The following is a 56612-nucleotide window of genomic DNA, read 5'->3' as shown; positions in this document are numbered from 1 at the left end:
GCCGAGCCAGCCGTAGACGGCGGGCAGCAGGTAGAAGGCCCCGAGCAGGGACAGCACGACCAGCGTGGTCCGCCGCGCGGCCCGGCCGTCCGGGTTGGTGTAGAACCGCACCAGCACGTGCGGCAGCCCCATGGTGCCCAGGAACGTGGCCAGGATGAGCGAGTACGTCGAGTACAGCCCGTACTCCTTGCCGCCGGACAGCGGCACCTGCCAGGTGGCGGCGTCCTGCGCGCCCACCGCGGGCGCCCCGCCGGCCTTCCACGCCATCAGCAGGAACACCAGCGGCACGGCCAGCGCCGTCAGCTTGAGCCAGTACTGGAACGCCTGCACGAACGTGATCGACCGCATGCCGCCGGACAGCACGTTCACCGCCACGACGACCGCGACCAGCAGCCCGCCGACCCACACCGGTGCGCCGGTGATCGTGCGCAGCACCAGGCCGGCGCTCTGGAACTGCGGCATCAGGTAGAGCCAGCCGATCAGCACGACGAGCACGCTCGCGGTGCGGCGCACGGTCATCGACTCGAGCCTGGCCTCGGCGAAGTCCGGCAGCGTGTACGCCCCCGAGCGCCGCAGCGGCGCCGACACCAGCACCAGCAGCACGAGGTACCCGCCGGTCCAGCCGACGGGCAGCCAGAGCATGTCCACGCCGAACGACAGGATGAGCCCGGCGATGCCCAGGAACGAGGCCGCCGACAGGTACTCGCCGCCGATGGCCGAGGCGTTCCAGAGCGGGCTGACCGTGCGGGAGGCGACGTAGAAGTCGGAGGTGGTACGGGAGAACCTGATCCCGAACGCCCCGATGAGCACGGCCGCCACCACGACGACCAGCACCGCCGTCAAGCTCATCGGCGTTCGACCAGCTCGGCGAAGTGGCGTTCGTTGCGCTCGGCCTGGCGCACGTACAGCCAGGCGCCGATGACGAAGCCCGGGTAGATGAGCCCGCCGAGCACCGCCCACGGGAGCGGCACGCCGAGCAGGTGCACCGAGCGCAGCTGCGGGATGAGCAGGAACAGCAGCGGCAGCCCGCCGACCACGCAGGCCAGCACCGTGCACACGAACAGCGCCAGCCTGAACTGGGTACGCAGGTACGAGCGCATGTAGACCTCGCCGAGCCGGGTCTGCTCGTCGATCTCCCTGGTGGCCGGGTAGCGGGGGCGGCGCGCGGCGGCCGTGCGCGGGCTCATCACGGCCACCCTGCGCGGGGTCTCCCGCCGCGAGGCATCGGTCTTGGGCAGGGGCACGCGGCGTCCGGGCCGCGGCTCGGGGCTCATCACGGCGCCGACCTCGCCTTCCTGGCCCGCCGGACCAGCAGGTCCCGTAGTTCGCGCGTGTGGCGGCGGCTGACCGGCAGCTCCGTGTCGCCGACCCGCACCGTGCACTTGCCCGAGTCGATGTGCAGCTCCTCGATGTGCTTGACCGCCACCAGATGGCTGCGGTGCACGCGTACGAACCCGGCCGAGGCCCACCGCTCCTCCAGGGTGGCCAGCGGGATGCGGACCAGATGGCTGCCCGCCGCCGTGTGCAGCCGCGCGTAGTCCCCGTGCGCCTCCACGTAGATCACGTCCGCGCTGGACACGAACCGCGTCACCCCGCCCAGCTCCACCGGGATGGTGTCGGTCTCCCCGCCCTCCACGGGCACGTCGGCGGAGACCGCCACCCGCCTGATCGCCTCCGCCAGCCGCTCCGGGCGTACGGGCTTGAGCAGGTAGTCCTCGGCCTTGATCTCGAACGCGTCCACGGCGTGCTCCTCGTACGCCGTCACGAACACCACCCGCGGCGGGTTCGCGAACTGCGACAGCAGCCGCCCGAGCACCACCCCGTCGAGCCCGCGCATGCGGATGTCGAGGAACACCGCGTCGATCGGCCGCCCCTCGGCGATGGCGCGGTCGAGCAGCCGCAGCGCCGCCGCGCCGTCCCTGGCGGTGGCCACCTCGCCGATGCGGGGATCGGCACGCAGCAGGTACGACAGGTCTTCGAGGGCAGGCAGCTCGTCGTCGACCGCGAGGACCCGTAGTTGTGCCATAGACAGTGATAAAACCGACAACAAAGATCGAGGTCAACGGGCAGAGACGCCTGGGTGATATTTCGGCAACCTGACGTTGACCTTTGTGCCCGCTCCCTTGGCGGTCTCGACGACGAGGCCGTACTCGTCGCCGTACACCTGACGCAGCCGCTCGTCCACGTTGGCCAGCCCGACGCCGCCCGAGGCGGGGATGTCACCTGCGAGGATGCGGCGCAGCCGGTCGGGGTCCATGCCGAGCCCGTCGTCCTCGACGCTGATGCGGCACTCGGCCCCCGCGTCCTCGGCGATGATCGTGATGCGGCCGACCCCGTTGCGGCTCTCCAGGCCGTGCCTGACGGCGTTCTCGACCAGCGGCTGCAGGCACAGGAACGGCACCGCGACCGGCAGCACCTCGGGCGCGATGCGCAGGGTCACCTGGAGCTGGTCGCCGAACCTGGCCCGCTCCAGGATCAGGTAGCGGTCGATCGAGCGCAGCTCCTCAGCCAGCGTGGTGAACTCGCCGTGCCTGCGGAAGGAGTAGCGGGTGAAGTCGGCGAACTCCAGCAGCAGCTCCCTGGCCCGCTCCGGGTCGGTGCGGACGAAGGAGGCGATCGTGGTGAGCGAGTTGTAGATGAAGTGCGGCGAGATCTGCGCGCGCAGCGCCCGCACCTCGGCCTCCATGAGCAGCGTGCGCGAGCGGTCCAGCTCGGCCAGCTCCAGCTGGGAGTCCACCCACCCGGCCACCTCCTGCGCCGCCCGAACCAGGCCCGCGGAGGCGGTCTGCCCGTAGGCGGCCAGGGCGCCGACCACCCGGTCGTCGGTGGTGAGCGGCACGACCACGGCGTGGTGGATCGGGCATTCGAGCAGTTCGCAGTCGATGGTCAGCACTTGGGTGCGGCCGTCTTTCAAGGTGGCGGCCGCGTGCTCGAACGCCTGGTCGGCGTGGTGGTCCCCGGCGCCGTCGTACACGAGCAGCCGCTCGCCGTCGGTGATGGCGAGTGCGGCGCAACCGAGCAGCGCGCGCAGGTGCCGCGAGGCGCGCTCGGCGCCGTCGGCGGTCAGCCCGGCCCGCAGCGGCGGCCCGGCCAGTGAGGCGGTGTGCAGGGTCTCGAACGTGGCCCGCTCCGCCGGGCTGGTGCCCAGCTCGCGGCGGCCCCGCATGACGCGCCAGAGCACGATCGCGGGCACGCTGACGAGCACCGCCACCACGGCGACGCCGACCACGTACTCCACGCAGCGGAGCTTACTTCACAGGGCTTTGGCAATTAGATCCGCGTACGACTCGGCCTCTTCGGCGGAGTCGTACTTGGTCCGCGGCCAGAAGAAGCCGCGCAGCCCGTCCTTGTTGTTGCGCGGCACGATGTGCACGTGCAGGTGGGGCACGCTCTGGCTGACGCGGTTGTTCATGGCCACGAAGGTGCCGGCGACCTGCAGCCCCTGCTCCACCGCCCTGGCCATGGCCTGCACCCGCTCGAAGAACGGCCCCACGTCGGTGAGGTCGGCGAGCGTCTCCACGTGGACCCTGGGCACCACCAGCACGTGCCCCTTGAAGACCGGCCGGGCGTCCAGGAACGAGACGGCCACCTCGTCGGAGTGGACCATGGTCGCCGGTCGCTCACCCGCGATGATCTCGCAGAACAGGTCAGTGCTCACGCCTGACCTTATCCGCAAAGGCCGTCCAACTGGTCATATTGGGCGCCGACCACTCGGTGGGGGCGTGCAGGAACCGCTCGCCCACCCGCTCGCGCAGCCGCTGCGGCAGCTCGGCCACCTTGGCGCCCCTGCAGTGGTAGACCAGCCCGCCCCCGCGCTGCCCCATCGCCATCCACGGCAGCCACGGCGACACCCGGCACCACGAGAACACGCACGGCACGTCCGGCACGCCCGAGTCGAGATCCTTGGCCGAGACGAAGAACTGGAACAGCTCCAGCGCCCGGTACGTGTCGCTCGCCGAGTTCTCGGGATGGTCGGCGACCTTCAGCGGCGAGGGGTAGGCCAGCCGGATGTCCACGTTGTAGACGATCTGGTCGCCCAGGCGGGTGGTGGGCACCGGGTAGGCGCCGAGCCGCTGGTTGACCGGGTCGTTGAAGACGTGCTGCACCTCGACCGTGCGCTCCGTGAACGGGTTGTCCCAGGAGTCGAGCACTTCCCTGCTCGTGGGGTCGAGGTAGAGGGCGGCCTCCCTGGTCAGCAGCTGCCAGCCGCCGTCGGTCTCGACCGCCCTGGCCACGTTGAGCCCCTCGAACCCGAACAGGTGGTGCGGCCCGCCGTCGTCCTGCCAGCCGTACACGTCGCCGGTCCAATAGGAGATCGTCTCCGCACCGTCGGAGGACGCGCGCACCCGGATGAAGTCCATGATCCCCACAGTACCGTTGCTTCGTGACATGTTGTCACTATCTTTGGCGACGGTTCAGTCGTGCTGGACGAGCGCCTTGGAGGACGTCAACGCACGATGACGGAGAAGACGGCCTCGCCCGACTGCTGCCTGCTCTCCTCGTTGGGCGGCGTCGTGGACTGGCCGCACCGCCAGCAGTTGCGCAGCCTGATCTCCGTCGTGCCGGGGCGCTTGCTGTTGAACACGAAGTAGGTGGTGCGGCCTGCCCCGACCCCCTCGCCCTTGCTCTCGTGCTCCTCGCTGATGAACGAGGCCACCTTCGGGTCCGGGACCTCGACCAGGTCCCAGTTGTCGCCCACCGACGGGTTGTCGGCGACGGCCAGCGAGAACCGCTGCCCGGGGCGCAGCTCGACACGTACGGTCGAGCCCTTGGCGCCCTTGACCACGGTGCCGAGGTCGCTCACCGCTGAGCCCCCGCCGCACCCCGCCACCAGCAGGGCCAGCATGGCGGCGGCGGCCGTTCGACGAATCATTCCGGCAGGCTATCGGCCCGTACCAGCGCGCCCTTATCTGGACCTGCGGCGACGGTCCCGCATCATGCTGCGTACGGCGAAGGCGGCCGCGGCGCCCCCGGCGGCCATCAGCAGCAGGGGCCGCTTGCCCGCCGACGCCTTCCCTGTGACGGACCCGGCCACGCCCGCCGCTCTTTCCCTGACGGACCCCGCCGCGTGGCTCGCACGGGCCTTCACGTCCGCCTTGGCGGCCAGCGCGCTGAGGGTGTCGCCCAGCTCTCGCCGGGTCTCCTCGATGTCCTTGCGCACGTCGCCCCTCTCCTGGTGGCGCACCCCCGTGGACGTCGACGAGTGGCGCACCCCATGGAGGGGGGAGGACTCGTCATGCAGCGGCGATCTGTGTGGCGTGGGCACGGTCTCCTCCTCGGCTCGCTGGCTCTCGGCAGCCTCGGCCCGCTCGTCGCGGATGGGGGGTTCGGGGATGAATGTCTCGTGCTCCGCACGGGCGTCCTCCGCGTGCTGGGCGTTCTCCGCCGCGCCCGGCCTGGTCGGAGGGACGTTGATGGACTCGCGCTCGGTCGGCGTGCCCACGGTCGCACGGCGGGCGCCTACGTGGCCTGCGTGTTGCTCGCTGTATCCGGGGTCGGTCTCGCTCATCGCCGTGCTTTCTCCTTGACCATGTCGATGTCGGCCTTGACGCTCGCGAGGGTCTCGTACGGGACGGGTGGGCCGACTCGTTTCACCTGGCTCCTACCGGTCAGGCCGAGCAGCGCGGCGATGATGAACAGCACTCCCGCCACGATGGCGGCGGCCGCCCAGCCGGGGAGCACCAGGGCGAGCAGCAGGATGACGGCGGTCACGAGCGCGGCACCGCCGAAGAACGCGGCCGTCCCCGCCGCGCCGAACAGCCCCGCGCCGAACCCCGCGCGCTTGCCTTTTTCCGCCAGCTCCATCCTGGCCAGGCGGAACTCGTCCCTCACGAGCCTGGAGACCTGCTCGGAGAGGTCGTTGACCAGCTTGTGGGTGTCGTTCACGACGTTCGCCTCCTCCGCTGAGGAAGGCGACTACCCAGGCAAACGGTCTTCTATCACCGGCTATTACGCTTGGCGACCTTCAGCAGGAGCCCCAGAGCGGACACCACGGGGTCCTTCTCCACCTCGCACCAGCTGTCCGGCTGCTTCGGCTTGCTCCACGGAGACGGCAGCTCGCAGGAAGGAGCCTGCGGCTTGGGCCGCTCACACCACGATCCCGGAGGCTTCATACCAAATATCCTACAACTTCAGGTATGGCTTATATAAGTCTTCTCGCAGATGAGGTGAGTCAGCGCGGCCACCCTCCGATAGGGGTCGGTCCTGCCCGCCCGCTCCTCCGCCGCCAGCAACTCCTCGAGGTCGTCCGGGACGGGCTCGTCGTCGGGCACGGCGTCGCAGAACACGCGCACGCCGTACCACTCACGCACCTCCAGCCCGTGTACGGCGAGCCGCCGCGTGAGCTCGCCGAGCCGGTCGGCCCTGGCCTGGACGCCGAGCCTGTTGACGTAGTGGTCGCCCTCGAACGCCCGCAGCGCCTCCGGCCAGGCGCCCATGAGCCCGGGCCGCATGGCGAGGGCGTCGCCGTTGCGGACGAGGAGGGAGAGCACGCCTCCGGAGGTCAGCACGCGGGCGAGGTCGGCGAGGAGCGGGCCGGGGTCGTCGAGGTACATCAGCACGCCGTGGCAGAGGACGACGTCGAAGCTGCTCGGCTCGAACAGCTCTCCCAGCCGCTCGGCCTCGGCCTGGACCGTACGGACGGCCATGCCCGGCTGGATCCCGGCCTCCAGGAGGCGAAGAAGGTCGCGGGAGGCGTCGAGCGCGATGACGTGATGGCCCCTGGCGGCCATCCTGAGCGCCTGCGTGCCCTGGCCGGAGCCCACGTCGAGGACGTGGCAGGGGGACTTGGGGAGGTGCTCGGCGAGCTGGCGGGTGACGAGGTCCTGCCTGACGACGTCGCGCAGCGTCCCCAGCCGCGCGCGCCACTTGTCCTCCGCCCCCGAAAACCTCATGTCAGGATCCTAAGCGGGCCCGATCTTCCGCCTGGCGGCGCGGGGGGCATGCGGATCTGATCTTCCATTCACGGCGGTAACCTCGAGGGGTCGCCGAGTCACCCCGGCGGACCCTATGGTCAGTCGCGTTCAGCGGCTGGCCAAAGGCAGCGGGGTCTGCGCCTACGATGATGACCATGAGCGAACTGCGCACCAAGGACGAGCACACCGAGGCGATCCAGAGGGATCGCAAGGTGGCAGTGGTGGTGAACACTCGCTCGCGCCGCGGCCGCCGCCACTACTTCGAGGTCATCGAGCAGATCCACAACCTCGGGTTCGAGCCGCTGGCTGAGCTGTCGGTCTACAACCCCAAGCGCCTGCGCGAACTGCTCGACACGGCCCTGGCCACCGACCCCGACCTGCTCATCGTGGGCGGCGGCGACGGCACCCTCTCCTCCGCCGTCCGCCACGTGGCCCACCGCGACGTGGCGCTCGGCGTGCTGCCGCTCGGCACCACCAACAACTTCGCCAGAAGCCTCGGCCTCCCGCTCGACCTGGCCGGGGCGATCAGGGTGTTCGCCACCGGCAAGGTGGCCGACATCGACCTCGGCATGGCCGACGACCGGCCGTTCGCCAACCTCGCCAGCTTCGGCGTCTCCGTCGAGGTGGCGGGCAAGGTCAAGCCGTGGCTCAAACGCATCGTGGGGCGTCCCGCCTACCCGCTGACCGCGCTGACCATCCTGCCCGGGCACACGCCGTTCCGCGCGTACATCACGGTGGAGGGGCAGCGCCACGAGCTCCTCACCCACCAGCTCAACATCGCCAACGGCCGCTTCCACGGCGGCTGGCAGGTGGCCAGGGACATCAGCATCGACAACGGCATGCTGGTCGCCTACCAGCTCGGCTCGGGCAAGAAGCTGCGGCTGCTCGGCGAGACCCTGATCAGGGCGACCACCGGGCGGTGGCGCAGCCTCGCCGGGGGACCGTTCGTGGTGGGGCGGGAGATGCTGCTGGAGACCGACCCGCCGATGGCGGCCGACGTGGACGGCGAGGTGCGGCTGCGCACCCCGATCCGGCTGCGCGTGGTCCCCAACGGCGTACGCGTCATGGTGCCCGCCTCCTTCGAGGACCGCTGACCCCACGCGCCCGCCGCCGAACCGCACCCCACCGCGTCGACTCGTGCGCGCATGCCGCACGTCGCCGCCTCGACCGTGGCGCACACGCCACCGCCTCGACTCGTGCGCGCGGTGCACGCCAATGCCTCGACTCCGCACACGCGCCTGCTGACGTGGCGCTCCCGGCCCGGCCGGGTGTCCCCTCGTGGGCGCGTCGGCCCGATCGTGCTGCGGCGTGGACCGCCGCGCGCTCGCGATGTGACGTCGCCACCCGGAGTGCCTGGGGCGGGCCTGATCAGGAGCTGGCGAGCGAGGCCGGGGTGCTGGCCCGGGTCAGGAGCCGGCGAGCGACCGGTAGGCCGGGGTGAGCGGCCTGGCCAGGTCGGCGGGTGGCGGGAAGACGCGCAGGAGCAGGTCGGGGGCGCCCGTCGTGGGGCGGCGTTCGGGCCGGTGCGCGGTGGCGCCGGGGGCGTAGAAGTCGGCCAGCCGGTCGGCGAACGGCACGTCCTCCACCTCCAGCCTGGGTACCTCCTCCGCCAGCGAGCCGAGCAGCTGCTCCCGGGTGCGGCCGCGCCAGGCCAGCACCAGGAACGGGTCGTCGTCGAACGACTCGGCCAGCAGATAGAGCACCGCCGACAGGTGCTTGCACGGGAAGCCCCAGTCGGGGCACGAGCAGTCCATGTCGAGGTCGCGCGGGAACAGGTCGATCCCCAGCGCCGCGAACAGCTCCTCGATCTCCGTCGGCATCTCTCCCGCCAGCAGCTTGGCCCGGTAGACGGCCTGCTCGGCGATCGACTCCTCGATGGCGGCCCAGCGCCGCTCGCCGTACGCCTCGATCCTGATCACGACCTCGTACGGCTTGCGCCGCGACCCCTGGACGGCCGCCCGGACCTCCCCGGGAGACAGGTCGATCGACAGGACCTGGCCCTGGCGGGCGTAGGCGCGCCCGCGGGTGAGTCGGCCCTTGTCGCAGATCCGCTCCAGAATGTCGATGAAACGCCTGGACCACCAGGTGGACCCGATGGTGCCCCGCTGGGAGCGGGCCTTGAGGCCGCCCTCCACCTTGATCGGCTTGGTGCCGTGGAACCAGGTTCGCCTGTCGTCCGGCATCGTCAGTCCACCCCTTCCGCCGTGAGCCTGAACACCTCGCGCAGCTCGTCGGTCGACAGGTCCGTCAGCCAGTCCTCCCCGGCGCCCACCACCCGCTCGGCCAGGGCCTTCTTGCGCTCGATCATCTGGTCGACGCGCTCTTCGAGGGTGCCCGCGCAGATCAGCTTGCGCACCTGCACGTTCTTGCGCTGCCCGATGCGGAACGCCCGGTCGGTGGCCTGGTCCTCGACGGCCGGGTTCCACCAGCGGTCCACGTGGATGACGTGGTTGGCGGCCGTCAGGTTGAGCCCCACCCCGGCCGCCTTGAGCGACAGCACGAACAACATCGGCTCGTCGTCGTGCTGGAACCGGTCGACCAGGCGGTCGCGCGTCTTCTTGGGCAGGCCGCCGTGCAGCCAGAGCACGGTGGTGTCGAGCCGCTGGGCGAGGTACGGCTGGAGCATGCTCCCGAATTCGGCATATTGCGTGAAAAGTAGGGCTTTTTCGCCTTCCGCCAGGATTTCTTCGGACAATTGCTCCAGGCGGGTGAGCTTGCCGGACCGGCCCGACAGGCGGGAGCCGTCCTTGAGCAGGTGGGCCGGGTGGTTGCAGACCTGCTTGAGCTTGGCCATGGCCGCCAGCACCAGCCCGCGCCGCTCGATGCCCTCGCTTCCTTCGATCTTGGCCAGCATGTCGTCCACGACGGCCTGATAGAGCGTGGCCTGCTCCGTGGTGAGCGGGCACCACTCCTTGACCTCCAGCTTCTCCGGCAAATCAGAAATAATCGATTTGTCGGTTTTGACGCGCCGGAGGATGAACGGGCCGGTCGCCCGCTTGAGCGCCTGAGCGGCCTGCTCGTCCTGGCGGGCCTCGATCGGCTCCTGGAAGCGGGTCCTGAACCGGGAACGCGGCCCCAGCAGCCCCGGGTTGGCGAACTCCATGATCGACCAGAGCTCGGCCAGATGGTTCTCGACCGGGGTGCCCGTCAGGGCGAGCCTCGTGCCGGTGGGGATGGACCGTACGGCCTGGGCCTGCAGCGTGCCGCTGTTCTTGATCGCCTGGGCCTCGTCGCACACGACCCTGCGCCACTCGTGCTGTTTGAGCGACTCCAGATCGCGGTGGGCGGTGCCGTACGTGGTGATCACGAGATCGGCGTGCGGGATCAGGGCGGCGTCGCGCCCGCTGCCGTGGTGCACGTAGACGCGCAGGTCAGGGGCGAACCTGGCGGCCTCCCGCTGCCAGTTGCCGACGAGGGACATGGGACAGACGAGGAGTGTGGGGGTGTCGGCCCGCTCGTGGACGAGCAGGGCCAGCGTGGTGACGGTCTTGCCCAGCCCCATGTCGTCGGCCAGCACCCCGCCGAGGCCGAGCTCCGACAGGAAGCTCAGCCAGGCCAGGCCGCGCTCCTGGTAGGGCCTGAGCGTGGCGTCCAGCCCGGCCGGGGTCCTGACGGGCACGAGCCGCCGCTCGGCCTGGCCGGACAGCAGGTCGCCGAGCACGCCGTCGGCGTCCACCTTTACCAGCGGCAGCTCGTCGTCGCCCCAGAGGTCGGCGCCGACGATGTGGCGCAGCATGTCGGAGGCGGTCGCCTCGCCCGTACGGGAGCCCGCCACGGCACTGAGCGCGGCCTTGAGCTGCCGGTCGTCCAGCTCCACCCACTGGCCGCGCACCCTGACCAGCGGCACCTTCAGCCGGGCCAGCTCGGCCAGCTCCGCCTCGCTGATCGTCTCGCCGCCCACCGCCAGCTCGACGCGGAAGTCGACCAGCTCCCGCAGCCCGAACCCCTGGCCAGTGGCCGCCGTCTGCGCCTTGGTCCTGGTGGTCAGCTTCAGCCCCAGTTTCGTACGCCCGGCCCAGCGTGGCAGCTGCACGCCGAACCCGGCCGCCTGCAGCAGGGGCGCCGCCTGCCTCAGGAACCCGAACGCGCCCGCCGTGTCCAGCCCCAGCTCGCTCGGCCTGGGCCCGCGCAGGGCGTGGTCCAGCTCGGGATAGAGCCTGACGGCCCGGCCCAGCCCGGCGAGCAGCTCCCTCTCGGGCCTGCCCGGCAGCCCCGTCACCTGCTCGCCGCTCCAGACGCGGGCGGCGGGGACGTACAGGCTGGGGTCGTCGGCGGCCTGCAGCGCCAGCTCGACCCGCCAGTCGTCGGTGTCGGCGGGCTCCAGGAGGCGGAAGCACACCCTGGTCGCGCCCTCGGCGGACACGACCGAGTCGCGCCACTTCTCCAGCTCCCGGCGAAGGTCCGGGACATCGGGACATTCCGGCGTGTCGCCGGTCAGGGCGGCCAGCCAGCGCTCGTGGAGCGTTCTGGGCCTGACGACCAGGGGCTCGGTGAGCGTCTCCCGGACGAGCGCGTCGGTGAACGCTTCGAGGGCCTCGCGGAGGACGTCCGCGGACGGCCGCTCGGTGCTGGAGGTACGGCACGCGGGCGGCATGGCCAGCGCCAGCTCCCGGAAGTACCCGGCATCGACTCCGGTCACCACAGGCCGCCACACGGCCCGCGCACCGTCCCGCGGGACCGCCCACATGGCCATGGACTCGTCCAGCCCGGGCTCGGGCTCGAGGTCGGGGTTGGGGGCGGTCGCGTCGGGGATGAGCTGTGGGATGACGCGGCCCCGGCGTACCAGGTCGCGGGCGAAGGCGGCGACGGCGGCCCAGTGACGCATGGTCGCGGTGCCGGTCTGCTCGGCCAGCACGTGCAGCGCCTGCGAGGCCGGCGGGACGACGGCGGGTACCTGCCAGAGGCGCAGCCGCGGGCGTGTCACTTCGGGCAGCCGCCCGGTCTCCGGCGAGGGCAGCGGCTCCTTGGCCGAGCCGGGCAGGAGCAGCTCAAGCGTCCGTGACGGCGCCTCGTCGAGGCCCAGCTCGGCGGCGATGCCGGCCGCCGGGACGGCGAACAGGTGGGGCGCGCCACCTGAGTGCTGCACGCCGCCGCCGGCCCGGGCATGCCGCCGGTGGGCCGCCGAGGGCGCGGCGTCGGCGGTCTCCGCCCAGAAGGCGAGCCCGTCAGCCGACCAGACCCCGTGTACCAGCACCTCGGCAGGTTACCGGAGATCCGCAGAAGGCCTCGGCCTTCACTGCAGGCCGGGGGGTGAATGCGATCCCCTTTGGGGCCGACCCGCCGTAGGCGGGGCAGCCCGGAGCCCGGAGCGCGGACCCGGAACCTCAGACTGGTCGGCGCTGCTGTTCGATGTACTGGCTGATGATCGATAGTGGGGCTCCGCCGCAGGAGGCGGCGAAGTAGCTGGGTGGCCAGAAGTAGCCGTGACGTTCCTGCGGTATTGAGTGACGAAGACCAGATGGACGTGCATCGCTGAAACTACGTGTCTGCGTGTCGGTATTCCATCTCCTGACTCATAGACCGGACGATAATGTGTTCGAGTCGCTGTGAGCGGAGGGGCCGCTGGGGGAGGTGTTTCGCACGTGTTGGCGGGGCGCAGGTACCGGTTAGAGTTCGACTTCGGCCAGGTTCTGATCGCCGAGAAGGTGGCAGGGATCTGCCGCAGCGTGTGGAACACAGCACTGGAACAGCGTCGGGAGTACCGGCGGCGCGGCGCGTATATCGGCTACGCGCAACAGTGCGCCCAGCTGGCCGAGGCCAAGCAGGACTTTCCCTGGCTGGCCGAGGCGCCCGCCCAGGTCCTGCAGCAGATCCTCAAGGACCTGGACCAGGCGTGCCGCCGCCACGGCACGTGGAAGATCCACTGGAAAAGCCGGGCGCGGTGGAAGCCGTCGTTCCGCTTTCCCACTCCCACGCACACCCCGGTGGAGAAGCTGGGCCGTAAGTGGGGGCGGGTGTTCTTGCCCAAGTTTGGCTGGGCCAAGTTTCGCCTGTCCCGCCCCTTGGGCGGGCGGGTCAAGTCTGTCACCATCTGTTTCGACGGACGACACTGGTTCGTCAGCTTCCTCATCGACGACGGACTGCCCGAGGCTGCCGAGCACCGCCTGCCCGGCACCGAGGCCGGGGTGGACCGGGGCGTGGTCACCGCCGCGACCACCTCGGAGGGGGAGTTCTTCGACCGCGCGCATGTGACCGAGCACACCGTCTCCGCCTGCACCCCACCCGGCGAGGGCGAGCCTGGTAGCGCGTTCCTTTCCGCCAAGGAGGCCGAGCGCTACCTGCGGCTCCAGCGCCGTCTGGCCCGCACACAGCGAGGGTCGAAGCGGCGCAAGAAGGTGGTGGCCTCGCTGGGGAAGCTGATGGGGCGCCTTCGCATGCGCCGGGCGGACTTCAACGCCCAGACAGCGCACCGCCTGACCCGCGACCACGCCACCGTGGTCTTGGAAGATCTCCAGGTCACGAACATGACCGCCTCCGCTAGGGGCACCCTGGAACGCCCGGGTAGAAACGTCGCGCAAAAGAGCGGCCTCAACCGGGCGATCCTCAACAAGGGTTGGTACGGGCTGGAGAGGGCACTGATCTCCAAGGCACGCTACACCGGCAGCGTCATCGTCAAGGTCAACCCCACGCACACGTCTCAGACGTGCTCGGCGTGCACGGCGGTGGACCCGAAGTCCCGCGAGAGCCAAGCGGTCTTCAGGTGCACCACGTGCGGTCATGTCGAGCACGCCGACGTCAACGCCGCAAAGAACATCAAAAACCGCAAGGCGGCCGGGCTGGTCGTCTCAGGACGTGGAGACCTCCAGGCACCGGCCGGGTCCGTGAAGCGTCAAGCACCCCGTTCCATAGCTCGCGGTGCGTACCCCGCACCGCGAGCTGCCGCGTAAGCGGCACGGAATCCCCGCCCTTCACCTCTTCAGGGCGGGGAGCAGGTCAATTCTTCGGCGGGACGACCTGGACGATGGCGCCCAGGTTGCCCGGCAGCGGGCTCACCAGCTTGAACTGCACGCCCAGCGCCTTGCCCTCGTCACCGGGGTTGCCGGTGCCGAGCTTCGAGCCGGCGACCTCCTGGCCGTACAGCTCCGTGGCGGGGGTGCCGTCAGGGTGCACCACGCGGGTGGTGTACGCCTGGTCGCCCTTCGACGGCACGACCACCGAGGCGTCGAAGTCACGGTAGTAGAGACCGTTGTTGATGACTTCGATGCCCGGGTACCAGGTCTTGGCGTCGGTGAAGGCCGGGACGCCCTTCTGCGCGGGCAGGTCCGTGCAGTACTCGCTGTACGGCTCGTCCGCCGCCTCCAGGCACTCCTTGAACGGGTACGTCTTGCCGAACCCGAACGCGGCGTTGGACGACTGGACGCGCCCCTGGAGGTTCTTCTGCAGCGTCGGGTCCTTCTCGGCCGCGGTCCCGGTGCGGCGCAGCGGGTCGAAGTGGGAGTCCACGACCAGCAGGCTGCCCTTCGGACCGAGGCTCGGCGGCAGCCGCAGGGTGCTGCCGATGTTGTTGTTGATGAACGTCGAGTCGCGGTACCAGACCAGCAGGCCCGGCGCGTTGTACTTCAGCTTCTGCACCTTCCACGCCCCGTCGCGGGAGTAGTCGGTGTCGTAGGCGTACTGCAGGCCCTTGTCGAAGCCGTCGAAGTTACGCCATTCGGCCAGGTAGAACCGGGAGATCTCGCGCTCGCCGTTGTTGCGGGTCCAGCCCTGGCCGCTGGTGTTGGTGAAGGTGCCGCCGGTGGCCTTCCAGCCGTTGTCGCCGCCCTCGACGTCGTCGCTCCACACGGCCGTGCCGCCGTTGGTGAGCTGGAGGTCGTCGACGTGCCAGCCGCGCTCCTGGAAGGCGGCGTCGGTGTTGTACGTCAGCCGCAGCTTGACCGTCTGCCCGGCGAACGGCGTCAGGTTGACGTAGTCGTGCCGCCAGCCGCCGCTGTCACCGGTGAGGCCGTACTTCTTGTTGCCGAAGGTCTTGAGGTTCTTGTTCGGGTCCGGGTAGTCGTCAGGCGTGCTGACTTCGTTGCCGGCCTCGTCGAAGACCTTCTGCTGGGCCCAGGTCTGGCCGCCGTCGGTCGAGACCTCGACGAAGCCGTAGTCCCAGTCCTGCTCGATCACGTAGTTGTTCCACATCCACAACTTGAGATCGGTCCCGGCGGGGACGGCCAGGTCGCGGGTCAGCGTGAGGTTGGCCCAGTCCTGGTCCAGGCCGCTCCACCAGGCGTTCGAGCCGCTGTGCAGGTCGATCATCTTCAGTGGTGTGGAGGCCAGGTTCACCCGGACGCCGTCCTCGGTGAGCTTGGGCGTACGCGAGGACTGACCGACCGTGACGAGCCTGGCGGCGTCGCCGGGGTTGAACGTCTTCGGGTTGGCCCAGCCGAGCACCCACTTGTCCCACAGGCCCATGTGGGACGGCATCGACTGGAAGATCGGGCCGGAGTGGGAGCCGCTGGACATGAGGTCCCAGAAGTCCACTGCGGAGCTGGCCTGGCCGGAGGTGTCGTACAGGTCGGGCAGGCCCAGGTCGTGGCCGTACTCGTGGGCGAAGACGCCGACGCCCGAGTCCTCGGGCTGCACGATGTAGTTGGAGATCTTCTTGTCGCTGCCGGGGACCTGGTAGCCGCCGGCGACCGCGCTGGAGTGCGCCCAGATCGCGTACGTGCCCTCGGCGCCGCCGCCGGAGGACTTGTCCTTGCCGGCGTGGACCAGCACCAGGTGGTCGATCACGCCGTCGGGCTCGGTGAAGTTGCCGTCGCCGTCGGCGTCGGAGATGTCCTCGACGTCGTAGTCGGCCCAGGGGAAGTCCGGCTGGGCCTTGGCCAGGCTGTCGACCACGTCGATGGGCAGCTGCTGGGCGCCCAGTTGGTTGTCGGGGTGGCCGGACATGTCCTGCGGGGCGCCGCCGCACTTCGCCGCGCCGTACCAGGCCTCGGAGTGCGGGACCTTGATCCAGCCGACCGCCGAGCCGGTGACGGAGTAGGCGCCCTTGGACATCTCCTCGTACATCTTCTTCATCGTGTAGCCGGAGATGTCGATGCCCGCCTTGCCGTCGCGCGGGTCCTTCAGGTCGGGACGGACGCGCTCGGTGATGCCCTTGTCGGTGTAGAGCATCTTGTTGAAGTGCTCGGTGCTGAAGTCCTTGACCCAGAAGGAGTTGTTGTCCTTGTGCGGCAACGTGGCCGGGTCCGGGATGTTGTTGTGGAGGGGGCCGTTCAGGCGCGTCCCGGCCGGCTCCACCACGCAGTCGTCGGGCTGGCTGTCGATGGTGCGCAGCCGGTTGAAGCCCGAGAAGTCGTCGTTGGCCTGCTCGTTGAACTCGACGAGGATCGTCAGCAGCTTGGCCGTGCGGGTCTGCTGGGAGTTCTTGAAAATCCATTCAGCGGGGTTGCGGCCGGTCCTGATGGCCTCGTTCTCGCGCGCGGCGAGAATGCGACCGGCTGCCGGGTTTCCGCTGGTGAACTTCCTGTCGAACTTCTGCGCCGGAGTGAGCGAGCGCTGCTTGGCGTCGCTGACCGTGGGCTCCTGCGGGTCCTTCTCGACCGCAGGGGGAGCGTAATTGATGTAGTGGTCCGCGGCCGTGGGCTCGTAGTTCGCGACGGACGACGCTTGAGCGGTGGGCGCGGACAGGGCGGCGCCGAGAAGGGCGACCGCCGGGAAAGCTGCTAATAAGCGCTTCGTGCTGGGCACCAGTTACCCTCTCTGCCCGGGGTATCCGGGCGCATGGCCATAGGGTGTGCAATGCCGGACGCTAGAGGGTAAGTAAACGAAACGTAAAGTGCGTTGTTGAAACGTGATCAAAGGGGGACATTTGGTGCATCGTTAGCGCGATGCCTCAGAACAGTATTAGCCCAGCCGTAATCGCGCCCGCGACTGCTCCTCCGTAGCAGATCACCGCTATGACCAGGTCGAACCTGGCGATGCCGAGCAGCTCCTCGCTGGTGAACCTGATCCGGTGCGCGGCGTGGAAGAGACACAGCACGACGACCGCCAGCAGCGCGAGCCGTACCAGCACGTTGTCCACCAGCGCGCGCAGGTGCCCGGCCGTCGGCCAGTCCACCACGCCGAGCGGCATGAGCACCCCGAAGAGCAGCACGAGCACCGGCAGCAGCAGCGCCGCCACCACTCCCCCGCCGCTGAAGAGCAGCCACAGGTACGGCTCCAGGGTGCGTCTCATGGCGACCTCAGGATGAAGTAGGCGATCAGCACGGAGATCACCACCCAGGCCGAGTGGTTGCCGCCCTGGATCATCCAGGCGGGCACCCGCCAGCCGTCCAGGCGGACGACGGTGGCCTTGGGGGCGAGGTTGAGGAACGTGATCGTATGGAAGGCGGTCGCGGCCAGGGCGAGCACGTTGATCACGATCATCCACGGCCGCGCGGCCAGTACGGCGAACTCCTGGAGGCTCCCGGTCCGCACGGCGTCGGCGAACATCAGCAGGAAGACGATCGACCAGGCCACGAAGACGCTGGTGAGCTCGCGCAGCACGAAGAAGGTGTAGTGGCGGGTGCGGGCGAACCACAGGTTGTCGCGCCGCGGCCGGTAGGCGGTCGTCATCGTCTGCTCCACGGCAGGACGGAGCGCAGGGCGGCGGTCAGCTTGTAGCGCTGGATGGCCTCGGCCGGGTCCACGTGCTTGGGGCAGACCCGCGTGCACTCGCCGACGAAGGTGCACCCCCACACGGCGTCCTCCAGGTTCAGCACGTCGAACCGGTCGCCCATGTCACGCGAGTCCAGGTTGTAGCGCTGGGCGAGCGCGATGGAGGCCGGGCCGAGGAAGTCGGGGTCGAGCACGTAGACCGGGCAGGCCGAGTAGCAGAGCAGGCAGTTGATGCACATGCTGTACTGCTTGTAGGCGTCCAGCTGCTCGGGCGTCTGGGCGTACTCGGTGGTCAGCGGCAGCTCCTCGCCCTCCCTGATCAGCCAGGGCCGCACGGACGACAGCTTGGCGAGGAACTCGTGGATGTCCACGACCAGGTCCCTGATCACGGGGAAGCCTTTCAGCGGCTCGATCCTGATCGGGCCCTCGCCGTACTCGGTGAGGAAGGTGCCGCAGGTCAGCCTGGGCTCGCCGTTGACGGTCATGCCGCAGGAGCCGCACACGCCCATCCGGCACGACCAGCGGTACGACAGGCTGCCGTCGAGCTGGTCCTTGATGTAGTTGAGCCCGTCGAGCACCGCCCAGTCGGCCATGAGCGGCACGTCGTACCCCTCGAACACCGGCTCGTCGTCCTCGCCGGGCCGGTACCGGGCGACCTCCATCCTGATCGTCCGCGTCGCCGTCTCCTTGGTCTCAGTCACGGCCATAGACCCTTTCTCCCGGGGGCCAGCGGGTGATCGTCACGGGGAGCAGCCCGACGGACGGAGTGCCGTCGGGCGCGCGGTGCACCAGCGAGTGCGCGAGGTAGGCGTCGTCGTCCCTGGCGGTGAAGTCGGTGCGCTGGTGCGCGCCACGCGACTCCTGCCTGTTCAGCGCGCAGGCCACGATCGTCTGCGCGACCTCCAGCATCGTGTGCAGCTCCTGCAGGTTGATCAGCTCGGTGTTGAACGCGGTGCTCGTGTCCTCGATGCGCGCCTCGTCGGCGCGTTCGCGCAGCTCCGCGAGTGTGTCGACGGCCTTGGTGAGCACGTCGCCCGTGCGGTAGATGCCGGCCGCCCCTTCGAGCGTGTGCTGCATCTCCTCGCGCAGGTCGGCGATCCGCTCACCGGTCCTGCTGCCCTCCCGGGCGCGTTCCAAGCGCCGCCGCTCGTCGGCCCCCTGAGTCCGTACGGCCGCCGCCTCGCCGTCCCGGTGGGACCTCGCGAACCCGGCGGCCGCGATGCCCGCCCGGCGGCCGAAGACCAGGCACTCCGGCAGCGAGTTGGAGCCGAGCCGGTTGGCGCCGTTGATGCTCACGCAGGCGGTCTCCCCCGCCGCGAACAGCCCGGCGATGGGGGTGGCGCCGTCGATGTCGGTGTGGACGCCGCCCATCATGTAGTGCACCACCGGGCGCACCGGGATGAGGTCGGTGGCCGGGTCGAGGTTCTGGTAGCTCCTGCACAGCTCGCGCACGAACGGGATGCGGGCGTCGATCTTGTCCTCGCCCAGGTGACGCAGGTCGAGGTAGACGACCGGCCCGTACGGCGTGTCCACCGTGCGGCCCATCTGCTGCTCGTGCACGAACGCCTGGGAGAGCCGGTCGCGCGGGCCCAGCTCCATGCTGCGCAGCTTCGGCGTGGGCGTGGGCTTGCCGAGGTCGTAGTCCTGCAGGTAGCGGTAGCCGTCCTTGTTGATCAGCCAGCCGCCCTCCGCCCTGGCCGCCTCGGTGATGAGGATGCCGGTGAACGGCAGGCCGGTCGGGTGGTACTGGACGAACTCCATGTCCTTCAGCGGCGCCCCCGCCCGGTAGGCCAGGGCCATGCCGTCGCCGGTCTTGATGGCGGCGTTCGTGGTGAAGGGGAAGACGCGGCCGCAGCCGCCGGTGGCCAGGATGACGGTCCTGGCGGCGATGGTCTCGATGCGGCCGGTCCTGATCTCGACGGCCACGACACCGTGGACGCGGCCGTCGTCGACGACGAGCTTGGTGACGTACCACTCGTCGTACCTGATGACGTCCTGATATTTCAGGGATGTCTGGAACAGGGTGTGCAGGAGATGGAAGCCCGTCTTGTCGGCGGCGTACCAGGTGCGCATCTTCTTCATGCCGCCGAACGGGCGCACCGCGACGCGCCCGTCGCTCTCCCGGCTCCAGGGGCAGCCCCAGTGCTCGAGCTGGATCAGCTCCTTGGGCGCCTCGGCCACGAACGCCTCGACCGCGTCCTGGTCGCACAGCCAGTCGCCGCCGGAGATCGTGTCGTAGCAGTGCTCGTCGAGCGTGTCGCCGAGGCCGATCACCCCGGCGGCGCCGCCTTCGGCGGAGACCGTGTGGCTGCGCATCGGGTAGACCTTCGAGACGACCGCCACCTTGAGCCGCGGGTCCATCTCGGCGACCGCGATGGCCGCCCGCAGGCCCGCTCCGCCGCCTCCGACGATGAGCACGTCGATCATTTACGTCACTTCCCGTGGTCGGGTTGCATCGGGTCCTTCACCCGCTTGCCGTCGTGGCGGATGGCGGACAGGTGGATGCTGCCGTCGTGGTACTCGTGCCGGATCCGCCGGCAGCCGCAGTCGAAGAGCTGGTCACGGATCACCAGGCCGTAGCCGTCGTCGTCGACGAGGCGCTCACCGCCGGACTTCTTCCCGCAGGGGGCCGTCTCGGGGGTGAAGGGGATTTTCGTGCCTGTCATCGCCGATCTCCCTAGATAGGCGAATTTCATGATCAGTCGAGGTCTTCCTCGGCGGTCTTGCCCGGCTCGACCTCGGGGGCCTCCTCCCGCTCCACGACGGATGGCCGCTTGGCCTGCTCACGGGGATAGTGCAGGTCGAAGGCGGGCCGCTCGGAGCGGATCGGGGGCATGCTGACGAAGTTGTGGCGCGGCGGCGGGCACGAGGTGGCCCATTCGAGGGAGTTGCAGTAGCCCCACGGGTCGTCGAGCGTGACCTTGGGCGCGTGCCTGGCCGTCTTCCAGACGTTGTAGAGGAACGGCAGCGTCGAGGCACCGAGGAGGAACGCCCCGACGGAGGAGATCTCGTTGAGCGTCGTGAACCCGTCGTGCACGCCGTAGTCGGCGTACCGCCTGGGCATGCCCAGCTGGCCGAGCCAGTGCTGCACCAGGAACGTGGTGTGGAAGCCGATGAACAGCGTCCAGAAGTGCACCTTGCCGAGGCGGTCGTCGAGCAGCTTGCCGGTCATCTTCGGCCACCAGAAGTAGAAGCCGGAGAACATGGCGAACACGACCGTGCCGAAGACGACGTAGTGGAAGTGGGCGACCACGAAGTAGGTGTCGCTGATGTGGAAGTCGAGCGGCGGCGAGGCCAGGATGACCCCGGTGAGCCCGCCGAGCAGGAACGTCACCAGGAACCCGACAGCGAAGAGCATCGGCGTCTGGAAGCTCAGATGGCCCCGCCACATCGTGCCGATCCAGTTGAAGAACTTCACCCCGGTCGGCACCGCGATGAGGAACGTCATGAACGAGAAGAACGGCAGCAGCACCTGGCCCGTCGCGAACATGTGGTGCGCCCACACGGTCATCGACAGCCCGGCGATGGCGATGGTCGCGCCGACCAGCCCCAGGTAGCCGAAGAGCGGCTTGCGGCTGAACACCGGGACCACCTCGGAGATGATCCCGAAGAACGGCAGCGCGATGATGTAGACCTCGGGATGCCCGAAGAACCAGAACAGGTGCTGCCAGAGGATCGGCCCCCCGTTGGCCGAGTCGAAGACCTGGGTGCCGAGCTTGCGGTCCGACTCCAGCACGAGCAGCGCCGCCGCGAGCACGGGGAACGCCATCAGCACGAGCATGCTGGTCAGCAGCACGTTCCAGGTGAACAGCGGCATCCTGAACATCGTCATGCCGGGCGCCCGCATGCCGATGATCGTGGTGATGAAGTTGACCGCGCCGAGGATCGTGCCCAGACCCGACAGCGCCAGCCCCATGATCCACAGGTCGCCGCCGATCTGCGGCGAGTACATCCCCGTCGACAGCGGCGTGTAGGCGAACCAGCCGAAGTCGGCCGCCCCGCCCGGCGTGAAGAACCCCGCCACCACCATCAGCCCGCCGAGCAGGAACAGCCAGTACGCCACCGCGTTCAGCCGCGGGAAGGCGACGTCCGGCGCGCCGATCTGCAGCGGCATGACCACGTTGGCGAACCCGGCGAACAGCGGGGTGGCGAACAGCAGCAGCATCACCGTGCCGTGGATGGTGAAGAGCTGGTTGTACTGCTGCTGGGTGACCAGCTGCATGCCGGGGGCGACGAGCTCGGCCCTGATGAGCATGGCCATGAGGCCCGCCACGAGGAAGAACCCGAACGAGGTGATCAGGTAGAGGTACCCGATGACCTTGTGGTCGGTCGTCGACATCCAGGAGGCGATGACGGTCCCGGTGCGGCGGCGCCTGACCCGCTCGAACGAGGTCTCGCGAACAGTCGTCACGGCTGCTCCCTCCTGCGCGGAGTGCTACCTGCGACGGACCGCCGGATGCGGCCCGGACTGCCCCGATCTACCCATTCCACGCCAACCAGCGCCGCTCGGGAAGGCGTTCTTTAACATTTCGGCCGCAAGCTTTGACGGGTCTTCGCAACATGCGGCTCACGATTGGCGTCCCACATCGCGGATATTTACCGGCTCACCGGGTGGCGTCTTCTATCCTTTCGTAGCCGGACCGACTTCGGAGGAGAGAGATTCGTGACTGCTCAGGCTGACTACTCCGCCCTCGTCCAGCGAGGGCTCTCGCTCGACCTCACCAGGGGCAAGCCGTCGCCGCGCCAGCTCGATCTCTCCAACGACCTGCTCAGGCTGCCCACGTCATACCGGGCGGCGGACGGCACCGACGGCCGCAACTACGGCAACCTGCAGGGCCTGGCCGAGCTGCGCGAGCTGTTCGCGCCGCTGGTGCAGGTGCCCGCGGGCCAGCTCGTCGTCGGGGGCAACTCCAGCCTGGCCCTGATGCACGACACGATCGTGCACGCGCTGCTCACCCCGGTGCCGGGCGCCGCGCGGCGGTGGGTGGAGGAGCCGCAGGTCACGTTCCTGTGCCCCGTGCCCGGATATGACCGGCACTTCACGATCACCGAGCGGTTCGGGATCAAGATGGTGCCCGTCCCCATGAACGCCGACGGCCCCGACATGGACGTGGTCGAGAGCCTGGTGGCCGCCGACGCGAGCGTCAAGGGCATGTGGTGCGTGCCGAAGTACAGCAACCCGTCCGGCGTCACCTACAGCGACGAGACGGTGCGCAGGCTGGCCACCATGCCGACCGCCGCCCCCGATTTCCGGATTTTCTGGGACAACGCCTACGCGGTGCACCACCTCACCGACACCCCGGACGAGCTGGCGGACCTCCTGACGCTGGCCGCCGAGCACGGCAACGCCGACCGCGTGTTCGTCTACGCCTCCACCTCCAAGGTGACGCTGGCGGGCTCCGGCGTGTCGTTCTTCGGCTCCTCGCCGGCGAACGTCGAGTGGTTCCTGCACAACACCGCCAAGCAGTCCATCGGCCCGGACAAGCTCAACCAGCTCCGCCACGTGGAGTTCCTGCGTGACCCGGCGGGCGTGACCGCGCACATGAAGCGGCACGCCGAGCTGATCGGGCCGAAGTTCGAGCTGGTCGACAAGGTGCTGACCGAGCGGCTCGGCGACCTCGGCACCTGGACGAGCCCCAGGGGCGGCTACTTCATCAGCCTGGAGGTGCCGCACGCCGCCGAGGTGGTGGCCAAGGCGAAGGCCGCGGGCATCGCGCTGACGCCCGCGGGCGCGACGCACCCGTACGGCAAGGACCCCGGCAACCGCACGATCAGGCTCGCTCCCACCTTCCCCGGGCTCGACGAGCTGGAGCAGGCCATCGAGGGCCTGGCCGTCTGCGTCCGCCTGGTGGCGGAGGAGCTGGGCTGATCAGCGGCCGTTGCCCCTGAAGCCGAAGATGTACTCGCGCGTCTCGCTCGGATGGAACGAGACGCCGACCCCCGGCTCGAACACGACGTTGTCGCGGGCGCAATAGCAGAGGCGCTCCCAGACGGCCAGGGCCTTCTCCCTGGCCGGGGCCTCGAGGTTGTCGCGCTTGCGGGCGCCGTACGAGCCGAGCACGTTCAGCAGCCCCAGCCCCCAGAACAGGCCCGTCAGGCAGAACGGGGCGAGCAGCACCTCGCCCCACTTGGGGTCCTGGCCCATCGCGATGACCAGCGACACGACCAGGTGCACCAGTGCCGCCACGCCCAGCAGGATGTAGCCCTGGTTCCTGGCCCACGGGGTGTAGTGGCGGCTGGGGAACGACAACCAGACCGCGAGCTGCGTGCGGCTCATGACATGCTTCGACGCGCCGAGAGCCGCCCTGCTGGGCAGATCGGCGACCTCACGCGTGCCGGGTAACCGAACTCTGCCGATCTTGTACGTGGTCCCCGCGGCGACCGCTCCGGGGACCGCAACGATCTGGTCAGTCTCCGAACACACCGGGCACCTGACATCCACCCGGGCAGTTTGGCCTTAAGTCACGACCTGCGCAAACCGCCGGGTGTACCGCGGCGTTTTGCCCCTACGGTGGGCCGCGTCCAGCGGCTCACCGCAGGTAGCGGTGTTTTGCACCTAGGGTGCATAGTGTGAGACCGATTGACGCATTGGTGAGCTCTCTGTCCGAAGCCCGCGTCGTGACCGACCCCGACGTGATCGACTCCTACGCCCGCGACCGCACGTTCGTGGAGCCCGGCAAGCCGCTCGCGGTGGTGCTGGCCACCTCCCGCGACGACGTGGTGACGACGATGAAGTGGGCCACCGAGCACCGGGTGCCGGTCGTGCCGCGCGGCGGGGGCACCGGTCTGGCGGGCGCCTCCGTCGCCGGTGACGGCTCGGTCGTCCTGTCGCTGGCCAAGATGACCGCGATCAGGGAGCTCTCCCCCGCCGACGAGATCGCCGTGGTCGAGCCCGGCGTCATCACCGCCGACCTGGACAGGGCCGCCAGGGAGCACGGGCTCATGTACGCGCCCGACCCGTCGTCGTACGAGATCTCCACGATCGGCGGCAACCTGGCCACGAACGCGGGCGGGCTGCGGTGCGTGAAGTACGGCGTGACCAGGGACTCGGCGCTGGGCCTCGAGGTCGTGCTGGCCGACGGCCGCATCCTGAACACCGGCCGGCGCACGATGAAGGGCGTCACGGGCTACGACCTGACGGGGCTGTTCGTCGGCTCGGAGGGCACGCTGGGCGTGATCACCGCTGCCACCGTGCGTCTGCGCCGGGCGCCCGCCGCGCCGCCGGCCACGTTCGCGGCCGAGTTCGGCTCGCTCCGGGACGCGGGCGCCGCCGTCTCGGCGATCATGGCGGCGGGCTGCGAGCCGTCACTCATGGAGCTGCTCGACCGGGCCACCCTGGAGGCCTTCGACGACTGGCGCAACATCGGGCTGGAGCCGGCCACGCAGGCCATGCTGATCGGCCAGTCCGACGCCATGGACAGCCAGGGCGCGATCGAGCGCATGGAGCGGCTCTGCGTGGAGAACGGCGCCTCGTTCGTGGCGGTGTCCTCCAGCCCGCAGGAGGCCGAGGAGCTGATCGCGCTGCGCCGGCTGGCGTACCAGGCCAAGGAGCGGCTCGGGGCGTGCCTGGTGGAGGACGTGTGCGTGCCGCGGTCCGTACTGCCCGACATGATCAGCGCCATCGAGGCGACGGCCGCGCGGCACGACGTGAAGATCGCCACGGTCGCGCACGCCGGGGACGGGAACCTGCACCCGGTCTTCATCTTCGACCGCGGGACGGCGGAGCCGCCCGCGGAGGTGTGGGCGGCGGCGGACGAGATCTTCAAGCACGCGCTGGAGCTCGGCGGCACCCTGACCGGGGAGCACGGGGTGGGCCTGCTCAAGCGGCGCTGGCTGGGGCTGGAGTCCGGCCCGGTGGGCACGGAGATCCAGCAGGGCATCAAGGCGGTCTTCGACCCCCTGGGCATCCTCAACCCGGGCAAGGCGATCTGGCCGGACGCCTCCGGCACCTTGACCAACCCGTGATATTGGGGGCGGATGCCCGCACGACCTGCGGCGTAAGACGAACTAATGCCTGACATTCTCCGTCAAAACATGAAACTTCTGGCAGGTCCGGCAGACGCCCCAACCATCACGCTGGTAGCGTTTTGCCTCATCCATTGGGTTGTTATGGGGGTCCGACGTGAATCAGTTCCAGCCGCTGGCGGCGGACGATCCGCGGCGGCTGGGGACGTATGACATCGTCGCCCGGCTCGGCGAGGGCGGTCAGGGCGTTGTCTACCTGGGCAAGGGCGAGTCCGGCGACCAGGTAGCGGTCAAGCTGCTGCACCACGCCCTCGTGGCCGACGCCGACGCCAGGACCAGGTTCCTGCGCGAAGTGGCGGTGGCGCAGCGGGTGGCCAGGTTCTGCACCGCTCCGGTGCTCCACGCCGACCTGGAGGGCAGCCGGCCGTACATCGTGAGCGAGTTCGTCCCGGGGCCGTCGCTGCGTGAGCTCGTCATCAACGAGGGCCCGCGGCGGGGCGCGGCGCTCGAACGGCTCGCGATCAGCACCGCCACGGCGCTCGCGGCCATTCACCGCGCCGGGATCCTGCACCGGGACTTGAAGCCGGCCAACGTGCTCATGGGGCCCGAGGGTCCCGTGGTGATCGACTTCGGCATCGCCCGTGCCCTGGACTCCCCTGGCGCCACGGCCACGGGGATGGCCATGGGCACGCCTTCGTACCTGGCGCCCGAGCAGCTCAGCGGGGCGGCGGTGTCGGAGGCGGCCGACGTGTTCGCGTGGGGCGTCACGATGGTGTTCGCCGCGACGGGCAAGCCCGCCTTCGGCGCCGACTCCATCCCCGTGGTGATGAACCGGATCCTGAACGAGGAGCCGGAGCTCGGGGGGATGGAAGGCGTGCTGGCCGAACTGGTGGCCGCCTGCCTGTCGAAGGACCCGACGCAGCGGCCCAGCGCGGACGACCTCATCGTCCACCTCACCGGCCAGCCTGCTCCGAAGTCCGCCATCGAGCCGGTGACGGGCCAGCAACTCACCTCCATCGCCGGCGCCGGGGCTGCCATCGCCGGTGCCGGGGCCGCCGCGCAGGCCGCCGGCGCCCCTGGTGGGCAGGCCGGCCCGGAGAGCGGCAAGCCCGGGCCTGGCGGCGACCTCTATCCCGGCCCCTGGACCCAGCCGGCTCACCCCGCTGGCGGCCCTCTCCAGACCGGCCCGCAGCCCATGCCGCAGACGGGCGCGTACGGCCACCCGGCCGCAGCCGCACAGGGCGGTCCCGGGCAGGGCGGCCCCGCGCAGGGCGCTCCCGGGCAGGGCGGTCCTGCGCAGGGGGCCTCCCCCATGGGCGGAGTGCCGGCGGGCGGCCCGCAGGCGGGGATGCCCGGCAACGGCCCCATGCCCGGCGTGCCGGGTATGCCGCCCGGCCAGGCCCCGCAAGGCGCCACTCCCCACGGAGCCCCTCAGACGCCTCAGGGCGTCCCCCACGGCGCCATGCCGGGTGCGGCCGCCTCCGGCATGCCACCGCACGGCCCCGGCATGGCTCAGGGCCAGTCCCCCTTCCAGGGCGGAACCCCGAACGGACCGGCGAGGCCCGGCGGCCCGTCCCGCCCCGGTAACGGCGCGCCCACGAAGCAGCGCCGCACCATGATGCTCTCCCTGTCCGGGGCCGCGGTCGCCACCCTCCTCGTGGCCGGCGCCGTGGTGATCAACGCGAAGAGCGAAAAGGTCCCGGTGGTGGCCGTGGACAACTCCTCCAACAACACCAACGGCGACGGCCAGGGCGCGGGCCAGCCCGTCGACCCGCCGACCACGGCGCAGACCCCCGACCCGGCGGTCCCCACCGACACCGCCGCCCCGGTGCCCACCCTGGACGTCGAGCCCACCAAGACCAAGAAGGTCACCAAGCACCCCGAGAAGCCCATCTCCCAGGTCCCGGACCCGGTCACCCACGCTCCCACCACGCAGCCCACGACGGCCCAGCCGCCCAAGCACACGCCGACCCCGACGCAGACCAAGAAGAAGCGGTCGCAGACCATGGTCGACCCGGAAAGCGTGGATCAGGGGGGCCAGCCCGACGGGCAGCCGAGTTCCGGCCCCACGTCCACCGTCCGTCCTACCGGCGGGACCGGCAAGACGTACACCCCGCGCAAGCCCAACACGGCCAGTGCGACGGCCCTGTGCGGCGCCGGCTACAAGGTCGTCGACTCGCACGCCCTGGGCGCCAACGCCACGATCTACCTCCTCTACAACACCTCTGCGGGCAAGAACTGCGTGGTCACGATGTCGCGCATGATTTTCCCGGAAAGGGTGCAGATGAACGCGATCCTCCAGGTGAAGGGCGGTTCCAGCGCCAGCGCTCCGGGCAAGGTCCCCGCCAACGCGGGCCCGGTCCGCCTGCCTGCGAAGCAGAAGTGCGTGATCTGGGGCGGCTCCTGGGCGGAGAAGTCCTGGAAGTCCGGTTGGAGCCACTGCTCCTGACCAACGACGTACGCGCGAACGGGCCCCTGTTACGGGGCCTTTCGTGCGTTAGCGTGTTGACGTGATCAGGAGCAGGCTCGACCCTGAGGGCGCCGACTACCGCGGTCGGCGCGAATCCATGCTCGCCAAGCTGAACGAGCTCGACGCCGAGCAGGCCAAGGCGGTGGCCGGGGGCGGCGAGAAGTACGTCGAGCGGCATCGCAGGCGCGGCAAGCTGCTGGCCAGGGAGCGCATCGAGCTGCTGGTCGATCCCGACTCCCCGTTCCTGGAGCTGTCGCCGCTGGCCGCCTGGGGCAGCGAGTTCCCCGTGGGGGCCGGCATGGTGTCGGGGATCGGGGTGATCGAGGGGGTCGAGTGTGTGATCACGGCCAACGACCCCACGGTGCGCGGTGGCGCCTCCAATCCGTGGACGCTGAAGAAGTCACTGCGCGCGGCGGACATCGCGCTGCAGAACCGGCTCCCGTACGTGAACCTGGTCGAGAGCGGCGGTGCGGACCTGCCGACGCAGAAGGAGATCTTCATCCCGGGTGGGCGGATATTTCGGGGCCTGACCCGGTTGTCGGCCGCGGGCGTTCCGACCATCGCGCTCGTGTTCGGGAACTCCACGGCAGGCGGCGCGTACGTGCCCGGAATGAGCGACTACGTGGTGATGGTGCGGGACCGAGCAAAAGTGTTCCTCGGCGGTCCGCCCCTGGTGAAGATGGCCACCGGGGAGGAGTCGGACGACGAGTCGCTGGGCGGCGCCGAGATGCACGCCAGGATCAGTGGCCTGGCCGACTACCTGGCCCAGGACGAGCACGACGCGCTGCGGATCGGACGGCAGATCGTACGTTCGCTCAACTGGGCGAAGCAGGGCGTCACCCCGCAGCCGGCGCGCGAGCCGAGATACCCGGCCGACGAGTTGCTGGGGATCGCCCCCGAAGACCTGAAGGTGCCGTTCGACCCCCGCGAGGTGATCGCGCGGGTGGTGGACGGGAGCGAGTTCGAGGAGTTCAAGCCGCTGTACGGCGCCTCGCTGGTGACCGGCTGGGCGCGCGTCCACGGCTACCCGGTGGGCGTGCTGGCCAACGCGCGCGGCGTGCTGTTCAGCGAGGAGTCGCAGAAGGCGACCCAGTTCATCCAGCTCGCGAACCAGTCGCGCACTCCGCTCCTCTTCCTCCAGAACACGACCGGTTACATGGTCGGCAAGGACTACGAGCAGGGCGGCATCATCAAGCACGGCGCCATGATGATCAACGCCGTCTCCAACTCGACCGTGCCCCACATCACCATCGTCATGGGCGCCTCGTACGGCGCGGGGAACTACGGCATGTGCGGGCGCGCGTACGAGCCCCGCTTCCTGTTCAGCTGGCCGAGCGCCAAGTCGGCGGTGATGGGGCCCGCGCAGCTCGCCGGGGTGCTGTCGATCGTGGGGAGGGCGTCGGCGCAGGCCAAGGGGCAGGTGTACGACGAGGAGGCGGACGCGGCGATGCGCGCGATGGTGGAGGCCCAGATCGAGGCGGAGTCGCTGCCGTTCTTCCTGTCGGGCCGCCTGTACGACGACGGGGTCATCGACCCGCGCGACACGCGTACCGTGCTGGGCATGTGCCTGTCGGCGGTCAACAGCGCGCCGGTGCCGGAGCCGGCCGGATTCGGGGTGTTCCGGCCGTGATCACCCGTCTGCTGGTCGCCAACCGGGGCGAGATCGCCCGCCGGGTCTTCCGTACCTGCGGGTCGCTCGGCATCTCCACGGTCGCCGTCTTCTCCGACCCCGACGCGGACGCGCCGCACGTGGCCGAGGCCGATCTGGCGGTACGGCTGCCCGGCGCCCGCCCGTCCGACACGTACCTGGACATCGGACGCATCCTGCATGCCTGCCGCGCCACCGGTGCGGATGCCGTGCATCCCGGATATGGCTTCCTGTCCGAGAACGCGGACTTCGCGCGGGCCGTGCTGGAGGCAGGGCTGGTGTGGGTCGGCCCGCCGCCGGAGGCCATCGCCGCCATGGGGTCCAAGGTCGAGGCGAAGCGGCTGATGGCGGAGGCGGGGGTGCCCGTGCTTCCTTCGCTCGATCCGGCGGCACCAGGGGAGTTCCCGGTGCTGGTGAAGGCGTCCGCGGGCGGGGGCGGGCGCGGCATGCGGATCGTGCGTGAGCCCGGGGAGCTGGCCCTGGAGGTGGAGTCGGCGCGCAGGGAGTCGGCGGCGGCGTTCGGGGACGGGACCGTGTTCGTGGAGCCGCTGCTGGAGGCGGCCAGGCACGTCGAGGTGCAGGTGCTGGCCGACCGGCACGGCACCGTGTGGACGCTGGGCGAGCGGGAGTGCAGCGTGCAGCGGCGGCACCAGAAGATCGTCGAGGAGTGCCCCTCGCCCGGGATCACGGCCGAGCTGCGGGAGCGGCTGTGCGAGGCGGCGGTCAGGGCCGCGCGGAAGATCGGCTATGTCGGGGCCGGGACGGTGGAGTTCCTGGTCAAGGGCGATCGGGTGGCGTTCCTGGAGATGAACACCCGGCTCCAGGTCGAGCATCCGGTCACCGAGCTGGTCCACGGCGTCGATCTCGTCCGGCTGCAGCTCGAGGTGGCCGAAGGGGCGCCGCTCCCGGCGGCGCCGCCCGAGCCTGCCGGGCATGCGGTCGAGGTGCGGCTTTACGCGGAGGACGGGGACTATCTGCCGCAGAGCGGGGTGTTGCGGCGGTTCGAGGTCTCCGGGGATGTGCGGGTGGACTCCGGGGTGGAGTCAGGGTCGGTGATCTCGCCGTACTACGACCCGATGCTGGCGAAGATCATCGGGTACGCGTCGACGCGGGCCGAGGCGGTGCGGAAGCTGGTCACGGCGCTGCGGCGGGCGAGGCTCCACGGGGTTGCGACCAATCGCGATTTACTGGTGGACATCCTGATGAGTCCGGCGTTCGCGGCGGGCGACACCCACACCGGCTTCCTCGCCCCGGACGGCCCGCTCCGCGGCGCCGCGCCGCGGCAGGAGGCCGGCGAGCTGCCGGTGCTGGCCGCCGCCCTCGCCATGGCCGCCGCCAACCGCCGCCGGGCGAAGGTGCTGCCGGGCCTGCCGAGCGGCTGGCGCAACGTACGCTCCCAGTCCCGCCGCGCCCGCTTCGAGGAGGCCGAGGTCGTCTACGATCCGCTGCCCGACGGCGTCACCGTGGTCGGCGCGGAGCCGCAGGAGGTGGTCCTGGAGCAGGACGGCGTCCGGCAGAGCTTCCAGGTGGCCCAGTACGACGAGGACGGCAAGATCTACGTCGACCACGCCGGCGGTTGCGCCGAGCTGACCCCGCTCCCCCGCCTCCCCGAGCCGGTCGAGCACGTGGCGCCCGGATCCCTGCTCGCCCCCATGCCGGGCAGCGTGCTGCGGGTCGAGGTGGAGGCCGGCGACCGGGTGGTGAAGGGGCAGGCGGTGCTGGTGCTCGAGGCGATGAAGATGGAGCATCGGATCGCGGCGCCCTCCGGCGGAGTGGTGTCCGGCGTACACGTCGAAAAGGGCCAGCAGGTCGACGCGGGTGCGGTGCTGGCGATCATTCAGGAGGAGACTTCATGACGAGCCTGGTGCACAAGGACCTGGCGAAGGGCGTCGCGACCATCACGCTGGACTCGCCGCCCAACCGCAACGCCCTGTCCGTACGGCTCCTCGCCGAACTGTCGGAGCGGCTGCACTGGGCGCTGGCCGAGCCGGAGGCCAGGGTGATCGTGCTGACCGGCACGGGGCACGTGTTCTGCTCGGGCGCGGACATCAAGGAGCAGAAGGCTTCCGGCGCGCCGGTGACGGCGTCGTTCCCGGAGATCCTCACCCTGATCTGGGAGAGCCCGAAGCCGGTCATCTGCCGGCTCAACGGCACCGCGCGGGCGGGCGGTCTTGGACTGGTGACGGCGTGCGACTTCGCGATCGCGCCGCTGACGGCGTCGTTCGCGTTCTCCGAGGTACGGCTCGGGGTCGTGCCCGCCATGATCTCGGTGCCGGTGCTGCGCAGGGTCGAGCCCAGGGCGGCGGCCGAGTACTTCCTGACCGGCGAGGTGTTCGACGCCGCCCGCGCGGCGGAGATCGGGCTGCTCACGCGGGCCGTGCCGGAAGAGGAGCTGGACGCGACGGTCGCCCACTACGCGGACCTGCTGATCAAGGGTGGGCCGGAGGCGCTGGCCATCACGAAGCGGCTGGTCAGGGAGGTGCCGGGGATGTCGTTCGAGGAGGGGCTGCGGCGGATGACCGAGCTGTCCGCCGAGCGCTTCACTTCGCAGGAGGGGCAGGAGGGCATCGCCGCGTTCAAGGAGAAGCGGCCTCCCAAGTGGGCCGCCCTCTGATGACGCTGCGGGTCGCGAACTGCAGCGGTTTCTACGGCGACCGCCTCTCGGCCGCGCGCGAGATGGTCGAGGGCGGGCCGATCGACGTGCTGACCGGCGACTGGCTGGCCGAGCTGACCATGCTCATCCTGGCCGGCAACCGCCTCAAGGGGCGCCCGGGGTACGCGCCGACGTTCCTCCGTCAGCTGGAGGACGTGCTCGGCCCTTGCCTCGATAAGTCCATAAAAATCGTGACAAACGCTGGCGGCCTGGACCCGGCCGGCTGCGCCGAGGCCGTTCACGACCTGGCCACCCGCCTCGGCCTCTCCCCCACGATCGCCCACATAACGGGCGACGACCTCACCGGCCATCCCCTGGACCTGACCAACGCGGACACCGGCGAGCCCTTGGCCGCCACCCCGCTGACCGCGAACGCCTACCTCGGCGGCCGCCCCATCGCCGCCGCCCTGTCGGCGGGCGCGGACGTGGTCGTGACCGGCCGCGTGACGGACGCCGCCCTGGTGACGGGTCCTGGCATCTGGCGGTACGGGTGGGGGCCCGACGACCTCGACCCGCTGGCGGGCTCGGTGGTCGCGGGGCACATCATCGAGTGCGGCTGCCAGGCGACGGGCGGGAACTACGCGTTCTTCCAGGACGTACCGGATCTGGCGCACTGCGGCTTCCCGCTCGCGGAGCTGCGCGCGGACGGCTCCGCGGTGATCACCAAGCACCCGGGCACCGGCGGTCTGGTCTCGATCGGCACGGTGACGGCGCAGCTCGTGTACGAGCTGGGCAGCCCGCGCTACCTGGGCCCCGACGTGGTCGCCAGGTTCGACACGATCACGTTGTCGGACGACGGCCCCGACCGGGTCCTGGTCTCGGGCGTCCGCGGCGAGCCGCCGCCGGACACGCTGAAGGTGGCCGTCAACTACCTGGCGGGCTACCGGAACACGATGACCCTCGTGCTGACGGGCCTGGACGTGGAGGCCAAGGCCAGGACGGCGGAGGAGGCACTCTGGGCCCGCGTCCCCCGGGACTCCTTCGACGAGGTGGACGTGACGCTGACGGACTCGGGGCTGCTGCGGATCACCGTCATGGACGCCGACGAACGCCGGGTCGGCCGCGCCTTCTCCGCCGCCGTGGTGGAAACGGGGCTGGCCAGCTACCCGGGTTTCTACGGCCTCACGCCACCGGGCGACGCCTCGCCGTACGGGGTGTACTGGCCTGTGCTCGTGCCCGCCTCGGAGGTCCACCCGCGGATCTTCCTCAACGGCAAGGAACTGCCCCGACCCGCCCTCACCTCCGGCGACCGGCCCACCCGCGCGACGGCCGCCCCCATCACGCCCGGGACAGCGCGCGCCGCAGACGCGGGAAGCGACGCGCCCGACGCCCGCGCACAAGCCACCGGGGCGGAGAGCGGCCAAGGAGCCGAGGCGTGGGCAGCAGGCGGACGCCTGGGGACCGTGCGGGTGCCGCTGGGGCGGATCGCCGGGGCTCGCTCGGGAGACAAGGGCGGGAACGCCAATCTGGGCGTCTGGACGGACACGCAAGAGAGGTACGACTGGCTGGCGGCCCACCTGACGCCGGACACCCTCACAGGCCTCCTCCCGGCCCTCGCGCCCTACCGCGTCGACCGCTACGAGCTGCCCAACATCAAGGCGCTCAACTTCGTCATCCATGGCCTGCTGGGCAGGGGCGTGGCGGCCAGCCCGAGGATGGACCCCCAGGCGAAGGCCCTCGGCGAGGAGCTGCGGGCGAAAGAAGTCGACCTCCCCCAGCACCTACGCGGCTGACCGCCAGCCCAGCAGCCCCGCCCCGAGCAGCCCGGCCTCGGTCCCGAGCGACGACGTCACCACCTCCGGCGGCCGGCGGAACTCCAGCCGCCCCGCCAGCCGCTGCCGAAGCGGCACGAGCAGCGCGTCCCCGGCCAGCGACACACCGCCCCCGATGACGATCCGCGCGGGGTCGAGCAGCAGCGTGTACGTGGCCAGCGCCAGGGCGAGCGCGTCCATGGCCGACGACCAGACCTCCGCCGCCCGTTCGTCCCCCTCGGCGGCCCGCCGCACCACGTCCGGCGCCGTCCCCGAGCCGTAGCGCGCCGCGATGGCCCCGCCCGACGCGTATGCCGCCAGACATCCCCGCTGCCCGCACCCGCACGCCACGCCGTCGGGCCGGACCGGGATGTGCCCGATCTGCCCGGCCCATCCCCCGGCTCCCCCGTACAGCGAGCCAGACAGGACGACAGCACCCGCGATGCCCGTGCCGATGGGGAGGAACAGCACGTCGTCCCCGCCGGCCCCGTACGCCAATTCCGCCTCCCCCGCCGAGCGGACGTCGTGCCCGAGCGCCACCGGCAGGTCCACGTCCGTGAACGACGAGACGGGCACGTCCCGCCACCCGAAGGCCGCGGAGAAGACGGCGTGGGTGGGCGTGACCAGCCCGGGCACCGCCAGCCCCACGGCCACCGGGCGCAGCCCGGCCCGGGGCCGCGCCAGGTCGGCGACGAAGGCGGAGACGGCGGCGATCACCCGCTCGGTGCCACGGGGTGTGTCACGGCGCTCAATGTGCAGAATCGTCCCGTCTCGGGCGACAAGCCCGCCCTTGATGGTCGTGCCGCCTACATCAACCGCAACGACGCAATCCATCCGTCCATCGTCCCTTAAAGTCCCACTATGACCATCCGTCGCCTCACCCGACACGACCTGGACGACTGCGCCCGCCTGGCCAAGGACCGCGGCTGGCTGCCCGAGCGGCACAAGTGGCGCCTGTTGTTCGAGGTCGGCGAGCCGTACGGCATCGACGCCCCCGACGGCGACGGCCTGGCCGCCACGAACATCCTGACCCGCTACGGCGACGACCACGCCGTGATCAGCATGGTCCTCACGGCGTCGCGGTTCGCGAGGCAGGGCCTGGCCCGCAGGCTCATGGAGCACGTGCTGGAACAGGCCGGGCCCCGCACGGTCTCCCTCCACGCCACGGACAACGGCCGCCCGCTTTATGAGCAGCTCGGGTTCCGCGTGGTCGGCAGGGCCGCCAAGCACACGGGCGTCTTCGCAGGCGAGCCGTCCGGCAGAACCCGCCCCGCCACGGAGGCCGACCTCGACGAGATCCTGGCTCTGGACGCCGAGCTGTTCGGCACGGACCGGTCGGCGGTGCTGCGGCGGATGTTCGGGTTCGGGGTGCAGGTGCGGATCGCGGACGGCGGCTTCGGCCACTGCTGGCGCAACGACGACAACACCGTGATCGGCCCGGTCGTGGCGCGGGACGAGGAGACGGCGCGGGCGCTGATCGGCGACCTGGCGCTGCACGCGGGCGGCGAGGTGCGGATGGACTTCGACCTGGCCATGGACGGCATGGTCAGGTGGGCGGCCGAGCACGGCGTCGGCGACCCGTGGCCGGTCTCGAAGATGGTGCGCGGCGGCGACCTGCCCGGCGAGCGCGCCTGCCAGTTCCTCCCGTTCATGCAAGCCCTCGGCTGACGCCCCGCCCGGTCACGGCGCGGCCCATGGAGTGGCGGCCCCACGGGTGGAGGCGCCAGGCGGGGGCTGCCGCCAACGACGCAGCCGCCGGACACGCGAGGCACGAGCACGCAAGGCACGAGCACGCAGGGCCCGAAGTGCCACCGCGGACACGTGACAGGGCTGCCGGGCATGCAGTGCGGCGGCGGGGGCGGTGGGTTGACCATTGGTGTGGCGCTCTCGTAAGGTCGGCAACCCGAACAAGGTTCTGTCGAAGGGCGGGTCATGACCACCACCCACATCGACGTCACCACCATCGACTTCGCCGCACTCGGCACGTGGATGGACGCCCAGGGACTGCCCGGCGGCCCGATCACGGGTGAGGCGCCGGTGCTGGGCGGTACGCAGAACGTCATGGTCCGCTTCGAGCGCGGCGGTCGCCCGTACATCCTGCGCAGACCGCCCATGCACGCCCGCCGCAAGAGCAACGAGGTGCTGCGCCGCGAGGCGCGGGTGCTGGCGGCGCTGCGGGACACGCCCGTCCCCGCGCCCAGGCTGGTGGCCGCGCAGACCGCGCAGGAGCCGGTGTTCTACCTGATGGAGCCGGTCGACGGGTTCAGCCCTTCGACCGGGCTCCCGGAGCCGCACGCGTCCGACCCGGCGATCAGGCACCGCATGGGGCTGGAGGCCGCCGCCGCGCTGGCCGAGCTGGGGCGGGTCGATCCGGGGGTGCTGCCGGGGTTCGGCAGGCCGGAGGGGTTCCTGGAGCGGCAGGTGCCGCGCTGGCTCAAGGAGCTCGACTCGTACGGCGAGCTCGACGGCTATCCGGGGCCCGACATTCCGGGTCTGTCCGAGACGGCCGACTGGCTCGCGCGCCATCTCCCCCGTACGTTCACGCCGGGCATCATGCACGGCGACTATCACTTCGCGAACCTGATGTTCGCCTGCGACGGCCCCCGCGTCGCCGCGATCGTGGACTGGGAGATGTGCACGATCGGCGACCCGCTGGTCGACCTCGGCTGGCTGCTGGCCACCTGGCCGAGCAACAACGGCCACGTCCCCGGGCTACCGGAGCCGCGCGAGCTGATCGCGTACTACGCGGCGCTGTCCGAGCGTGACATGTCGGCCATCGACTGGTACGCGGTCATGGCCTGCTTCAAGCTCGGCATCGTCCTCGAGGGCACGCACGCGCGGGCCTTCGCGGGAAAGGCGCCCAAGGACATAGGGGACACACTCCACGCAACCACCCTGGAGCTGTTTGAACGGGCACGGGAGTTCATGGACGGGATTCTCAGCTGATTTCCGGAAAAACGATCACCTACTCTCCCCCGAGCCGTACAATTGCGCGCAATTGCACCTGATCATCGGGGAAGGATCGTCATGCGCATGCGGTTCCTCGGCTCCACCTCGGAGGCGGGCGCCTGCCCCACCCTGTACGAGACCGACCGCGGCACCATCGTCGTGCAGGGTCTGCAGGTCACCGACGCCGAGGCGCTCGCGGACCTCCGGGACGTGCTCGACGGCGAGGTCGCGGTCGAGGTCCCACGCGAGCTCATCACCGAGATCGCCCGCCGGGTCCTGCCTGACGGCACGGCAACCGCTTTCCCAAGCAGTGAGGGAACACCGTCGGCAACCGGTTGATCACATTTCCCCTTGGCTCTGGCATGATCGATACGGACCGGGCTAGCCTCTTGCGGCGTGACGTCGTTTCAGCAGGCGCGCGTCGACCTGGGCAGCCAATTACGCCAGCTGCGTGAGGCCGCACAGCTGTCCGGCAAGGAGCTGGCGCAGCGGCTGCGCTGGCAGCCGTCCAAGGTCTCCCGGCTGGAGAACGCCCGCCAGACCGCCACCGAGGATGACGTGGTCGTGTGGGCGAAGGCCGTGCGCGCCTCGCCCGACACGACGGACGAGCTGATCCGGCAGGCCATCGCGCTGCTGGAGCGGCACGACGACTGGAAGCAGCGCCACCGCAGCGGCTTGGCCGCCATCCAGGAGGACATCCGCGACCTGGAGTCGCGGACGAAGCTGTTCAGGGTGTTCGAGCCGGGCATCATCGTGGGCCTGCTGCAGACCTCCGAATACGCCAGGCACGTGTTCCGCAAGGTCAAGCGCCTCTACAGCGCCGCCGACCAGATCGACGCCGCGGTGCGGGTGCGGATGCAGCGCCAGGAGATCCTCTACGACCGGACGCGGACGTTCAGGTTCGTGGTGACGGAGGCGGCGCTGCGCACCGCCCTCGCGCCACCCGAGGTGATGCGCGGCCAGCTGGACCGATTACTCGCCGTCAGTACGCTGCCGAACGTGGAGTTCGGCGTGATCCCCTTCTGCTCCGAGCTGCCGTCCAGCCCGATCAACGGCTTCTGGATCTACAACGAGGCAATGGTCTCGGTCGCCACCATGACGAAGGACCTGGTCCTTCGCGAACCGGATGACATCGCCTTCTACGTACGGGCCTTCGACGACTACGCGAAGGTGGCGGAGCTCGAGGAAGCCGGACGGGCCATCATCCTCAGAATTCTTCACGAATACCGCAAACAAACATCACATTAACCACAGCAATTGCTTGCCTCCTCCCCCAAGATCGTGCAATTCTGTCGCGAGACGTTGCGGAGGTGACGCATGATGCTTGATACCGCGCTCTGCCTCGAGCGGTTCGCCTGGCACGCGGGTCGTCACGCTGACCTGTCGGTCCAGAGCCTCGCCTTGTCGAGCGACCCGGCATATGTGTCGGTCCGCAACCGCTTCTCGGCCACCCTCGCGGAGACGGTGACGTGCTCCGACGAGGGCGCGTACATCACCTCGTGGGGCTACCGCCTCGGCACGGCGCAGGACGTCGAGTCCGCCGCCGCCCGCCTCGCCTTCCTCCTCGCCGCCCTCCCCGCCTGACCGGCGTCTGCGCGCGAGCCCGCTCCGCGCCACCCACACGATGGCACCCTGACGCCCAGCCCGCCCCGTCTCCGGGTCGCGGGCGAGCTCAGGCGGCAGGTGCGCGCCGGCCCACGGTGGCAAGTCCCCGAGCCGGGCGACCGTGGGTCAGCAGCCCGCCTTGTAGAGGACCTTCTGCACCTCCGGCTGGTCCACGTTCTGGGTGGTGACGATGGTGGCGTCCGTGGGGATCGACGGAGTGACCTGCTGCCCCTTGACGGCGGCCACGGCCTGCTCCACGCCCTTGGCGCCGATGTCGCCGGGCAATTGCGCGATGAGCGCCTGCACGACGCCGTCCTTCAGCTGCTTGACCTGAGCGGGACCGGCGTCGAACCGTTCCTAAGGACTGAGCATGAGTTGCGCATGCTCGGCCGAATGCTCCGAACGGTGTTGAGCGTTCTGGTCGCCCGCGTTCGCGCCGCGTCCGGGCGGCACGGATCGTGTCCGTGGTCCGGGGATGCGGGGGCGGGGTCCCTCACGCCCGCGGACTTGCGTTCCGGCCTGGATGGTCCGATGCCCCTGCTCATCGCTCTGGTGGGCAGGGGGCGGTGCCGTCCGACGCCGGATCGGGTGCCCTTGGGCGCGTCTGCCGATCGCCACGGCGGCTGCGTCGTGGCGCGTGGTCGTGCGAGTCTTTGTGGTGAGGGGCTTTTGCCAGTGCTGGGCGCCCCACTTGGAGGTGTAGGCCGGGTCGGCGGCGATGATCGCGATCCCGGTGGCGTCGGCCATCGAGGTCAGCCGGGCGCGCAACTTGCTGGTGGGCATGCCGGAGATGAGCTTTCGGAAGCGTTTGCGGCGGCCGTGCTTCTCCCGGCTCTTCTCTGCCTGAAAGTCGAGGTCTTCGATGGCGATGGCCTTCACCCCGCAGGTGCGTGCCCAGTGCAGCAGCCGGGTCAGGGCGTGGCGAACCTGGGCGTCACGATGCTCGGCGTTCCCGGACAGGTCGTAGGAGAAGCGGCGGGGGTTGCCGATCGGGTTGCCGTGCACATCCAGGCGCCAGGCGGCCAGGTGGTCGGCGTTGGTGTCCACCCCGATCACCCCCGCGGCGAGCGCAGCGGCCATCGGCGCGGTGGGGGCGGCAGGGCGTTGCCAGGAGGCGGTGATGTACCAGCGTCCCCGCGCCGCCTCCAGATGGATGCGGTAGGCCACCGCCCGGTTGGCCTCGATCCGATCGGCCCATTCGGTGCCCCGGTGGGCGAAGGCCACCCGGCAGGCTAGCACGTAGCGGCCGTGTGGCGCGTTGGCCAGGTGCGCCAGCGGGACGGGCAGCTTGATCGACACTTGGCCGTCAGGGGTGATGCGGATGGTCTCGTTTCCGTAGCGTTTGCCGGACTCGCCGTCGGCGGCCAGGAACCAGCGTGCGGCCTCCCACCGCTGCCGCCATCCGTCCTGGGTGAGCTCGGTGGCGTCCAGGTGGTGCCGGGCGCGGGCGAGTCGTTTGCCGCCCCGCACCACACGGACCCGCCCGGCTCGGTGATCGGCCCGCAGCCGCTTCAGCCGGTCGCGCAGCACGCCCAGGCGACGGGACTTGGCGAACCACTCCAGCCGGGAGCGGTAACCGCCCGGCTCCTTGCCGGTGCCCTTCTTCCCAACGGGCAACGACAGCCGGCGCGTGATCGTGGCGATGGCAGCGGCAAGGCCGCGGATATGGTCGGCCTGGCAGCGGCGAGCCAGCGCCCACTGATCGTGGGACGCTCTGGTGATGGCCCCTGCCCAGCGTGCCGACGACTGCTCGGTCAACTCGCGCTTGCGGGCCGCCCACGTGGCAGCGCAGTGCCCCAGCCCGTCGGCGCATCGGGTTTTCAGGTCGGCGGAGGCCAGCGCGCCCAGATGCGCACCGACCAGGCGCAACACCTCGTCATCCTCAGGTGTGAGGTGCTTGAGCCGATCGCGGACGGCGACACCAGACGGGCCAGGCACCACGAAGGCTGGGGCGATCGCGCGCAGCTCAGTCATGCTGGAGGGCCTCCGGCGCGATGCCGGCGCGGTCCATGGCCGATCGGCGAGGGCTCCATGCGGACGGCACATGTGGATCGCAGCCGGACAGGCACGTTGGCATGACTGGCACTCACTCCTCCCGGCCTTTTACGCTGCGTGGCCGCAACGATACCAAGAGTTGACTCTGTCAGGCAGAACATATGCGCGATAAGCCTCGGAGAAATGCGCAACGCAGCCCCACGGTCTGGAGGCGACGACGGAATTCACGATCGGCGTCTGCAGCGTCGGGTCGAACTGCTGCGGCCCCTGGACGTCCAGCGCCACACTCGGCTCCTTGGCCTTGGCCTTCGCGCCGGAGGCAATGATCTCGTAGAACTCCTCTCCCGCCAGTCCCTCCACGAAAGTCACCCTGATCTGTCCGACCCGCCGGACAGCGCGGAGACCGGCGCGGTCTGGGACGCGAGCCGCACGCCGAGCCGCTCGCAGGCTTCGCGCGTGGCGCGGCGCATGGCCGCGTTGTCCAGCACGCCGAGCCGGCCGAGCAGGCCGGTCTTGAGCCGTTCCCTGCCGAGGAAGAAGTTGGCGGCGGAACTGAGGTCGGCGCAGAGGGCGAGGTCCTGGTAGACGGTCTCGATCCCGGCGCTCCTGGCCTCCTCGACCGACCCGAACGCCACCGGCTCGCCGTCGATCTCGATCGTCCCCGAGTCCGGCCGTTCGACGCCGGAGAGGATCTTTGCCAGCGTGGACTTGCCCGCGCCGTTGTCGCCGATCAGCGCGACCACCTCGCCGGGCCCCAGGGTGAAGTCCGCGCCGCGCAACGCCTCGACGTGGCCGTAGCTCTTCACGATCCCGCGGGCGGCGATCAACGGTACGGCCATAAGAACATCAATAATGCGATTGACACCGTTGTCAAGGCGCACATTTCACGGCACCCGTGACACCGCCGCGAGATCGCGGTAGGCGTCCCACAGCTCGCCCAGGAACAGCCGCCCGAACCTGCCCAGCGCGGCCGGCCCGTCCGGCCCCCAGGTGCGGAACGTCGTGAGCTGGTGCATGAAGTCCGGCAGGTGGATCCTGATGACGCCCGCGGCGACCACCTCGGCCCCCGCGTCGCCCGCCGGGGCGGTGTGCCCGCGCAGGATCCGGACGTACAGGGTCGAGGTGTCGCGCCACACGTCGGCTCCGGGGTCGTCGTGCACGTCCTTGTGCCCGGTGAGCGTGAACGCGGCGCCGCCGTCCCCGGTGAAGTGGAGCCGGTAGAGCATGCGCCGCCGCGACGGGTCCTCGCCCGGCACGAAGAGGTTGAACCACCCGGCCCGCACCGGCAGGCGGCCGCCGCCGAGCACGGGGCAGCTCACCCACCCGGCCGCGGACGCCTCGTGCCCGGCGTCCGCCGCGAACCGTTCGACGTCGTCGGCGGTGATGGTCAGGTGGACCGCCAGCCGGTGCTCGTTCGCGCGCCCCAGCCGCTCGCCCTCGTCCGGGTCGGCGGAGCCGGGCATGACGTGGCCGCGCATCTCCTCGGTGAAGCTCAGGCCCGTCGCCTCTCGCCCGGCTCCGGCCGCCACGAACGCCGGCGAGGTCTCCAGGACCCGCTCGCAGGCCCGGTCCGAGAGCGCGGCGATGGTGAGCGCGGGATTGACGCCGACCGGGCCTGGCACGCACGCGCCGTCGAGGACGTACAGGCCCGGATGGCCGAACACCTCGCCGTACTCGTCGACGACGCCCTCGCCGGGGTGCCGTCCCATCGGGGCGCCGCCGAGCGGATGCACCGTGATCACCCTGCGGGCCAGCCAGAGCGGGCTGTCGTGGTAGCCGGCCTTCAGGAGCCGGGCCATGTCCCGCATGACCGAGCGCATCGCCGTGAAGTACGGCATGGACGTGCTCGTCGTCCAGTCGACGTCGAGATAGCCGCGGCGCAGGCGCATGACGCCGTCGGGAACGTCGCGGCCCATGCCGAGCAGGCCCAGCGACCCGTCTGACAGGCGCCCGTCGCCGAGCAGCGCGGCCAGTTCGGCGTTGATGCGGGTCTGCGGCGAGCGGCTCAGGGCGGCCGCGAGCCTGCCCAGCGCGAACATGCCGGCCCTCCTGGCCACGCCGCGCACCCCGGCGAACTCCGCCAGCCATTCGACGAAGGGCGGGTAACCCGCGTCCTCGACCAGGAATCCCCGGCGGCTCCCAGACCCTGTGTCGGCCGCGTCCGGCACCCGGATGGCGCTGGTGATCACCGGCCCGCGGCTGCTCTCCAGCGAGCGGTGACCGCCCGCGCCGTCCCGGGCGCGCGTGAGCATGGTGAGCAGGTCGCCGTTGCCGCTGAAGCGGGTGCCGAGCATGGGGCTCAGGCCGGGAAACTCCGCCCTGCAGGTCAGCAGCAGGTACGTCGTGCCGAGCGCGCCCGCGGCCAGCACGAGCCGATCGCAGCTGATCGTGCGCTGGGGCAACCGCCGGGTGCGGACCCGCCGCCGTTCCTCGCGCGGTTCGTGCACGACGTAGCTCACGGCGTAGCCGCCGCGCGGGGCGGGAGCCAGCCACCGCACCTCATGCAGGGTGCGGATGTCGGCGCCGGCGTGCCGGGCGGCCGACAGGTAGGTGTGGTCGAGGGAGTTCTTCGCGCCGTCGTTGCAGCCGAGATCGCACTCGCCGCGCAGCCTGCACGTCGTGCGCGGCAGTCCGTGCAGGTTGCCGTACTCCGGGTCCGGGATGGGCAGGCCGGGAACGGGACGGGCGCCGGGCTCCGGAGCGAAGGCGACGGCCAGCGGCGGCAGCTCCCACTCCAGCCCCAGCCGCGCGGCCGTCTCGCGCATGGCGAGGGCCTTGGCCGTCGTGTCGTACGGCGGCACGTCCAGGGGGTAGCGCTGGGGCCGCAGCATCCGCTCCACCGCGTCGTAGTGCGGGTCGAGGTCGGCCCTGGTCACGGGCCAGTGCTCGTGGCCGCCGCCGGGCAGCGGGCTCTCCCGGACGAACCACCGCTCCGGCTTGCGCAGCAGCACATTGGCGTAGATGAGGGAGCCGCCGCCGAGCCCGCTGGAGACGGCCGCCGCGAGCCCGCGGAAGCTCCACAGGTCGAACAGGCCGTACATGCCCTCGCTCGGGTCCCACAGGTTGCGTGCCATCGCGGCGGGCGCGCGCGGGAACGAGCCCGGCGGATACGGCCGGCCGCGCTCCAGCACGACCACCCGCAGCCCGGCCGCCGCGAACCGGTAGGCCGCCACGGCGCCGCCGAACCCCGAGCCCACGACGACGACGTCAGCGTGCTCGCCGGCTGGGCGTCTCGCCTGCTGAGAGCGCATATCTCCCCCTCGCCCTTCCTGACCGGAAATGTGGGGGGAGGTAGACTCAAAGAGTAACCGACCGGTGAGCTGAGCACCGGGATCAGGAGTCCAGAGCAGGGTCGCGGCGGCAGGCCCGGATCGTGGCGATATGCATGGACGACCCGTTACACGTGAACGCCTCATACCCTTCACCGCCGGTGACGGCAAGAATCTGCGCCTCGTCAACGTGCGCGGGCCCGCCCCGCCGGCCAGGGCTCCGGTCCTGCTCGTGCACGGTGCGGGCGTGCGGTCCGGGGTGTTCCGGGCGCCGGTGCCGGTGAACGTCGTGGACGCGCTCGTCGCGCGGGGCTACGACGTCTGGCTGGAGGACTGGCGGGCGAGCATCGAGGTGCCGCCCAACCCGTGGACCCTGGACCAGGCGGCGAGGTACGACCACCCCGCCGCCGTGCGCAAGGTCGTCGAGGAGACCGGGGCGGACCACGTCAAGGCGATCATCCACTGCCAGGGCTCGACCTCGTTCATGATGTCCGCCTGCGCCGGCCTGGTGCCCCAGGTCGACACGATCATCACGAACGCGGTGTCGCTGCATCCGGTCGTCCCGCCCTGGTCGCGGGCCAAGCTCCGCTACGCCGTGCCGGTCGTCTCCAGGTTCCTGTCCTACCTCGATCCCTCCTGGGGGGACCAGCCGCCACCGGGCGCGGCCAGACTGATCACACGGCTGGTGAAGGCTTCCCACGCCGAGTGCGGGAACACGGTGTGCAAGCTGGTCAGCTTCACCTACGGCAGCGGGTTCCCCGCGCTGTGGCGGCACGAGAACCTCGGCGGCCACACGCACGACACGTGGATCCCGCGCGAGTTCGGCCCGGTGCCGCTGACCTTCTTCCGCCAGATGGACCAGTGCGTACGCCGCGGCCGCCTGGTCGCGTACGAGCACCTCGAGGGCCTGCCGGACGACTACACGGCGCAGGAGCCGCGTACCGACGCCCGGGTCGTCTTCCTGGCGGGCGAGCTGAACCGCTGCTTCCTTCCGGACAGCCAGCGCCTGTCCTACGACTTCTTCGCCCGCTTCGCCCCTGGCCGCCATGCCCTGCACGTCCTTCCCGGATACAGCCACCTGGACGTGTTCTTCGGCGAGCGCGCCCACCTCGACGTCTTTCCGCTGATCATCGAGGAGCTGGCCGGCACCCCGGCCCGGCACAGGGGGGAGCGATGACCTTCGCCGCAGGGCGCCGGCGCACGGCCGGCCGCTTCGCCAACGTGGACGGCATCCCGTTCCGCATGCCGGTGGGGACGCCGGGCAGCCCGGCGCTCCTCGCCGCCTACCCGATCGACCCGCGCGCCGCGCGTGAGGTGGTGCCGGAGGAGTTGCGCCCGCACCGGATCCGCGGCGCGGGGGTGCTGGTCATCGCGGTCGTGGACTACCAGGACACCCCGATCGGCAGCTACGTGGAGCTCTGTGCCGGCATCCTGTGCGCGCGGAGCGACCGGCCAGCGCCGCCTTTGCCGGCCGGCAAGGTCTTCGGCACCGGCGTCTACATCTGCGACATGCCGGTGAGCACCGAGATCTCGGTCAAGGGCGGCCTCGGCATCTGGGGCATGCCCAAGCGGCGCGCCTCCCTCGACTTCGTGGTGGGCGAATCGACGGTCAGCAGCCAGTACGACCTCGACGGGCAGATGGTCATGCGCGTGGACGTTCCGCGCCCGGCGCGGGCGTGGCTGCCGCTGCGCCTCACCGGCACCGGCTACGCGTCCTTCCGCGGGATGCTCGTGAAGTCGTCCGTCACGCTCCGCGGCCGGATGGGCGTCACGCGGGGAGCCGGCCCGGACAGCCGGCTCCTCATCGGCGACCACGAGCGGGCGGCGTGGCTGAAGCGGCTGGACGTGGGCGACCGGCCGTTCCTGACCGCCTTCATCCCCGCCTTGCGCGGGGTTCTCGACGACCACGTGGAGAGCTGGTTCCTCACCTCGGCCTCGCCTCTCCCGCCGCCCGGGGACGGCCTGGGGGCTGTGGTCGGCCTGGGGCTCGGGCAGGATCGGCTGCCGCCTCCCGACCGCGCCGGGAGCGACCGTCTCCTGGAGCCGCGCGAGCACGTCACGCAGATGCCGTAGCCGACCACTCACCGGGAGATCCGATGAAACGCCGCCCGATCCTCCGTACCGCCGCCCGCGTCACCGCGCCCGAGTCCACCCGCGCCGCCGTGCGTTACACCGGCGCCCGGGAACGGCCGGTCACCGGGGCGGGTTACCGCAGCTCGTGGTTCTGGACGGCCTACGACGCCGTGGCCGAACTGCTGGACCGTCGATTCGGCTGGGACCGGCTGCCCACCCCGCTCGGCCTGGCGGTCCTGGTGGGGGTCCGCAACCGGCTGCGCAAACGGAACCTGTACGACACCGGCCACCTGCCTGCCGCCGGCCCGCCGCCACCCGCTCCTGACCCCGCCGGCCATGACGTACGGCGGACCGCCGACGGCTCGTACAACGACGTGGACCACCCGGCCATGGGCATGGCCGGGACCCGGTTCGGGCGCAACGTCCCGCTCGACCACGCCTTCGCCGAGCCGCCCGAGCGGGTCATGACGCCGAACCCGCGCCTGGTCAGCCGGCGGCTCATGACGCGCACCCGCTTCCAGCCCGCAAGCTCCCTCAACGTCCTCGCCGCGGCCTGGCTGCAGTTCATGATCAGGGACTGGTTCAGCCATGGGCGCAGCCCGTCGGAGGACCCGTGGACCATCCCGCTGGAGCCGGGCGACGACTGGCCGGAACCCCTGCTGACGATCCCGCGGGTCCCGCCCGACCCGACTCGCCCGCCCGGGTACCAGGGACCCGCGACCTCGCTGAACACGCTCACCCACTGGTGGGACCTGTCACTCGTCTACGGCACCAGCGACGAGGAGCAGCGCGCCATCCGCACCGGGAACGGCGGCAAGATCCGGCCGCGCCCGTCGGGAGTGCGGGCGATGACGGGGGCCGAGGCCGACCCGGCCCGCGAACCGGGCTTCTGGCTCGGCCTGGTGATGCTGCAGGGGCTGTTCGAGCGCGAGCACAACGCCATCTGCGAACGGCTCCACGCCGAGTATCCGGCCTGGGGCGACGACGAGCTGTTCGAGCGCGCCAGGCTGATCAACGCCGCGCTGGTCGCCAAGATCCACACCGTCGAGTGGACACCCGCGGTCATCGGCCACCCGACGGCGGTGGTCGGCCTGCGGGCCAACTGGTGGGGCCTGGCCTCCGAGCGGCTCAACAGGGCAGTGGGCAGGATCAGCGGGAGTGAGGCGATCAGCGGCATCCCGGGTTCGCCGACCGACCACTTCGGGGTGCCGTACAGCCTCACCGAGGAGTTCACGGCCGTCTACCGGATGCATCCGCTGATGCCCGACGACTACAGCCTGCGCTCACTGCGCGATGACTCCGGCATCCGGCAGAGCACGTTGCGCGAGCTGTCCGGCCCCGCCGCGCTCCAGGTCGCCGCGGCCGTCCCGGCCGCCGACCTGCTGTACTCCTTCGGGACCGAGCACCCGGGCGCGATCGTCCTGCGGAACTTCCCGCGCATGCTGCAGGAGTTCGAACGCCCCGACGGCCGCCTGATGGACCTGGCGGCCACCGACCTGATCCGCTGCCGCGAACTGGGCGTGCCCCGCTACAGCGACTTCCGCGAACTGCTCCACCTGCCGCCGCCGAGCGGATTCGACACGCTCACGGACGATCCGGCGCTGGCGGCGGAGCTGCGGGAGGTGTACTCGGACCGGCTGGAGGACGTCGACCTGATCGTGGGCATGTTCGCCGAGAAGCGCCCGCGGGGGTTCGCCTTCAGCGACACGGCCTTCCGGGTCTTCGTCCTCATGGCCTCCAGGAGGCTCAACAGCGACCGGTTCTTCACCACCGACTACGCCGAGCGCGTCTACACCGGGGCCGGGCTGGACTGGATCGCGGACAGCAGCATGGCCTCCGTGCTCCTGCGCCACCACCCGGAGCTCCGCCCGGCCCTGCACCGCGTGGACAACGCCTTCGCCCCGTGGCGCCGGTCCCGCGGCGCGGCCTGACCGGCATGCTTGGCGGGGTGAGGCGTCGTCAAGGCGCCCCCGCCCCCGGTTACGCGGCGCAGTCGTAGAGACCGTCCTGACCTTCCACGGCCTTGCAGTTCTCCTGTACGTACGTGGTCACCTCCGTGTTGCCCCTGCCCGGGCCGCCGCGGTCGCCGCCCGACATGACGTAGCGGAGCTGTCCGGAGGAGACGAGCTCCTTCAGGCGGTCCACGGTCATGGCCGGGTCGCTGCCGGTGAAGCCGCCCATGGCGAGCACGGGCTTGCCGGTGGACAGGATGATCGGCGAGGCCTGCATGGAGCTGTTCACCGCGACCAGCCAGGTGGCCGCGCCCTGGTTCGCCAGGAGGTACTTCACCATGGAGTCGCTGACACCGCCGCCCATGAAGCCCGCCCGGCCGGTCCGTTCCGTCCCCGAACCCGTGTCCTGGCCGGGCGGCTGTCCCTGCCCATCAGGCTGTCCCTGCCCGCCGGGCATCTGGCCGGGCGGCATCTGACCTTCGGGGAACCGGCCGCCGGGGAACTCGCCGGCGGGGAACTGGCCGGGGCCGCCGCCCATCCGGCCGAAGCCCATCCGCCCCGCGTTCGGCCCGGCGGTCGGGTTCGACCCGTTCACCTGCGACTGCAACGGCGTGACGGCGAAAGCGGCAGGTCCGGCCAGCCCCGCGACCGCCGTGGCCGCCAGCGCGACGGCGGCGATCTTCACCGTGACCTGTGCCCGTACCCTGGCCAGCACCAGCACCGCCACGGCCGCCAATGTCGCCCCGAGCACGACCCAGGCCAGCCACGACACCCACTCGGGCGTGCGGCGCAGCACCACGAACGACCAGGCGCCCGTCACGGCCACCGCCAGCGGCAGCGCCCAGGCCCACACCCGTGACCGCCGGTACGCCTGCCACATGGCCACCCCGCCCATCCCGCACAGCGCGGCCACGGCAGGAGCCATCGCGGTCGTGTAGTACGGGTGGAAGGTCCCGCTGGAGAAGCTGAACACCATGTAGTGGACCACCAGCCAGCCGCCCCACACCAGCCAGGCGGCCCCGGACGGACCATCCGGCAGCCGCCGCACCCGCATGATCACGGCGAACGCCAGCGCCACCACGCAGAACGGCAGCAGCCAGGAGATCTGCCCCGCCATGATGTCGTTGAACAGCCGCCCGGCCCCGGACTCCCCGCCGAAACCGGCGCCCCCGCCACCGCGGCCCTGGCCCTCGCCGAAGACGCGGCCCAGGCCGTTGTAGCCGATCACCAGGTCCCAGACGGAGTTGTCCGTCGAGCCGCCGACGTACGGACGGGAGCCGGCGGGCAGGAGGTCGACGATCACCATCCACCAGGCGCTCGACACCAGCATGACGACGCCGGCCGCGAGCAGGTGCCCCACGCGCCTGGCCCACGACACACGGGCGCACACCAGGTACGCCAGCGCGAACGCCGGCACCACGAGGTACGCCTGCAGCATCTTGGTGTTGAAGGCCAGCCCCACGAAGAGCGCGCACACCAGCAACGACCGCAACCGTCCGGTACGCAGCGACTCCAGGCAGAACCAGGCCGCCAGCACCAGCAGCAGCACGAGGATCGTGTCGGGGTTGTTGTCCCGGTTGATCGCCACGGTGATCGGGGTGAACGTCATGACCACGGCCGCGACGAGAGCGGCGATGTGGGCGTACCGGCCTCGGGAGTAGGCCCCGGAGTAGGCGCGGCGTACGGCGGAATAGACCAGGCCGACGGCGGCCACCCCGGCCAGGGCCTGCGGGAGCAGCATGCTCCACGTGCCGTAGCCGAAGATCCGCGCGGACAGCCCCATCACCCACAGCGCCAGCGGCGGCTTGTCCACGGTGATGAACGACCCGGCGTCGAGCGCGCCGAAGAAGAAGGCCTTCCAGCTCTGGGTGCCGGAGAGGATGGCGGCGGCGTAGTACTGGTTGGCGTCGCCGCTCAACCCCCACGCGTAGAGGACGAACGCGACCGCGAGCACCCCCCAGAGCGCGGGCCGTGACCAGCGTGGATCCTCCGCGGCGCCCAGGAAGAGGCGGGCGGGCAGGCCGCGGCCCGCGGGCATCCGGTGCGCGGGCGGCGCGGCGGTGGCGGTCATCGGGCAGTCCTCCTCGGGTTGAAGACCCAGACGCGCAGCAGCAGAAAGCGTACGAGCGTGGCGGCGGCGTTCGCGATGATGACCGCGACCAGCTCGGCCCCGTGCGAGACCCCGGCAGGCAGGAGCGACAGGGTCCCGGAGGTGAGCACCAGCCCGACGAGGAAGGCGATCAGGCCCTCGAACTGGTGCCGCAACGCCCCGCCCGAACCCTTGACGCCGAACGTGAAGCGGCGGTTCGCGGCGGTGTTGGCCACCGCCGTGACCAGCAGCGCGATCGCGTTGGCCACCAGCGGCGAGACGATCTGCCGCAGCAGCGAGTACAGCGCGAGGTACGCCAGCGTGCTCACCACACCGACGATCGCGAACCTGGGCAGCTGCCTGGCCATCCCCTTCGGCAGCTCGGCCCGCTCGACCCGGGCGGGCACGGGGATGCGCGCCGCCCCCCACAGCGTCCTGCGCGCCACCCTGGCCAGACCGCGCAGGTCGTCGAGCGCGGTCTGAACGATGTCGACCCGGCTGTCCGGATCGTCCACCCAGTCCACGGGCACCTCGTGGATGCGCAGCCCGTGCCGCTCGGCGAGCAGCAGCAGCTCGGTGTCGAAGAACCACTGCTCGTCCTCCACGCCGGGCAGCAGCGCCTGCGCGATCTCCGTACGCACGGCCTTGAACCCGCACTGCGCGTCCGAGAAACCGGCGCCCATCACGGAGCGGAGCAGCAGGTTGTACGAGCGGGAGATGAACTCGCGCTTCGGCCCCCGCTCCACCCTCGACGCCCTGGCCAGGCGGGTGCCGATGGCCAGGTCGCTGTGGCCGGACAGCAGGGGCGCCACCAGCGGCAGGAACGCGTCCAGGTCCGTGGACAGGTCCACGTCCATGTAGCTGACGACGTCGGCCTCGCTCCGCGACCAGACCGTGCGCAGCGCCCGGCCGCGGCCCTTCTCGTCGAGGTGCACGGCCTGTACGTGCGCAAGCTCCCCCGCGAGCTCGGTCGCGATCTGCCAGGTGTTGTCGGTGCTGGCGTTGTCGGCGATCGTGATGCGGAAGCCGTAGGGGAAGTTCCTGGTGAGGTAGGTCTGCAGCCGGGTGATGCTCGCGCGGAGCGCCCGCTGCTCGTTGTAGACCGGGACGACCACCTCGACCAGGCGCGTCCTTACTGCTGTTGTCTCCATGCCCCCAAGCTCATGGGGCGGTCATTTAATGGGACTTATCCATTTCTGAGTTACGCATGAGAGTTCCCGGCAGCTCCATCGTCGCGATGGCTCCGCCACCCGGCGCGTTCGCGAGACGTACCTGTCCTCCGGTCTCCGCGACGGCCTGTGCCACGATCGCCAGCCCCAGCCCGGACCCGGGCAGGCCACGGGCGGACGGCGAGCGCCAGAAGCGCTCGAAGACGTGCGGCAGCTCCTCTTCCGGCAGCCCGGGGCCGTGGTCGCGCACGGTCAGCCCGCCGCCGCGCAGCCGCACCTCGACCTGGCCGCCGGGGCTGAACTTGGCGGCGTTGTCGATGAGGTTGAGCACGGCGCGTTCGAGCGAGGCGGCGCTGCCGACGACATACCAGGGGTCGAGCTCGGTGACCACCTCGGCGCCGCGCAGCCTGGCCCGCTCGACGGCCGCCGTCACGACCTCGTGGAAGGCCAGCTCGACGTGCGGCTCGTGCTCGGTGTCGCCGCGCGCGAGCTGGAGGAGGTCGGCGACGAGCGTGGACAGCTCGGCGAACTGGGCCTTGACGTTGACCAGCAGGCGTTTCTTGGCCTCGGGGTCGAGGCTGCGGCCTGTCTGCTCGCTGCGCAGGAGGAGGTCGATGTTGGTGCGCAGGGTGGTCAGGGGTGTTCGCAGCTCATGGCCGGCGTCGGCGACGAGCTGTTTCTGGCGTTCGCGGGATCCGGCCAGGGCTGAGGTCATGGCGTTGAAGGAGGAGGACAGGCGGGCGATCTCGTCGTTGCCCTCGACGGGGATGCGGGTGCCGAGGTCCTCGGTCTGCGCTATGTGCTCCACCGCCTTGGTGAGGCGGCCCACGGGGCGCAGGGCCGTGCGGGCGATGAGCAGCCCCGCGGTGCCCGCCCCGATCACGCCCAAGGCCGAGACCACGCCGAGCAGCAGCGCCACGTTGCGCAGGGTGTTCTGCAGGCGGCCGATCGGCCGGGCGTCCATGACAGCCATCCCCGGGCCGACCTGGGCGGTGACGATGCGCATGGGCGAGCCGTCCTCGGCCAGGCCGTTGTGGAAGTGCGGTCTGCCGCCTTGCGAGGCGATGTCAAGATCCTCCGGCGTGACCTTCAGCGCCACCCCCAAGTAGCAGGTGGGGCGGCCGTCACTGTAGATGATCTGCGTCGCCTGGGGCGGGCCGTAAGGTCCCGCGGGCTCGGGCTTGGGCCCGCAATTGTCCATGAGCCAGGGAAGGTCGCTCTTGTGCTTCAGCTCGAAGTCGATCTGGTCGTAGAGCTGCTTGCGCACGATCGTGAAGCACGCGCCCGCGCTGACCGCGATGGCCAGCGCGACGGCCACCGCGACCAGGAGTGTGAGGCGGGTGCGGAGGCTGCGCCAGATCACGGCGCGGCCCGCAGGACGTACCCCACCCCGCGCACCGTGTGGATCGCGCGGGGCTCACCCCCGGCCTCGGTCTTGCGCCGCAGGTACATCACGTAGACGTCGAGCGAGTTGGACGTCGGCTCGAAGTCGAACCCCCACACCTCGCTGAGGATCTGGTCCCTGGTCAGCACCTGGCGCGGATGCGACAGGAACAGCTCCATCAGCAGGTATTCGGTCCTCGTCAGGTCGAGCCTGCGCTCGCCCCGGGTGACCTCCCTGGTCGCCAGGTCCATGCGCAGGTCGCCGTAGGAGAGGGTGTCACCGCCGTCGGGGGCGGGCGCGTTCAGCGCGCCGCGCCGCAGCAGCGCGCGGACGCGGGCCAGCAGCTCGTCCAGCTCGAACGGCTTGACCAGGTAGTCGTCGGCCCCCGCGTCGAGCCCGGACACCCGGTCGCCCACGGCGTCGCGGGCCGTGAGCATGAGGACCGGGATGTGGTTGCCCGACGCCCTCAGACGGCGGCACGCGGTCAGCCCGTCGAGCCTGGGCATCATGACGTCGAGCAGCACCGCGTCGTAGGTCTCCTGCGCCAGCGCGTCCAGTGCCGCCTGCCCGTCGTTGGCCGTGACGACCTTGTAGCCCTCGAACTCCAGGCTTGACTGCAACGCCTCGCGCAACGCGGGCTCATCGTCCACCACCAGCAACCGTGCAGGCTCACTCATGCGACAAACGCTAGAGGCTCATCATGAAAACCTGATAAACGCGCTCATCCTCGTTTCATGAGGATCACCACGTGACAGGCATGGCTTTGAGGCCGAAGATGGGGCTCTCGCTCTTGAGCGGCAGCTCCTCGTCCGGCACGGTGACCCGCAGGCCGGGGATGCGCTCGAACAGCGTGCGCAGCGCGATCTCGATCTCGGCCCTGGCCAGGTTCTGGCCCAGGCACTGGTGCACACCGTAGCCGAACGCCACGTGGTGGCGGGCCCCGCGCTCGATGTCGAACTCGTCCGGCCGTTCGAACGCCCGCTCGTCCCTGTTTGCGGAGGCGCCGAGCACGTAGATGCCCTCGCCCTTCCTGACGAGCTGCCCGCCGATCTCCTGGTCCTCGGTGGCCACCCGGTCGAACGCCACCCAGTCCACCACCGACTGGTAGCGCAGCAGCTCGTCCACCGCCATGGGCCACTTGTCTGGGTTCGCGCGCAGCTCGGTGAGCTGGTCAGGGTGGCGCATGAGCGTGAGCGCGGCGAGCGGGATCATGTTGGCGGTGGTCTCGTGGCCCGCGACGAGCAGCAGGAAGGTCACGCCCACGAGCTCGTCGTGGGTGAGCTGCCCGGACTCGATCAACCGCCCGAGCAGGTCGTCCTCGGGCTGCTGCTCGACCTTGGTGACCAGGTCGTCGAGGAAGTCCCTGATCTCCATCATCGCGCTGTGGGCCGCGTCCCGGTCCTCGGCGTTGGATAGCGCCTCCCGGGTGCGCGACTGGAAGAACTCGCGATCTTCGTACGGGACCCCGAGCAGCCGGCAGATGACCAGCGACGGCAGCGCCAGCCCGAACGCCTCCACCAGCTCCGCCTCGTCGCCCTTGGCCAGCATGTCGTCGATGAGCTCGTCGGTGATGCGCTGGATGGCGGGCCGCAGCTCCTTGATGCGCCGGACGGTGAACTCGGGGATGAGCAGCCGCCGGAACCTGCTGTGCTCCGGCGGGTCGAGGTCGATGAAGTGGCCGACCGCGAACTCCCGCATCGCGGCCTCCTCCTCCGGGGTCGGGGGCTCCGGCCTGAACGCCCGGTTGGGGTGGCCCGGGGTGGCCGGGTTGCCGCTGATGCCCGTGCCCGACAGGACCTGTTTGGCCTCGGCGAGCCTGGTCACCAGCCATACCTCGCCGCCGGGAAGCGAGCCTCGCACGAGCGGGGCCTGCTCGCGCATCCGCTCGTACTCGGGCGGAGGCGCGAACGGGCAGGTGCGCTGGAGGGGGAAGGTCTGAGCCATAGTCTTGCTCCCTACAAGCCGGATCGCATTGCTTACTTACGCGAAAGTAAGTGATCGCGAGACCGGTCGTCAAGCGATGGGAGCGGCATGGCAGGGCGGCGGACGGACACCAAGGAGCGGATCCAGCAGGTGGCGCTGGAGCTGTTCGCCGAGCGGGGATACGAGCAGACCACGCTGCAGGAGGTGGCGGAGCGGCTGGAGATCACCAGGCCGGCGCTCTACTACCACTTCCGCACCAAGGAGGCGATTCTGGAGAGCGTCCTGCAAGGCCTGGTCGAGTCGATCGAAGAGCTGGTGCGGTGGGGGCACGAGCAACCCAAGACCCTCGAGTCCAGGCGCGAGATCCTGCGGCGGATCGCCGAGCTGCTCGAGCACAAGTGGCAGGCCCTGTTCAAGTTCGCCCAGGTGAATCAGGGCGTGATACAGGGGATGCCCGCCGGCGAGCGGATGCAGGCCGAGATGATCAAGATGGTGTCCCTGCTGGAGGTGCCGGGCGCGAGCCCGGCACGGCAGTTCGAGGCGCGGCTGGCGGTGTTCGCGGTGATCATCGGCAGCGTGCCGTTCCTCTTCGACATGGACGTGCCGGAGTCGCAGCGGCCGTCCGTGGCCATGGAGGTGGCCCTGAAGCTGATCGCGGAGGATTAGCGCTTCAGCACCGACATGGCGGCGTTATGCCCGGCAATTCCGCTCACGCCGCCGCCCCTGCGGGCGCTCGCGCCGCACATCAGGATGCGCTCGTGCTCGGTCTCCACGCCCCATCTCTCGCCTTGTTCCGCATACGGCCAGCTCAGGTCGGTGTGGAAAATGTGGCCGCCCGGCAGCCCGGCCTCCCTTTCGAGGTCGACGGGGGTTTTGACCTCGGCGCACGGGGTGCCGTCGGGGGCCTTGAGCAGGCATTCCTCGATGGGCTCCGCCAGCACGGAGTTGATGGAGGCGAAGGTGGCCTTCAAGGCCATTTTCCTGGCTTCCTCTGGATTTTTCCGGAAAAGTCGGGCTGGCATGTGGAGGCCGAAGAGCGTCATCGTCTCGGCCCTGCCTCTGAGCTCGGGGCCGAGAATGGAGGGGTCGGTCAGCGAATGGCAATAGACCTCGGCCGGGGGCAATTCCGGAATTTCCCCTCGCACCGCCTGCTGATACGCCGTGTCGAGCTGGTCTCGCCCCTCGTTGATGTGGAACGTACCGCTGAAGGCCGCCCGGGGATCCACGGACTCGTCCTTCAGCCTGGGCAGCCTCGTCAGCACCATGTTGACCTTCAGCTGCGCGCCCTCGGGCACCGTCGCGGGCCGGCGCAGCACCCGGTCGAGCACGGCGGGCGGCAGGTTGACCAGCACGTGCCCGCCGTTCACGGTGTGCTCGCCGTCCCCGGCTGCGAACGTGACCTCGCCGGACGGCGAGATCCCGACGATCTCGGCCCCGGTCCTGATCTCGGCGCCCGCCTGCCTGGCCGCCGCCTCCAGCGCCCCCGAGACGGCGCCCATGCCGCCGACGGGGACGTTCCACTCGCCGGTGCCGTCGCCGATCACATGGTAGAGGAAGCACCGGTTGGCCAGCAGGTCGGTGGCGGGGTCGGCGAACGTGCCGATCAGCGCGTCGGTGAGCACGACGCCGCGCACGGTGTCGTCGCCGAACCGCTCGGCCACGGTCCGGCCGAGCGGCCGCCGGAACAGGTCACGCCACGCCTCGGGCCCGACGAGCCGCTCGACCTCGGCGGCGGCGGGGAGGGGTTCGAGCAGCGTGGGCGCCAGGGCCCGCGCCACACGCGCGGTCATGCCGTAGAAGTCCTGCCACGCCTTGTGGTCGGCCTCGCCGCCGGTGACGCGCGCGAACGAGGCCGCCGTCGCCCGCCCGTCCTCGTTGTCGACGAGCAGCCCGGTGTCGCCCTTGGGGGTGTACGAGGCGTAGCGGCGGCGGCGCAGCTCCAGATCGAGCCCGAGGTCGCGGACGATCTTGGACGGGAGCAGGCTGACCAGGTAGGAGTAGCGCGACAGCCGTACGTCGACGCCCGGGAACGCCCGCGCGGAGATCGCCAGGCCGCCCACGTGATCCTGACGCTCCAGGACCAGGACACTGCGCCCGGCCCCGGCCAGGTAAGCGGCCGCCACCAGCCCGTTGTGCCCGCCTCCGGCCACGATCACGTCATACGACCCCATCCACGCACAATACGACCCACCCCACACCACCCGTCAACGCCCACA

52 protein-coding genes (1 of these 52 only partly in view) are annotated in these 56612 nt (G+C 70.6%); 18 read left to right on the top strand and 34 right to left on the bottom strand.

Annotation, left to right across the window (positions count from 1 at the left end):
* The 11 genes from ACIBVN_RS00490 to ACIBVN_RS00440 form a co-directional block, all read right to left on the bottom strand.
* A protein-coding gene (locus ACIBVN_RS00490; protein ID WP_397131072.1) for a cation acetate symporter crosses the window boundary here: on the bottom strand, window positions 1-849 show its 5' portion. 639 nt of this gene lie to the left of the window's left edge; only the first 849 of its 1488 coding nucleotides appear in the window; its start codon is at window positions 847-849; its stop codon lies beyond the left edge, outside the window.
* Window positions 846-1274 (bottom strand): hypothetical protein, encoded by a 429-nt coding sequence (locus ACIBVN_RS00485; protein ID WP_397131070.1) that lies wholly within the window; start codon window positions 1272-1274, stop codon window positions 846-848. Before ACIBVN_RS00485 ends, ACIBVN_RS00490 begins: the two co-directional genes overlap by 4 nt.
* The gene (locus ACIBVN_RS00480) at window positions 1274-2026 is read right to left on the bottom strand and encodes a LytR/AlgR family response regulator transcription factor (protein ID WP_397131069.1); all 753 of its coding nucleotides are present in this window, start codon (window positions 2024-2026) and stop codon (window positions 1274-1276) included. Before ACIBVN_RS00480 ends, ACIBVN_RS00485 begins: the two co-directional genes overlap by 1 nt.
* Window positions 2027-2059: 33 nt before the next feature.
* Window positions 2060-3238 carry a sensor histidine kinase gene (locus tag ACIBVN_RS00475; RefSeq protein WP_397131067.1) on the bottom strand — a complete coding sequence of 393 codons (1179 nt, stop codon included), beginning with the start codon at window positions 3236-3238 and terminating at the stop codon, window positions 2060-2062.
* Between the two features lie 15 nt (window positions 3239-3253).
* On the bottom strand, window positions 3254-3658 hold the full coding sequence (locus ACIBVN_RS00470) for an HIT family protein (protein ID WP_397131065.1): 405 nt from the start codon (window positions 3656-3658) through the stop codon (window positions 3254-3256).
* Window positions 3648-4361 (bottom strand): DUF1838 family protein, encoded by a 714-nt coding sequence (locus tag ACIBVN_RS00465; RefSeq protein WP_397131064.1) that lies wholly within the window; start codon window positions 4359-4361, stop codon window positions 3648-3650. The genes ACIBVN_RS00470 and ACIBVN_RS00465 overlap by 11 nt, the downstream gene beginning before the upstream one ends.
* A gap of 86 nt (window positions 4362-4447) precedes the next feature.
* Entirely contained in the window at window positions 4448-4873 is a 426-nt protein-coding gene (locus ACIBVN_RS00460) for a protease inhibitor I42 family protein (protein ID WP_397131062.1), read from the bottom strand.
* A 33-nt stretch (window positions 4874-4906) separates the two neighbouring features.
* Complete coding sequence (locus ACIBVN_RS00455; RefSeq protein WP_397131060.1) at window positions 4907-5509, bottom strand: DUF3618 domain-containing protein; 603 nt, start codon at window positions 5507-5509, stop codon at window positions 4907-4909.
* Window positions 5506-5886 carry a phage holin family protein gene (locus ACIBVN_RS00450; RefSeq protein WP_397131058.1) on the bottom strand — a complete coding sequence of 127 codons (381 nt, stop codon included), beginning with the start codon at window positions 5884-5886 and terminating at the stop codon, window positions 5506-5508. The genes ACIBVN_RS00455 and ACIBVN_RS00450 overlap by 4 nt, the downstream gene beginning before the upstream one ends.
* A 53-nt stretch (window positions 5887-5939) precedes the next feature.
* Window positions 5940-6113 carry a hypothetical protein gene (locus ACIBVN_RS00445; RefSeq protein WP_397131056.1) on the bottom strand — a complete coding sequence of 58 codons (174 nt, stop codon included), beginning with the start codon at window positions 6111-6113 and terminating at the stop codon, window positions 5940-5942.
* Between the two features lie 18 nt (window positions 6114-6131).
* Window positions 6132-6893 (bottom strand): methyltransferase domain-containing protein, encoded by a 762-nt coding sequence (locus ACIBVN_RS00440; RefSeq protein WP_397131055.1) that lies wholly within the window; start codon window positions 6891-6893, stop codon window positions 6132-6134.
* A 176-nt stretch (window positions 6894-7069) separates the two neighbouring features.
* Between ACIBVN_RS00440 and ACIBVN_RS00435 the strand changes: the two genes are divergently transcribed.
* Window positions 7070-8008 carry a diacylglycerol kinase family protein gene (locus ACIBVN_RS00435; protein WP_349454765.1) on the top strand — a complete coding sequence of 313 codons (939 nt, stop codon included), beginning with the start codon at window positions 7070-7072 and terminating at the stop codon, window positions 8006-8008.
* A gap of 312 nt (window positions 8009-8320) precedes the next feature.
* On the opposite strand, the gene ACIBVN_RS00430 is transcribed toward ACIBVN_RS00435, so the two are convergent.
* From ACIBVN_RS00430 to ACIBVN_RS00420, 3 genes are all read right to left on the bottom strand, one after another.
* Window positions 8321-9097, bottom strand: a complete 777-nt coding sequence (locus ACIBVN_RS00430) for an SWIM zinc finger family protein (protein WP_397131053.1) — start codon at window positions 9095-9097, stop codon at window positions 8321-8323.
* A 2-nt stretch (window positions 9098-9099) separates the two neighbouring features.
* Window positions 9100-12108 carry a DEAD/DEAH box helicase gene (locus tag ACIBVN_RS00425; protein ID WP_397131051.1) on the bottom strand — a complete coding sequence of 1003 codons (3009 nt, stop codon included), beginning with the start codon at window positions 12106-12108 and terminating at the stop codon, window positions 9100-9102.
* Between the two features lie 130 nt (window positions 12109-12238).
* Window positions 12239-12355: a transposase gene (locus tag ACIBVN_RS00420; RefSeq protein WP_397131634.1), complete on the bottom strand. Its 117-nt coding sequence runs from the start codon at window positions 12353-12355 to the stop codon at window positions 12239-12241.
* A 141-nt stretch (window positions 12356-12496) separates the two neighbouring features.
* On the opposite strand from ACIBVN_RS00420, the gene ACIBVN_RS00415 reads away from it, so the two are divergent.
* Window positions 12497-13801, top strand: a complete 1305-nt coding sequence (locus tag ACIBVN_RS00415) for an RNA-guided endonuclease InsQ/TnpB family protein (protein WP_397131049.1) — start codon at window positions 12497-12499, stop codon at window positions 13799-13801.
* A gap of 46 nt (window positions 13802-13847) precedes the next feature.
* Here the strand turns inward: ACIBVN_RS00415 and ACIBVN_RS00410 are convergent, their stop codons facing one another.
* The 7 genes from ACIBVN_RS00410 to ctaD form a co-directional block, all read right to left on the bottom strand.
* Complete coding sequence (locus ACIBVN_RS00410) at window positions 13848-16592, bottom strand: immune inhibitor A domain-containing protein (RefSeq protein WP_397131048.1); 2745 nt, start codon at window positions 16590-16592, stop codon at window positions 13848-13850.
* A gap of 145 nt (window positions 16593-16737) precedes the next feature.
* Complete coding sequence (gene frdD / locus ACIBVN_RS00405) at window positions 16738-17079, bottom strand: fumarate reductase subunit FrdD (protein ID WP_397131046.1); 342 nt, start codon at window positions 17077-17079, stop codon at window positions 16738-16740.
* Entirely contained in the window at window positions 17076-17459 is a 384-nt protein-coding gene (locus tag ACIBVN_RS00400; RefSeq protein ID WP_397131044.1) for a hypothetical protein, read from the bottom strand. The genes frdD and ACIBVN_RS00400 overlap by 4 nt, the downstream gene beginning before the upstream one ends.
* The gene (sdhB, locus tag ACIBVN_RS00395) at window positions 17456-18202 is read right to left on the bottom strand and encodes a succinate dehydrogenase iron-sulfur subunit (RefSeq protein ID WP_397131043.1); all 747 of its coding nucleotides are present in this window, start codon (window positions 18200-18202) and stop codon (window positions 17456-17458) included. Before sdhB ends, ACIBVN_RS00400 begins: the two co-directional genes overlap by 4 nt.
* Window positions 18195-19928, bottom strand: coding sequence for a fumarate reductase (quinol) flavoprotein subunit (frdA, locus tag ACIBVN_RS00390; protein WP_397131041.1), 1734 nt, complete (start codon window positions 19926-19928; stop codon window positions 18195-18197). Before frdA ends, sdhB begins: the two co-directional genes overlap by 8 nt.
* A 5-nt stretch (window positions 19929-19933) precedes the next feature.
* A complete protein-coding gene (locus tag ACIBVN_RS00385) occupies window positions 19934-20167 on the bottom strand; it encodes a hypothetical protein (RefSeq protein ID WP_397131040.1) in 234 nt (77 codons plus the stop codon).
* A 32-nt stretch (window positions 20168-20199) separates the two neighbouring features.
* The gene (ctaD, locus tag ACIBVN_RS00380) at window positions 20200-21912 is read right to left on the bottom strand and encodes a cytochrome c oxidase subunit I (RefSeq protein WP_397131038.1); all 1713 of its coding nucleotides are present in this window, start codon (window positions 21910-21912) and stop codon (window positions 20200-20202) included.
* A 252-nt stretch (window positions 21913-22164) separates the two neighbouring features.
* Here ctaD and ACIBVN_RS00375 point away from each other — a divergent pair, with 252 nt between their 5' ends.
* Entirely contained in the window at window positions 22165-23370 is a 1206-nt protein-coding gene (locus ACIBVN_RS00375; protein WP_397131036.1) for an aminotransferase class I/II-fold pyridoxal phosphate-dependent enzyme, read from the top strand.
* Here the strand turns inward: ACIBVN_RS00375 and ACIBVN_RS00370 are convergent, their stop codons facing one another.
* Entirely contained in the window at window positions 23371-23925 is a 555-nt protein-coding gene (locus tag ACIBVN_RS00370) for a hypothetical protein (RefSeq protein ID WP_397131035.1), read from the bottom strand.
* Window positions 23926-24071: 146 nt separating this feature from the next.
* Between ACIBVN_RS00370 and ACIBVN_RS00365 the strand changes: the two genes are divergently transcribed.
* The 6 genes from ACIBVN_RS00365 to ACIBVN_RS00340 all read left to right on the top strand — a co-directional run bounded on the left by ACIBVN_RS00365 (window position 24072) and on the right by ACIBVN_RS00340 (window position 33970).
* Window positions 24072-25466 carry an FAD-binding oxidoreductase gene (locus ACIBVN_RS00365; protein ID WP_397131033.1) on the top strand — a complete coding sequence of 465 codons (1395 nt, stop codon included), beginning with the start codon at window positions 24072-24074 and terminating at the stop codon, window positions 25464-25466.
* A 157-nt stretch (window positions 25467-25623) separates the two neighbouring features.
* Window positions 25624-27915, top strand: coding sequence for a protein kinase (locus ACIBVN_RS00360; RefSeq protein WP_397131031.1), 2292 nt, complete (start codon window positions 25624-25626; stop codon window positions 27913-27915).
* Window positions 27916-28033: 118 nt separating this feature from the next.
* Window positions 28034-29566 carry an acyl-CoA carboxylase subunit beta gene (locus ACIBVN_RS00355; protein WP_397131632.1) on the top strand — a complete coding sequence of 511 codons (1533 nt, stop codon included), beginning with the start codon at window positions 28034-28036 and terminating at the stop codon, window positions 29564-29566.
* Window positions 29563-31440: a biotin carboxylase N-terminal domain-containing protein gene (locus tag ACIBVN_RS00350; RefSeq protein WP_397131029.1), complete on the top strand. Its 1878-nt coding sequence runs from the start codon at window positions 29563-29565 to the stop codon at window positions 31438-31440. The genes ACIBVN_RS00355 and ACIBVN_RS00350 overlap by 4 nt, the downstream gene beginning before the upstream one ends.
* Complete coding sequence (locus ACIBVN_RS00345; protein WP_397131028.1) at window positions 31437-32198, top strand: enoyl-CoA hydratase-related protein; 762 nt, start codon at window positions 31437-31439, stop codon at window positions 32196-32198. The genes ACIBVN_RS00350 and ACIBVN_RS00345 overlap by 4 nt, the downstream gene beginning before the upstream one ends.
* Complete coding sequence (locus tag ACIBVN_RS00340) at window positions 32183-33970, top strand: acyclic terpene utilization AtuA family protein (RefSeq protein WP_397131026.1); 1788 nt, start codon at window positions 32183-32185, stop codon at window positions 33968-33970. Before ACIBVN_RS00345 ends, ACIBVN_RS00340 begins: the two co-directional genes overlap by 16 nt.
* On the opposite strand, the gene ACIBVN_RS00335 is transcribed toward ACIBVN_RS00340, so the two are convergent.
* Window positions 33959-34822, bottom strand: a complete 864-nt coding sequence (locus tag ACIBVN_RS00335) for an ROK family protein (protein ID WP_397131024.1) — start codon at window positions 34820-34822, stop codon at window positions 33959-33961. The genes ACIBVN_RS00340 and ACIBVN_RS00335 overlap by 12 nt on opposite strands.
* Window positions 34823-34849: 27 nt before the next feature.
* Between ACIBVN_RS00335 and ACIBVN_RS00330 the strand changes: the two genes are divergently transcribed.
* The 5 genes from ACIBVN_RS00330 to ACIBVN_RS00310 all read left to right on the top strand — a co-directional run bounded on the left by ACIBVN_RS00330 (window position 34850) and on the right by ACIBVN_RS00310 (window position 38521).
* Window positions 34850-35656 (top strand): GNAT family N-acetyltransferase, encoded by an 807-nt coding sequence (locus ACIBVN_RS00330; protein WP_397131022.1) that lies wholly within the window; start codon window positions 34850-34852, stop codon window positions 35654-35656.
* A 264-nt stretch (window positions 35657-35920) separates the two neighbouring features.
* On the top strand, window positions 35921-36934 hold the full coding sequence (locus tag ACIBVN_RS00325; protein ID WP_397131020.1) for a phosphotransferase family protein: 1014 nt from the start codon (window positions 35921-35923) through the stop codon (window positions 36932-36934).
* A gap of 81 nt (window positions 36935-37015) precedes the next feature.
* Window positions 37016-37276: a hypothetical protein gene (locus ACIBVN_RS00320; RefSeq protein WP_349454796.1), complete on the top strand. Its 261-nt coding sequence runs from the start codon at window positions 37016-37018 to the stop codon at window positions 37274-37276.
* A gap of 57 nt (window positions 37277-37333) precedes the next feature.
* Window positions 37334-38185: a helix-turn-helix domain-containing protein gene (locus ACIBVN_RS00315; protein WP_397131018.1), complete on the top strand. Its 852-nt coding sequence runs from the start codon at window positions 37334-37336 to the stop codon at window positions 38183-38185.
* A 69-nt stretch (window positions 38186-38254) separates the two neighbouring features.
* Window positions 38255-38521 carry a hypothetical protein gene (locus tag ACIBVN_RS00310; protein ID WP_349454798.1) on the top strand — a complete coding sequence of 89 codons (267 nt, stop codon included), beginning with the start codon at window positions 38255-38257 and terminating at the stop codon, window positions 38519-38521.
* A gap of 147 nt (window positions 38522-38668) precedes the next feature.
* Here ACIBVN_RS00310 and ACIBVN_RS00305 read toward each other — a convergent pair whose 3' ends face one another.
* From ACIBVN_RS00305 to ACIBVN_RS00285, 5 genes are all read right to left on the bottom strand, one after another.
* Window positions 38669-38848, bottom strand: coding sequence for a hypothetical protein (locus ACIBVN_RS00305; protein WP_397131016.1), 180 nt, complete (start codon window positions 38846-38848; stop codon window positions 38669-38671).
* 51 nt (window positions 38849-38899) lie between these two features.
* Window positions 38900-40516 (bottom strand): IS200/IS605 family accessory protein TnpB-related protein, encoded by a 1617-nt coding sequence (locus ACIBVN_RS00300; RefSeq protein ID WP_397131014.1) that lies wholly within the window; start codon window positions 40514-40516, stop codon window positions 38900-38902.
* A 129-nt stretch (window positions 40517-40645) separates the two neighbouring features.
* The gene (locus ACIBVN_RS00295; protein WP_397131012.1) at window positions 40646-40897 is read right to left on the bottom strand and encodes a hypothetical protein; all 252 of its coding nucleotides are present in this window, start codon (window positions 40895-40897) and stop codon (window positions 40646-40648) included.
* A gap of 5 nt (window positions 40898-40902) precedes the next feature.
* Complete coding sequence (locus ACIBVN_RS00290) at window positions 40903-41376, bottom strand: ATP-binding cassette domain-containing protein (RefSeq protein ID WP_397131010.1); 474 nt, start codon at window positions 41374-41376, stop codon at window positions 40903-40905.
* A gap of 45 nt (window positions 41377-41421) precedes the next feature.
* On the bottom strand, window positions 41422-43788 hold the full coding sequence (locus tag ACIBVN_RS00285; RefSeq protein ID WP_397131008.1) for a GMC family oxidoreductase: 2367 nt from the start codon (window positions 43786-43788) through the stop codon (window positions 41422-41424).
* 130 nt (window positions 43789-43918) lie between these two features.
* On the opposite strand from ACIBVN_RS00285, the gene ACIBVN_RS00280 reads away from it, so the two are divergent.
* From ACIBVN_RS00280 to ACIBVN_RS00270, 3 genes are read left to right on the top strand one after another with little or no spacing between them, the layout of a single operon-like run.
* Window positions 43919-44983, top strand: a complete 1065-nt coding sequence (locus tag ACIBVN_RS00280) for an alpha/beta hydrolase (RefSeq protein ID WP_397131006.1) — start codon at window positions 43919-43921, stop codon at window positions 44981-44983.
* Complete coding sequence (locus ACIBVN_RS00275; protein WP_397131004.1) at window positions 44980-45879, top strand: acetoacetate decarboxylase family protein; 900 nt, start codon at window positions 44980-44982, stop codon at window positions 45877-45879. The genes ACIBVN_RS00280 and ACIBVN_RS00275 overlap by 4 nt, the downstream gene beginning before the upstream one ends.
* Before the next feature lie 23 nt (window positions 45880-45902).
* Window positions 45903-47810: a peroxidase family protein gene (locus ACIBVN_RS00270; RefSeq protein WP_397131002.1), complete on the top strand. Its 1908-nt coding sequence runs from the start codon at window positions 45903-45905 to the stop codon at window positions 47808-47810.
* Between the two features lie 49 nt (window positions 47811-47859).
* On the opposite strand, the gene ACIBVN_RS00265 is transcribed toward ACIBVN_RS00270, so the two are convergent.
* The 5 genes from ACIBVN_RS00265 to ACIBVN_RS00245 all read right to left on the bottom strand — a co-directional run bounded on the left by ACIBVN_RS00265 (window position 47860) and on the right by ACIBVN_RS00245 (window position 54417).
* Entirely contained in the window at window positions 47860-49902 is a 2043-nt protein-coding gene (locus ACIBVN_RS00265) for a glycosyltransferase family 39 protein (RefSeq protein ID WP_397131000.1), read from the bottom strand.
* Window positions 49899-51071, bottom strand: a complete 1173-nt coding sequence (locus tag ACIBVN_RS00260; RefSeq protein WP_397130998.1) for a glycosyltransferase — start codon at window positions 51069-51071, stop codon at window positions 49899-49901. Before ACIBVN_RS00260 ends, ACIBVN_RS00265 begins: the two co-directional genes overlap by 4 nt.
* A 25-nt stretch (window positions 51072-51096) precedes the next feature.
* The gene (locus ACIBVN_RS00255) at window positions 51097-52452 is read right to left on the bottom strand and encodes a sensor histidine kinase (RefSeq protein WP_397130996.1); all 1356 of its coding nucleotides are present in this window, start codon (window positions 52450-52452) and stop codon (window positions 51097-51099) included.
* Window positions 52449-53150: a response regulator transcription factor gene (locus ACIBVN_RS00250; RefSeq protein ID WP_397130994.1), complete on the bottom strand. Its 702-nt coding sequence runs from the start codon at window positions 53148-53150 to the stop codon at window positions 52449-52451. Before ACIBVN_RS00250 ends, ACIBVN_RS00255 begins: the two co-directional genes overlap by 4 nt.
* Before the next feature lie 64 nt (window positions 53151-53214).
* On the bottom strand, window positions 53215-54417 hold the full coding sequence (locus tag ACIBVN_RS00245; protein ID WP_397130992.1) for a cytochrome P450: 1203 nt from the start codon (window positions 54415-54417) through the stop codon (window positions 53215-53217).
* Window positions 54418-54504: 87 nt separating this feature from the next.
* Here ACIBVN_RS00245 and ACIBVN_RS00240 point away from each other — a divergent pair, with 87 nt between their 5' ends.
* Complete coding sequence (locus tag ACIBVN_RS00240; protein WP_397130990.1) at window positions 54505-55062, top strand: TetR/AcrR family transcriptional regulator; 558 nt, start codon at window positions 54505-54507, stop codon at window positions 55060-55062.
* Here the strand turns inward: ACIBVN_RS00240 and ACIBVN_RS00235 are convergent.
* Window positions 55059-56567 (bottom strand): phytoene desaturase family protein, encoded by a 1509-nt coding sequence (locus tag ACIBVN_RS00235; RefSeq protein ID WP_397130988.1) that lies wholly within the window; start codon window positions 56565-56567, stop codon window positions 55059-55061. The genes ACIBVN_RS00240 and ACIBVN_RS00235 overlap by 4 nt on opposite strands.
* Between the last annotated feature and the right edge of the window lie 45 nt (window positions 56568-56612).

The organism is Nonomuraea sp. NPDC049400 (assembly GCF_044466425.1).
GTDB lineage: Bacteria > Actinomycetota > Actinomycetes > Streptosporangiales > Streptosporangiaceae > Nonomuraea.
Note: the sequence above shows the minus strand (reverse complement) of the source record. Positions and strands in the feature narration are given on the sequence as shown.

Coding starts and splice junctions, on each gene's coding strand:
- ACIBVN_RS00465 (WP_397131064.1), bottom strand. CDS start 4,361: ATGGACTTCATCCGGGTGCGCGCGTCCTCCGACGGTGCGGAGACGATC.
- ACIBVN_RS00455 (WP_397131060.1), bottom strand. CDS start 5,509: ATGAGCGAGACCGACCCCGGATACAGCGAGCAACACGCAGGCCACGTA.
- ACIBVN_RS00285 (WP_397131008.1), bottom strand. CDS start 43,788: ATGCGCTCTCAGCAGGCGAGACGCCCAGCCGGCGAGCACGCTGACGTC.
- ACIBVN_RS00385 (WP_397131040.1), bottom strand. CDS start 20,167: ATGACAGGCACGAAAATCCCCTTCACCCCCGAGACGGCCCCCTGCGGG.
- ACIBVN_RS00260 (WP_397130998.1), bottom strand. CDS start 51,071: ATGGAGACAACAGCAGTAAGGACGCGCCTGGTCGAGGTGGTCGTCCCG.
- ACIBVN_RS00235 (WP_397130988.1), bottom strand. CDS start 56,567: ATGGGGTCGTATGACGTGATCGTGGCCGGAGGCGGGCACAACGGGCTG.
- ACIBVN_RS00400 (WP_397131044.1), bottom strand. CDS start 17,459: ATGACGACCGCCTACCGGCCGCGGCGCGACAACCTGTGGTTCGCCCGC.
- ACIBVN_RS00460 (WP_397131062.1), bottom strand. CDS start 4,873: ATGATTCGTCGAACGGCCGCCGCCGCCATGCTGGCCCTGCTGGTGGCG.
- ACIBVN_RS00245 (WP_397130992.1), bottom strand. CDS start 54,417: ATGGCTCAGACCTTCCCCCTCCAGCGCACCTGCCCGTTCGCGCCTCCG.
- ACIBVN_RS00335 (WP_397131024.1), bottom strand. CDS start 34,822: ATGGATTGCGTCGTTGCGGTTGATGTAGGCGGCACGACCATCAAGGGC.
- ACIBVN_RS00250 (WP_397130994.1), bottom strand. CDS start 53,150: ATGAGTGAGCCTGCACGGTTGCTGGTGGTGGACGATGAGCCCGCGTTG.
- ACIBVN_RS00280 (WP_397131006.1), top strand. CDS start 43,919: ATGCATGGACGACCCGTTACACGTGAACGCCTCATACCCTTCACCGCC.
- ACIBVN_RS00290 (WP_397131010.1), bottom strand. CDS start 41,376: ATGGCCGTACCGTTGATCGCCGCCCGCGGGATCGTGAAGAGCTACGGC.
- ACIBVN_RS00435 (WP_349454765.1), top strand. CDS start 7,070: ATGAGCGAACTGCGCACCAAGGACGAGCACACCGAGGCGATCCAGAGG.
- ACIBVN_RS00445 (WP_397131056.1), bottom strand. CDS start 6,113: ATGAAGCCTCCGGGATCGTGGTGTGAGCGGCCCAAGCCGCAGGCTCCT.
- ACIBVN_RS00480 (WP_397131069.1), bottom strand. CDS start 2,026: ATGGCACAACTACGGGTCCTCGCGGTCGACGACGAGCTGCCTGCCCTC.
- ACIBVN_RS00430 (WP_397131053.1), bottom strand. CDS start 9,097: ATGCCGGACGACAGGCGAACCTGGTTCCACGGCACCAAGCCGATCAAG.
- ACIBVN_RS00355 (WP_397131632.1), top strand. CDS start 28,034: ATGCTCGCCAAGCTGAACGAGCTCGACGCCGAGCAGGCCAAGGCGGTG.
- ACIBVN_RS00320 (WP_349454796.1), top strand. CDS start 37,016: ATGCGCATGCGGTTCCTCGGCTCCACCTCGGAGGCGGGCGCCTGCCCC.
- ACIBVN_RS00270 (WP_397131002.1), top strand. CDS start 45,903: ATGAAACGCCGCCCGATCCTCCGTACCGCCGCCCGCGTCACCGCGCCC.
- ACIBVN_RS00345 (WP_397131028.1), top strand. CDS start 31,437: ATGACGAGCCTGGTGCACAAGGACCTGGCGAAGGGCGTCGCGACCATC.
- ACIBVN_RS00330 (WP_397131022.1), top strand. CDS start 34,850: ATGACCATCCGTCGCCTCACCCGACACGACCTGGACGACTGCGCCCGC.
- frdA (WP_397131041.1), bottom strand. CDS start 19,928: ATGATCGACGTGCTCATCGTCGGAGGCGGCGGAGCGGGCCTGCGGGCG.
- frdD (WP_397131046.1), bottom strand. CDS start 17,079: ATGAGACGCACCCTGGAGCCGTACCTGTGGCTGCTCTTCAGCGGCGGG.
- ACIBVN_RS00325 (WP_397131020.1), top strand. CDS start 35,921: ATGACCACCACCCACATCGACGTCACCACCATCGACTTCGCCGCACTC.
- ACIBVN_RS00485 (WP_397131070.1), bottom strand. CDS start 1,274: ATGAGCCCCGAGCCGCGGCCCGGACGCCGCGTGCCCCTGCCCAAGACC.
- ACIBVN_RS00265 (WP_397131000.1), bottom strand. CDS start 49,902: ATGACCGCCACCGCCGCGCCGCCCGCGCACCGGATGCCCGCGGGCCGC.
- ACIBVN_RS00310 (WP_349454798.1), top strand. CDS start 38,255: ATGATGCTTGATACCGCGCTCTGCCTCGAGCGGTTCGCCTGGCACGCG.
- ACIBVN_RS00300 (WP_397131014.1), bottom strand. CDS start 40,516: ATGACTGAGCTGCGCGCGATCGCCCCAGCCTTCGTGGTGCCTGGCCCG.
- ACIBVN_RS00440 (WP_397131055.1), bottom strand. CDS start 6,893: ATGAGGTTTTCGGGGGCGGAGGACAAGTGGCGCGCGCGGCTGGGGACG.
- ACIBVN_RS00240 (WP_397130990.1), top strand. CDS start 54,505: ATGGCAGGGCGGCGGACGGACACCAAGGAGCGGATCCAGCAGGTGGCG.
- ACIBVN_RS00275 (WP_397131004.1), top strand. CDS start 44,980: ATGACCTTCGCCGCAGGGCGCCGGCGCACGGCCGGCCGCTTCGCCAAC.